Source organism: Flammeovirga sp. SJP92 (assembly GCF_001583495.1).
Classification (GTDB): Bacteria; Bacteroidota; Bacteroidia; order Cytophagales; family Flammeovirgaceae; genus Flammeovirga.
In genome coordinates this window covers 115,344-173,014 of sequence record NZ_LQAQ01000116.1, presented here as the reverse complement: position 1 = coordinate 173,014, position 57,671 = coordinate 115,344, and the positions used below count along the sequence as shown (strand labels likewise).

General features: G+C 33.9%; 56 protein-coding genes (2 of these 56 cut by a window edge). 33 read left to right on the top strand and 23 right to left on the bottom strand.

Translation table 11 applies throughout. The annotated features are described in order from the left end of the window. The 4 genes from AVL50_RS31115 to AVL50_RS33210 all read right to left on the bottom strand — a co-directional run. Positions 1-468: the 5' portion of a hypothetical protein gene (locus AVL50_RS31115; protein ID WP_062621723.1), read on the bottom strand. 72 nt of this gene lie to the left of the window's left edge; 468 of the gene's 540 nt are visible here — the first part of the coding sequence; it begins with the start codon at positions 466-468; its stop codon lies off the left edge, out of view. 67 nt (positions 469-535) lie between these two features. After that, the gene (locus AVL50_RS31110; protein ID WP_062621721.1) at positions 536-721 is read right to left on the bottom strand and encodes a hypothetical protein; all 186 of its coding nucleotides are present in this window, start codon (positions 719-721) and stop codon (positions 536-538) included. Between the two features lie 556 nt (positions 722-1,277). Next, a complete protein-coding gene (locus AVL50_RS31105; RefSeq protein WP_062621719.1) occupies positions 1,278-2,564 on the bottom strand; it encodes a S41 family peptidase in 1,287 nt (428 codons plus the stop codon). An 11-nt stretch (positions 2,565-2,575) separates the two neighbouring features. Next, a complete protein-coding gene (locus AVL50_RS33210; RefSeq protein WP_157491734.1) occupies positions 2,576-3,043 on the bottom strand; it encodes a hypothetical protein in 468 nt (155 codons plus the stop codon). A 387-nt stretch (positions 3,044-3,430) separates the two neighbouring features. Between AVL50_RS33210 and AVL50_RS31095 the strand changes: the two genes are divergently transcribed. From AVL50_RS31095 to AVL50_RS31030, 14 genes are all read left to right on the top strand, one after another. Further along, entirely contained in the window at positions 3,431-3,781 is a 351-nt protein-coding gene (locus AVL50_RS31095; protein WP_062621716.1) for a hypothetical protein, read from the top strand. 628 nt (positions 3,782-4,409) lie between these two features. Further along, a complete protein-coding gene (locus AVL50_RS31090) occupies positions 4,410-5,336 on the top strand; it encodes a hypothetical protein (protein WP_062621715.1) in 927 nt (308 codons plus the stop codon). Positions 5,337-5,611: 275 nt separating this feature from the next. Beyond that, a complete protein-coding gene (locus AVL50_RS31085) occupies positions 5,612-6,295 on the top strand; it encodes a hypothetical protein (protein ID WP_172826958.1) in 684 nt (227 codons plus the stop codon). A gap of 162 nt (positions 6,296-6,457) precedes the next feature. Further along, complete coding sequence (locus AVL50_RS31080; protein ID WP_157491732.1) at positions 6,458-6,883, top strand: hypothetical protein; 426 nt, start codon at positions 6,458-6,460, stop codon at positions 6,881-6,883. Positions 6,884-7,011: 128 nt separating this feature from the next. After that, complete coding sequence (locus AVL50_RS31075) at positions 7,012-7,494, top strand: hypothetical protein (protein WP_062621710.1); 483 nt, start codon at positions 7,012-7,014, stop codon at positions 7,492-7,494. A gap of 42 nt (positions 7,495-7,536) precedes the next feature. After that, positions 7,537-8,379: an oxaloacetate decarboxylase gene (locus tag AVL50_RS31070; RefSeq protein WP_062621708.1), complete on the top strand. Its 843-nt coding sequence runs from the start codon at positions 7,537-7,539 to the stop codon at positions 8,377-8,379. Between the two features lie 21 nt (positions 8,380-8,400). Next, complete coding sequence (locus tag AVL50_RS31065; protein WP_157491730.1) at positions 8,401-8,811, top strand: hypothetical protein; 411 nt, start codon at positions 8,401-8,403, stop codon at positions 8,809-8,811. A gap of 27 nt (positions 8,812-8,838) precedes the next feature. After that, entirely contained in the window at positions 8,839-9,690 is an 852-nt protein-coding gene (locus AVL50_RS31060; protein WP_062621704.1) for an AraC family transcriptional regulator, read from the top strand. Positions 9,691-9,779: 89 nt separating this feature from the next. Next, positions 9,780-10,139 (top strand): hypothetical protein, encoded by a 360-nt coding sequence (locus AVL50_RS31055; RefSeq protein ID WP_062621702.1) that lies wholly within the window; start codon positions 9,780-9,782, stop codon positions 10,137-10,139. Then, a complete protein-coding gene (locus AVL50_RS31050) occupies positions 10,139-10,528 on the top strand; it encodes a DUF5367 family protein (RefSeq protein ID WP_062621700.1) in 390 nt (129 codons plus the stop codon). The genes AVL50_RS31055 and AVL50_RS31050 overlap by 1 nt, the downstream gene beginning before the upstream one ends. Beyond that, positions 10,525-11,010, top strand: coding sequence for a DUF1772 domain-containing protein (locus AVL50_RS31045; protein WP_062621698.1), 486 nt, complete (start codon positions 10,525-10,527; stop codon positions 11,008-11,010). Before AVL50_RS31050 ends, AVL50_RS31045 begins: the two co-directional genes overlap by 4 nt. A gap of 12 nt (positions 11,011-11,022) precedes the next feature. Continuing rightward, positions 11,023-11,871, top strand: a complete 849-nt coding sequence (locus AVL50_RS31040; RefSeq protein ID WP_062621696.1) for an SDR family oxidoreductase — start codon at positions 11,023-11,025, stop codon at positions 11,869-11,871. 163 nt (positions 11,872-12,034) lie between these two features. After that, positions 12,035-12,424: a VOC family protein gene (locus AVL50_RS31035; RefSeq protein ID WP_062621694.1), complete on the top strand. Its 390-nt coding sequence runs from the start codon at positions 12,035-12,037 to the stop codon at positions 12,422-12,424. Positions 12,425-12,567: 143 nt separating this feature from the next. Continuing rightward, positions 12,568-13,098, top strand: a complete 531-nt coding sequence (locus AVL50_RS31030) for a transposase (protein ID WP_062621692.1) — start codon at positions 12,568-12,570, stop codon at positions 13,096-13,098. A gap of 289 nt (positions 13,099-13,387) precedes the next feature. Here the strand turns inward: AVL50_RS31030 and AVL50_RS31025 are convergent, their stop codons facing one another. The 5 genes from AVL50_RS31025 to AVL50_RS31005 all read right to left on the bottom strand — a co-directional run bounded on the left by AVL50_RS31025 (position 13,388) and on the right by AVL50_RS31005 (position 24,469). Further along, positions 13,388-14,938 carry an arylsulfatase gene (locus tag AVL50_RS31025; protein WP_062621690.1) on the bottom strand — a complete coding sequence of 517 codons (1,551 nt, stop codon included), beginning with the start codon at positions 14,936-14,938 and terminating at the stop codon, positions 13,388-13,390. Further along, a complete protein-coding gene (locus AVL50_RS31020; RefSeq protein WP_062621688.1) occupies positions 14,938-16,434 on the bottom strand; it encodes a sulfatase in 1,497 nt (498 codons plus the stop codon). The genes AVL50_RS31025 and AVL50_RS31020 overlap by 1 nt, the downstream gene beginning before the upstream one ends. Positions 16,435-16,437: 3 nt before the next feature. After that, entirely contained in the window at positions 16,438-18,315 is a 1,878-nt protein-coding gene (locus tag AVL50_RS31015) for a right-handed parallel beta-helix repeat-containing protein (protein ID WP_082796088.1), read from the bottom strand. Positions 18,316-18,717: 402 nt separating this feature from the next. Further along, a complete protein-coding gene (locus AVL50_RS31010; protein WP_062621687.1) occupies positions 18,718-22,815 on the bottom strand; it encodes a two-component regulator propeller domain-containing protein in 4,098 nt (1,365 codons plus the stop codon). A 178-nt stretch (positions 22,816-22,993) separates the two neighbouring features. After that, positions 22,994-24,469: a sulfatase gene (locus AVL50_RS31005; RefSeq protein WP_062621685.1), complete on the bottom strand. Its 1,476-nt coding sequence runs from the start codon at positions 24,467-24,469 to the stop codon at positions 22,994-22,996. 404 nt (positions 24,470-24,873) lie between these two features. Between AVL50_RS31005 and AVL50_RS31000 the strand changes: the two genes are divergently transcribed. After that, positions 24,874-26,343, top strand: a complete 1,470-nt coding sequence (locus AVL50_RS31000; RefSeq protein WP_062621683.1) for an arylsulfatase — start codon at positions 24,874-24,876, stop codon at positions 26,341-26,343. A 79-nt stretch (positions 26,344-26,422) separates the two neighbouring features. Further along, positions 26,423-27,286 carry a sialate O-acetylesterase gene (locus AVL50_RS30995; RefSeq protein ID WP_062621681.1) on the top strand — a complete coding sequence of 288 codons (864 nt, stop codon included), beginning with the start codon at positions 26,423-26,425 and terminating at the stop codon, positions 27,284-27,286. An 80-nt stretch (positions 27,287-27,366) separates the two neighbouring features. Here AVL50_RS30995 and AVL50_RS30990 read toward each other — a convergent pair whose 3' ends face one another. After that, positions 27,367-29,904 (bottom strand): glycoside hydrolase family 3 C-terminal domain-containing protein, encoded by a 2,538-nt coding sequence (locus AVL50_RS30990; RefSeq protein ID WP_062621679.1) that lies wholly within the window; start codon positions 29,902-29,904, stop codon positions 27,367-27,369. 868 nt (positions 29,905-30,772) lie between these two features. Between AVL50_RS30990 and AVL50_RS30985 the strand changes: the two genes are divergently transcribed. Then, the gene (locus AVL50_RS30985; protein ID WP_062621677.1) at positions 30,773-31,252 is read left to right on the top strand and encodes a lipocalin-like domain-containing protein; all 480 of its coding nucleotides are present in this window, start codon (positions 30,773-30,775) and stop codon (positions 31,250-31,252) included. A 137-nt stretch (positions 31,253-31,389) separates the two neighbouring features. On the opposite strand, the gene AVL50_RS30980 is transcribed toward AVL50_RS30985, so the two are convergent. After that, a complete protein-coding gene (locus AVL50_RS30980; RefSeq protein WP_062621675.1) occupies positions 31,390-31,728 on the bottom strand; it encodes a hypothetical protein in 339 nt (112 codons plus the stop codon). A 164-nt stretch (positions 31,729-31,892) separates the two neighbouring features. After that, positions 31,893-32,579 (bottom strand): hypothetical protein, encoded by a 687-nt coding sequence (locus AVL50_RS30975; RefSeq protein WP_062621673.1) that lies wholly within the window; start codon positions 32,577-32,579, stop codon positions 31,893-31,895. A gap of 622 nt (positions 32,580-33,201) precedes the next feature. On the opposite strand from AVL50_RS30975, the gene AVL50_RS30970 reads away from it, so the two are divergent. The 5 genes from AVL50_RS30970 to AVL50_RS30950 all read left to right on the top strand — a co-directional run bounded on the left by AVL50_RS30970 (position 33,202) and on the right by AVL50_RS30950 (position 37,402). Continuing rightward, positions 33,202-34,614, top strand: a complete 1,413-nt coding sequence (locus tag AVL50_RS30970; RefSeq protein ID WP_157491729.1) for a hypothetical protein — start codon at positions 33,202-33,204, stop codon at positions 34,612-34,614. A 132-nt stretch (positions 34,615-34,746) separates the two neighbouring features. Next, the gene (locus AVL50_RS30965; protein WP_062621669.1) at positions 34,747-35,226 is read left to right on the top strand and encodes a GtrA family protein; all 480 of its coding nucleotides are present in this window, start codon (positions 34,747-34,749) and stop codon (positions 35,224-35,226) included. 140 nt (positions 35,227-35,366) lie between these two features. Continuing rightward, positions 35,367-35,933 carry a hypothetical protein gene (locus AVL50_RS30960; RefSeq protein WP_062621660.1) on the top strand — a complete coding sequence of 189 codons (567 nt, stop codon included), beginning with the start codon at positions 35,367-35,369 and terminating at the stop codon, positions 35,931-35,933. 137 nt (positions 35,934-36,070) lie between these two features. After that, entirely contained in the window at positions 36,071-36,331 is a 261-nt protein-coding gene (locus AVL50_RS30955) for a hypothetical protein (RefSeq protein ID WP_062621659.1), read from the top strand. Positions 36,332-36,418: 87 nt separating this feature from the next. Beyond that, a complete protein-coding gene (locus tag AVL50_RS30950; protein WP_157491727.1) occupies positions 36,419-37,402 on the top strand; it encodes a hypothetical protein in 984 nt (327 codons plus the stop codon). A gap of 39 nt (positions 37,403-37,441) precedes the next feature. Here the strand turns inward: AVL50_RS30950 and AVL50_RS30945 are convergent, their stop codons facing one another. Next, positions 37,442-38,638 (bottom strand): multidrug effflux MFS transporter, encoded by a 1,197-nt coding sequence (locus AVL50_RS30945; protein WP_172826957.1) that lies wholly within the window; start codon positions 38,636-38,638, stop codon positions 37,442-37,444. 453 nt (positions 38,639-39,091) lie between these two features. Here AVL50_RS30945 and AVL50_RS30940 point away from each other — a divergent pair, with 453 nt between their 5' ends. The 5 genes from AVL50_RS30940 to AVL50_RS30920 all read left to right on the top strand — a co-directional run bounded on the left by AVL50_RS30940 (position 39,092) and on the right by AVL50_RS30920 (position 44,609). After that, positions 39,092-39,490: a hypothetical protein gene (locus tag AVL50_RS30940; RefSeq protein ID WP_062621655.1), complete on the top strand. Its 399-nt coding sequence runs from the start codon at positions 39,092-39,094 to the stop codon at positions 39,488-39,490. Between the two features lie 239 nt (positions 39,491-39,729). Further along, the gene (locus tag AVL50_RS30935) at positions 39,730-40,425 is read left to right on the top strand and encodes a DUF2490 domain-containing protein (RefSeq protein ID WP_062621654.1); all 696 of its coding nucleotides are present in this window, start codon (positions 39,730-39,732) and stop codon (positions 40,423-40,425) included. Positions 40,426-40,566: 141 nt separating this feature from the next. Beyond that, complete coding sequence (locus tag AVL50_RS33205; RefSeq protein WP_157491723.1) at positions 40,567-40,722, top strand: hypothetical protein; 156 nt, start codon at positions 40,567-40,569, stop codon at positions 40,720-40,722. A 663-nt stretch (positions 40,723-41,385) separates the two neighbouring features. Continuing rightward, positions 41,386-42,522 carry an acyltransferase gene (locus tag AVL50_RS30925; protein WP_062621652.1) on the top strand — a complete coding sequence of 379 codons (1,137 nt, stop codon included), beginning with the start codon at positions 41,386-41,388 and terminating at the stop codon, positions 42,520-42,522. A 206-nt stretch (positions 42,523-42,728) separates the two neighbouring features. Continuing rightward, positions 42,729-44,609, top strand: a complete 1,881-nt coding sequence (locus AVL50_RS30920; protein ID WP_082796085.1) for a sulfatase-like hydrolase/transferase — start codon at positions 42,729-42,731, stop codon at positions 44,607-44,609. Positions 44,610-44,744: 135 nt separating this feature from the next. On the opposite strand, the gene AVL50_RS30915 is transcribed toward AVL50_RS30920, so the two are convergent. Then, positions 44,745-45,671, bottom strand: coding sequence for a DUF5996 family protein (locus tag AVL50_RS30915; RefSeq protein ID WP_062621651.1), 927 nt, complete (start codon positions 45,669-45,671; stop codon positions 44,745-44,747). A 72-nt stretch (positions 45,672-45,743) separates the two neighbouring features. Continuing rightward, positions 45,744-47,312, bottom strand: a complete 1,569-nt coding sequence (locus tag AVL50_RS30910) for a kelch repeat-containing protein (RefSeq protein ID WP_062621650.1) — start codon at positions 47,310-47,312, stop codon at positions 45,744-45,746. Between the two features lie 193 nt (positions 47,313-47,505). Between AVL50_RS30910 and AVL50_RS30905 the strand changes: the two genes are divergently transcribed. Both AVL50_RS30905 and AVL50_RS30900 read left to right on the top strand, forming a co-directional pair. Beyond that, a complete protein-coding gene (locus AVL50_RS30905) occupies positions 47,506-47,940 on the top strand; it encodes a DUF1801 domain-containing protein (RefSeq protein ID WP_062621649.1) in 435 nt (144 codons plus the stop codon). A gap of 105 nt (positions 47,941-48,045) precedes the next feature. Continuing rightward, entirely contained in the window at positions 48,046-48,447 is a 402-nt protein-coding gene (locus AVL50_RS30900; protein ID WP_062621647.1) for a hypothetical protein, read from the top strand. Positions 48,448-48,523: 76 nt separating this feature from the next. Here AVL50_RS30900 and AVL50_RS30895 read toward each other — a convergent pair whose 3' ends face one another. Further along, positions 48,524-49,156 carry a hypothetical protein gene (locus AVL50_RS30895; protein WP_062621641.1) on the bottom strand — a complete coding sequence of 211 codons (633 nt, stop codon included), beginning with the start codon at positions 49,154-49,156 and terminating at the stop codon, positions 48,524-48,526. Positions 49,157-49,352: 196 nt separating this feature from the next. On the opposite strand from AVL50_RS30895, the gene AVL50_RS30890 reads away from it, so the two are divergent. After that, positions 49,353-50,825 (top strand): T9SS type A sorting domain-containing protein, encoded by a 1,473-nt coding sequence (locus tag AVL50_RS30890; RefSeq protein ID WP_062621640.1) that lies wholly within the window; start codon positions 49,353-49,355, stop codon positions 50,823-50,825. 93 nt (positions 50,826-50,918) lie between these two features. On the opposite strand, the gene AVL50_RS30885 is transcribed toward AVL50_RS30890, so the two are convergent. Continuing rightward, the gene (locus AVL50_RS30885; RefSeq protein WP_062621639.1) at positions 50,919-51,377 is read right to left on the bottom strand and encodes an RNA methyltransferase; all 459 of its coding nucleotides are present in this window, start codon (positions 51,375-51,377) and stop codon (positions 50,919-50,921) included. Positions 51,378-51,581: 204 nt separating this feature from the next. Here AVL50_RS30885 and AVL50_RS30880 point away from each other — a divergent pair, with 204 nt between their 5' ends. Beyond that, positions 51,582-52,262, top strand: coding sequence for a hypothetical protein (locus tag AVL50_RS30880; protein ID WP_062621637.1), 681 nt, complete (start codon positions 51,582-51,584; stop codon positions 52,260-52,262). A 64-nt stretch (positions 52,263-52,326) separates the two neighbouring features. Here the strand turns inward: AVL50_RS30880 and AVL50_RS30875 are convergent, their stop codons facing one another. From AVL50_RS30875 to AVL50_RS30855, 5 genes are all read right to left on the bottom strand, one after another. Beyond that, a complete protein-coding gene (locus AVL50_RS30875; protein ID WP_062621635.1) occupies positions 52,327-52,785 on the bottom strand; it encodes a hypothetical protein in 459 nt (152 codons plus the stop codon). Between the two features lie 415 nt (positions 52,786-53,200). Next, positions 53,201-53,875: an NAD(P)H-binding protein gene (locus tag AVL50_RS30870; RefSeq protein ID WP_062621633.1), complete on the bottom strand. Its 675-nt coding sequence runs from the start codon at positions 53,873-53,875 to the stop codon at positions 53,201-53,203. Positions 53,876-54,133: 258 nt separating this feature from the next. Further along, entirely contained in the window at positions 54,134-55,168 is a 1,035-nt protein-coding gene (locus tag AVL50_RS30865; protein ID WP_062621632.1) for a bestrophin family protein, read from the bottom strand. Further along, positions 55,165-55,671: a hypothetical protein gene (locus tag AVL50_RS30860; RefSeq protein ID WP_062621628.1), complete on the bottom strand. Its 507-nt coding sequence runs from the start codon at positions 55,669-55,671 to the stop codon at positions 55,165-55,167. The genes AVL50_RS30865 and AVL50_RS30860 overlap by 4 nt, the downstream gene beginning before the upstream one ends. A gap of 198 nt (positions 55,672-55,869) precedes the next feature. After that, complete coding sequence (locus AVL50_RS30855; protein WP_062621626.1) at positions 55,870-56,304, bottom strand: helix-turn-helix domain-containing protein; 435 nt, start codon at positions 56,302-56,304, stop codon at positions 55,870-55,872. Between the two features lie 100 nt (positions 56,305-56,404). Here AVL50_RS30855 and AVL50_RS30850 point away from each other — a divergent pair, with 100 nt between their 5' ends. Next, entirely contained in the window at positions 56,405-56,884 is a 480-nt protein-coding gene (locus AVL50_RS30850) for a nuclear transport factor 2 family protein (protein WP_062621624.1), read from the top strand. Between the two features lie 30 nt (positions 56,885-56,914). Then, positions 56,915-57,451 carry a hypothetical protein gene (locus AVL50_RS30845; RefSeq protein WP_062621623.1) on the top strand — a complete coding sequence of 179 codons (537 nt, stop codon included), beginning with the start codon at positions 56,915-56,917 and terminating at the stop codon, positions 57,449-57,451. 78 nt (positions 57,452-57,529) lie between these two features. Here the strand turns inward: AVL50_RS30845 and AVL50_RS30840 are convergent, their stop codons facing one another. Further along, on the bottom strand, positions 57,530-57,671 hold the 3' end of the coding sequence (locus AVL50_RS30840; RefSeq protein WP_062621622.1) for an HAD family hydrolase. 551 nt of this gene lie beyond the right edge of the window; only the last 142 of its 693 coding nucleotides appear in the window; its start codon lies beyond the right edge, outside the window; the stop codon is at positions 57,530-57,532.

The following is a 57,671-nucleotide window of genomic DNA, read 5'->3' as shown; positions in this document are numbered from 1 at the left end:
CTTTACTAAAAGTATTGTCTCCTTATTAAATTCTTCGACGCCTTTGCCAAAAGAACCAAATGAGAGACAAGAATTACCTAAGCTAATATATGTTATGCCATAGGGATTCTCTTTCATATTTAAACTCTCACTTAATTCAACACTATTCATTGAATATCCAAGGAGCAAAATAGGAGTTCCTTCATTATAAAACACTTGAGCTATTTGTCTTAATCGCTCATAAATGGCTTGATTGAGTAATGAATCTTGATCATATGCTTCTAAAAATGTCAAACAAGATGCCAAATTACAGAAGTCTATCTCCTTTGAGTAGTCATTGATTTTCAAATATTCTATTGGTTCTAGACTATCAATACAACGGTTGACATACTTATCTAGTAAAGGAGTTGAATATATTAAGTCTTTATCCTGCCCAAAAGCTAAGATTGATATTAGTTGCACTATTAATATGAATATTGCTCTTTTCATTTTGAATGTGGTACAACAGAATAGCTAACGACCGGTGGGTGGTGATTAGCTGATGTTCAACTTTATTTTAAATACCTCTAACTAATATTGGAAAAGCCTCACCACTATCATGACCTCCAATTAAAATCATCAGATTACTTATCCCATTTATTTGAAATAATTCTCCCTCCTCTTCAAGTTTCGCAAAAGCTTTATGAATAGGTTCCAATCCATAAGAAGTAAAAACTTTTCTTAACTCTTTATAGCCTTTCATTTTTTATGAGACTACGATCAGCATAATTTGATGCAAGTTCAGCTAAGGGGTTACAATACTCTAATGTAATGCCAGGCATTCCATAAAAACCTTTTGCGAAATCATAGCTAAAACCCATTGAAATACTTTCTGTACTACTCACTTCAAAATCCTCCCAATCAACTATTCCGTAACTTAACGCTGATACATCATCGTAATAGATATTGTCTTCAATTTCAATAAGTATAGCTTAAAGTTTTTCATTCATAAGCCCAATTCATTATTTATCTAACTCATCACCATCTAGATTTACTAAGGCACTTGTAATTTTTAAAATGGCATCCTATTCAGCTAGAATTTCAGGTATTTTTTATGCTATGATTCATTAATAACATTACTTTGATCATTAATGATAACTCTTTTTGGAAAAATCATCATTATCTCTTTTTAAAAATAAGAGAAATTAACTTCTAAACTCTTTTAAAACTTTCATATTGGTAAATGTCATATAAAAGAACTTTTCAGACCTTTACCTGTCTTTCCCTTCTGGGTATTAAAGCTAGAAGAAATTTACACTTCAATCAACCTTTCGTTTATTATTTTTCCGAATGTCTTCCAAAATCCAAGTCAGATCAGCATCTACTTTATTTTTCCAATTTTCCCATTTAGGTTGGATGTGAACATCAGGAAGGATACCCTCTGAAACGCTGTCTTGAAATTGATAATGTCTTTTTGAAAACTGAACCCACAGTTGAGAATTGGGTAAAGGAAAACCTTCAGCATCTTGGTAATCATTGGGGTTCGATCCTGTAGGTTCACCAACAATTTTTGCATTGAGTAATTCTTTACATTGTGCCGTATTACTCATTCCAGCCGAATAAGTAGTCCTATGTGTAATCACATACACCCCATCTTTCCAGTCAATTTGATTAATAAATGAAAGTGATTTTATAAGTTCTATGCCGATAAAAAAGTTACCACCGCCGTTATCTCTTAAATCAATAATGACATTTCGGAGATCTTTCTTGATAATATCTCGAGTGAGTGCAATAGCAAAACGCCGCATTTGTAATAATTCAGGATACCCAGAAAAATAAATGTAAGCGGTATGGAGTTCTTCCAACGGTTGATACCACAGATAAGGTACACCAATCACCGCATTTTCAAATTTAAAAGGGCTATTGAGTTGTATAGGAGCAGTAAGCGTTGAGAGGTATTCTGAATTGGGAACGGCATTTAATGATAGCTTTTTCTTGGTACTGTCCTCCAATTGAAATTCGAAAATGGCTGCATCTTCCTTTTTAGTGATACCAAACCCCTTCAATACTTTTGAATACTTCAGATAAGAGGCAAATCTTTCACTTTCTGAATACCAATTGTCGGTACATTGAGCCACAGACGAAACCTCTTTAATGATGTGAGTCAAAGGTGTACCATCTATAGATAAGAGCTTTGCTCCCAATAGTTCTGAGTGGTTTTTAGGTGTTCGAGTCACTCTAACTTCTTGCTCACTGAAAACAAAAAACTCCAATGGATAGGCATCATAATAATCACCTTGTTGCCATATTCCTGTGTGACTATCATCTAGTGATTTTATTATTTTTGCAAGCTGTAAATAAATCTCATCATCTGATAAATGTTGTAGTTTTTGCTGTAGAATATCAACCTGCTTTTGAACACTGTCTCTAGCATTACTATGATAAAGATGAATGTGCTTTGATTCTAAAGTAGTGATAAGGTATTCAATATCACTTTTCCATTTTTCTGGCGTCATTTCATTGCTGTTTTCAGGCGTACTTTCACAACTAACAAGAAAAAATAGTACTACTGAAAACAGCGTATTGGTATAAAAGGAAAGTTTCATAAATAGCTTCTTTAAAAGTAATAGGTAATTAAAGCATTAGGAAGGTAAACAATCATCACTGCGAAAGTTATGCTTAAAACAAAGCCCATCATTTTCAGTCGACCTGTTTTAAATAAATTGAAAACAGCAATAATAAGTGCAAAAATGGAAAGAAATAAAAATAAGTTGGCGTGAAAATCATCTATACTTTTGATAATGTAATAGTTCTCATTAATGTAAACTTCTAATAATGCACTGAGACTGAAAATCAATAAAAATAGATTGGTACTTTGTGCTTTGAAGAGTGTATTCAGCCCTGCCAAAAAAAGTACAATATAGATACTCCAGCGACTGATAAATAGTAAAATGGAATAATCTATATAGCGTTGTGTATTCTCATCGTTAAAAATAGAATTGTATTCGAAGAGGATCAAAATCAAGGAAAAAAGGACTAATAATCCCCCCGTTCCCTTTTGTAAGTGATTTTTATTGAGTAGCATTATATTTAGTTTGATTTATTACTTCACCATTACCCCATGACTTAAGCTGTGGGGTAATGATGAGCGAAAGCCTATTTTAAATCATTGTAAATAAAACCGTAATAAAATAGAGTTTATTACGATATTAAAGTTAACGTGAGAAGTTAAATGATACAACTTCTAATCAATAATCTCCTCTAGATAACATTAAGTAATAGTAATACATAAATAAAATTCATAAAGAGATTCTGGAAAAAATACTTGTTGTGCTACAATGTTTATTGTAATTTTATAAGCCTTGGGCAAAACTATTAATAATAGTAACTGTCAGATAATGAGATATCGCTAAATTACATCCGTAATTATGCTTACCTGACGTTATGATTTATACTTAAAAACTAAACAAAAATGAAGTACGCTGAATTTAAAATTGAAAATAATAAAATAGAATTTTTCAATTCTGTATTTGGAGTTGAAAGTGTTTTATTGAATGGCAAACCCTCTTCAAAAAAATTCTCCTTCTCTGGATTCAATCATCAACTGAGCCTTAATTCTAAAAACTTGACCTTGAAGTCCAATTACAAACAGTTCGGTAAAAGACAGATCGAATTAGAATTAATTCAAAATGGAGAGATAATAGAACAGCAGGTGGTAAAAACCAACGTTTTTCAAAGATTTTCTTGGGTATTTTTAGTCACTTTTTTGGGTATTGGAACCTATAAGATATTGAATTTCTTAATCGATAGCTTGACTTCGTAAAGGGTTTAAATTGTATATATGTTGATGCTTAAACTATTTATTCTAGTAATTAGTTTAAGCATCTTGGTAGGATGAATAACAGCAAACTTCAACGCTCTTTTTATCAAAGACTGAGAAGATTTTTGTTCTTGAAAGCATCTGTAAATTTACCTCCTTAAAGGCAAGCCATTAATTGATTATTATTTAAAAAAAGAAGTAATCACTGGGACATCTAAGAAACTATGGAATGATTGTAAAAATAGTTTTTATGAAGTTTACTATAATTCATCTAAAGGGCATCATTTCTAACAATCTGTATTACAAAATTCTACTTATCACCTATGATAGTCAACATAATATGATCCTTGTTTATAATCTAGCTCATTTAGATAATACTTCTAAGAATATTTGTATTGTAAATGTCTTCTTGAAAATCTCAACAATTTGTGACTATAATGATGAAGTTTTAGAAGGAAAAAATTAAACTCTAATAAATAAAAATTTCGCATCAATAATAACATCAATTCATCTTTAATGAATTAGATTTATGCATATCTTACAGAATCTTAAAGTACAAACTTTTTTTTTGAAAAATTAATGAAGATTTCAATAGATAATCCTGTAGGCCAAACATGAAAATTTAGATAACATGATTATTAAATCTCTCAAAACAACAGTCGGAATCATACTGATTCTAATAAGTTTTAAAACTCAGGCACAAACTCAGGGTCCTTTAGAAATAAAACCCTCAAATTCAGGTTCAACTTTACTTGTTGGAAGAAAAGATGGAAGTCCAAGTGTTAAATCAAGTCAATCAGGATCTGGACATCTTATATTAGATTCTGAATTTGGTAAATATGTAAGTGTAAATCACTATACCTCTGACAATGTCGTTTTAGGTTTCGGAGGAGGAAGCACTGGTATTGGTACAACCAATCCAAAAAGTAAGTTTCACATATACCAAGGATTATCAGGTGGTAACCCACATGGTTTTTCTGCTTTAACTGTTGAAGGTTCTGAACACTCAATGATATCAATATTAACTCCAAATGATAAAACTGCTTACTATGGTTTTGCTGACACTGATGATGACTTTGTTGGAGGAATGCAATATGAGCACTCAAATGATAAGTTAGTGTTTAGAACAAATAACCATACTAGCAATTTAATTATTAATAGCAATGGTAATGTTGGTATTGGAACAAATAACTCTTCATGGAGGTTAGCAGTAAATGGTAAAATTCTAGCTAAAGAAATTAAAGTACAAACTAACTGGGCTGATTTTGTATTTTATGAAGACTATGAGCTACCAACACTTCAAGAAGTTGAAGATTTCATAAAAGATAATGGACATTTAAAGGATATTCCAAATGAAAAAGAAGTAGAAGAAAATGGAGTTTTCTTAGGAGATATCAATTCAAAATTACTTCAGAAAATTGAAGAGTTAACTCTTTATACAATCCAACAAGAAAAGAAGATCCAAGAACTTGAAAGAGAAAATAAAGAGATGAAAGTTATAAATTTAAAATTACTTGAATTACAATCAAGGTTAGAAAAATTAGAATCAAAAAAATAATTTTAAATAAATGTATGAAGCATAAATCAAATTGATAGTTTATACTTCATACATTAACTTTAATGTGTAAACATGTTTAATTATTTCGCTTTACAACATTCAATAAAAACTTAAATACAACAAGCAAACTTTTGAAATATTAAGTAGACTCTATGTTTCAATAACTAATATCACAGAAAGAGATTTTAATAAGTTTAATTTTAACAGAATAAACATTAGTCACATCACTTTTTGCAATGAAATGCTTTATGTTTATTCATTTTTTCGAAATAAATATGAAAAGGCTAATAATCACCTTCGCTCTCCTATTCATTACTATCTGTGCTAATGCACAAACAAACCAATGTAAAGTGCTTCTTGACAAAATTGCTGGAAAGTATACTGGAGAATGTTTGAATGGACTGGCCAATGGAAAAGGAAAAGCCATTGGTGAAGATACGTATACTGGTACTTTTAAGGATGGATTGCCCGACGGTAAAGGGAAGTATTTATATAAAAATGGGGACCTCTATCAAGGGCACTGGCTCAATGGTGAAAAAAGTGGTAAGGGAAAGTTTGTATATAAAATTAACAGTAAAAAAAACACATTAACTGGCTACTGGGAAAATAATGAATATGTTGGGGTAACACCTCCAAATACCCCTTACCGAGTAACTTCAACTACTGGTATTATGAATTACAAGGTAGAAAAAAGTACATCGACCGATGAACGTAATAAGAAAGTAACTTTCTCCATAAAAAGTGCTTTTACGGATTTTGCTCCCTCGGATTTAAAAATTGAGAAATCTTCTGGACAAATTAATCAGCTTGGAAAAAAGTTCACTATTGATCAATATTTCAGTCCTCTTTTCTGTGAAGTAAGTTACACAATTGTAGTCGCTGACACTAGAAAGCAATGCCGATTTATCATTGAAATTTTAGATGACAGTTCATACTCTATTACACTGAGTAATGATTAAAGTAATTTTCAAAAACTATACTGGGTCAAGTCTTAAGCGGAAAGCGTGACTCGGACCTATTACTTAAAAAAATCTGAAAACTTTTAGTCTAAACTAATTGAAAATAAAAATATGAACAGCTTAAAAGAAAAATATCAAAAAACTAATTCACTAACTTCAAAAATGAAAATCATTCAACTCCTTTTTTTAGCCTTCACTTTAATGTCATGTGATGTAATGTACCGGGTTACCATTCGAAATTATGGTGACCCCAAAGAGGTAAAAGTGACCTGTAAGAAGGGAGCGGATTATTATCTGGATTCAGATTCTATTTATGTGTATAATATTGGAACCCGTGATTTAATTGAAAAAGTGAAAATTACAGCTATTGATTCTTCGAGTTATACGGTTCAAGTTTTAACAGAAACTGATGTAGTACTACTCCCCTTAAGAATTAATGCTTATACCATTAATTCTGTTGAATTAGAGCTAACAAAAGATTCGATATGGATGCTTTACCCCTTTGATAACAAACCTCAAATGAAGGAACTGAAAAAGAAAGGTTTAGTAAAAGGGAGCTTTGGGAATTATAAAATACTTTTGAAATAAACCTACACTGGTTCAGGTCTTAAGTGGAAAGCGTGACTTGGACCTACTTACTTAAAAAATCTGAAGACTTTAACATTATTGTTGTATTTTAAGCTATCTTCTTGGATCCTAAATATATTTTTAAAGCTATGGGTGATTTAGAAACAACAATACAAAACTTCAACCAACAATTCCCTAATTGTCTACAAAGTAAAATTTCATTATCTAAATATAAACGAGAGGAAATAACCTTATTTCTTGATAAGTATGCATTCTTAAAAATGAAAAAAAAATATGTCGATTTTTTATCGACATTTTCAGGAGTTTCCTATTTCAATCAAAAAAGCAATGAAGACTTTACTTTATACGGTTTTAATTATAATGGGATTTGCTTCAATGATAATGAATACTTTCAAGAACCTCTTGTTGATGCCAATGGCTATTTCTTATTTGGTCACTTATTTCAACTTGAGGAAAATATTTTTATTGATTTTGTTTTTAAAATCGAAGACAATCTAACTATTTATGCTAGAGAAAAGATTCTTCCAGAAGGAATCAAGTATACATTTTTATGTAACGAAATAGATGAACTGCTTCAGAAAGTACTATCAAATGAAATTATAGCAAAGTAAACCTGTTATCTATTCATACACTTTTTAGCTAAAAAAATTATCATGACACAAGACCTAATTCTAAAACAACTTATTGAAGACAAAGAAACACTCGTTATGCCTAATGCATATGATCCTATAAGTGCTAGAATTATTGAAGATTTGGGTTTCAAAGCCGTTCAATGCTCTGGTTATAGTTTTGCAATTGCATCTTGCAAAAAGGAAGAAATTGATATAGACTTTAAAGAAAACCTTTCCATTACCCATAAAATTGTTGATGCTGTTTCCATACCAGTTATGGCCGATGGAGAGGATGGTTTTGGAGGTATAGATTTCATACCTACTCTGATTGAAGAATTTTTAGATATTGGCGTTGCGGGAATTAATATTGAAGATCAAATTCTTGAGAAAAATACCAACAGAAAAATTGTAGAAAGTTCAGTTTTGGTAGAAAAAATTCAAGTGGCAAAGCAAAGTGCTCTCGACCATCATCACTCCCATTTTATTATCAATGGGAGAACGGATGCATTGAATACTTTCGGCACAAGAAAGGAAGGGTTGAAGGAATCAATAAAGAGAGCCAATCTATATTTGGAAGCTGGTGCAGACCTTGTTTTTATAACGGCTGTCAGTACCTTGGAAGAGGCGAAGTTACTGGTTCGTGAAATAAATGGCCCATTAAGTATCGCAGCAGGTTTACCCTACAACATCAATAATTTCTCTCTCAATGATCTTAAAGAAATTGGTGTTGCTAGGATAAGTTTGCCCACTATTGCAATACAAACCATCATAAAATCTTTGTCTCATTCATTTCAGGCATTAAACACAGGCGATTTTAAATCGCTAATGGATCAAGAAATGCTGTGTGAAAGTAATGATATTCAAAGGTTAATTGGAAGATTTTAGATGAATTTAGAATATAATAATATGATAAGTAAAAAAGATTTTAATAAAGTAGAGCATTATTGGATTATGAAAAATACCAATATGTTTTTTTTAGATAAAGAAGTGTTTATAATTATCGAAACCATTACCGATTACGAACAACCCCTTCCTGATATTTACAATGAACAAATTGATATTCTCAACTCCATTCTTTTAAAATGGGAGTTCTTAGTTTCCCAAATCGAAAATGGAATTTTAAGTTATGAGAAAATAACAAGGAAAAAGCTAATTGATTCTTTTAGCAGACCTCACATAAGGTTATTTATGGACGTTGAAACTGGAAAACCTGTCAAGGAAAATGAATGGTATTTTATTGTTGGAGTTAAAGAAAATGAAGAGTTTGGATGGCATTCTGAGTTTAAAGGACTTAATTACATCCAAACTTGGGTCTAACCTTTAATAAAAAAACAAAAGAACACAATGAACCGAGATATAATTGACATCAATGATTGTACGATATTGTTAGAAGAAGCTACTACAGAAGGTTCGTTGGTGGATGTCTGTTCTTTTGATGAACCTGTTGTGGGCATTGCATTTTATGGTGCAGGGAACGTGGGCTTGAATGTGAACTACAAGGAAAACACTAAAACATTTCAACATACTAAAGGAATGGTCCTCTCATTTTATGCAGATGAAAATGTGACTTTTGAACATCAGGTTTCAGCAGATAGGCCTTTGCAATGTGTGGTGATAGTGACGGCTTTAAGAAATGTCAGTCAACTGCCCAATGATGAAGGGCAATTGCTAGAAAAGTTTTTGTATGAGTTGGTGCACCCCAAAGATCACTACGTTGAAGGCCCCGTGTTTAATATGACACCAGAACTTTTTCAATTAGTAGGGTTATTTTTCAAAAATCAATACGAAGGGCAAGTGAAAATGATGTTTTACCGAAGTCATATGTCGGCGTTGTTATCTCATTATTTTGGACAGTTGGCCAGTCAAAATGTACTGAAAGTCAATACCGATGCACTTGAAAAAATCAACTTAGCACAAGAGATTCTATTATCCAATTTAGAAAACCCGCCTTCTTTAACTGAACTTGCTTCCAAAATTGGAACCAATACCAATAAACTGAAGAAAGAGTTTAAAGCTCAATTTGGTGTTCCGGTGTTTAAATACCTTCAAGAGGAACGTCTAAAAAAAGCGTATAACTTAATTAAAAACGAACAAAAGACCATTCAAGAAGCCGCTTGGAATGTGGGCTACGATAGCTTAGGTTCCTTCTCTAATGCCTTCGAAAAAAAATTCGGTTTTCGCCCTAGTCAAGTTTAAAATTCCTTTCAAATAAATCCCTCTCCTTTTCGAATAAGCCCCTCTAAGTCGGCTATTATACATTTGTGTCATAATCAAATCAAAAAATTATGACAACTGAATTTAATACGCTAAAAGGAGTCATCTGGATTGCTCTTATCATTTTCCTCACTGCAAAAGTATGGAGTTATCCTTCTGATCTTTCAGTTCAAAAAACAATTATTGTTCCCTCAATCAATGGAGATCATGAACTCCAAATGCAAGCCCTTTCTATACTTCAAAACAAATGCAATACCTGTCATCGAAAGAGGAATCCATTTATGATTTTCTCTCAGAAGAACATGAACAAACGTGCCCCAAAAATCAAGAAACAAGTCTTTGAACTTGGTCGCATGCCCAAAGAAGATGGCACACCCTTGACAGAAGCTGAATATTCTACTTTACAAAAATGGATTGATTCCCTACAATAATGAAAAATATCATCTTAAGCATCGTATATGCCCTTTTGGTATGGGCTTTAGGTGTAAGCCTATTCCTCAGTTCTTTTTATGTTCCAGTGTTAGAAAATACAGAACGACAAGCTGATATAGTGTTAGCGTTAGGAATCATCCCTAGCGCTACTTTGGGTACTTACTTGTTCTATCGAAAAGGAAAAATGAATCCTTCACATTTGGCCCTTTTGTTTGTTGTTGTCGCCGTATTGATGGACTTATTGATTACTGTTCCCGTTTTTATCATTCCAGCGGGCGGAAGTTATTCCGAATTTTTCCAAAATACCATGTTTTACACCATTGCTGTCGAATTCTATTTTATTGTATTCTATTTCGGGAAATACCTCACCAAAAGACAAGCATTATGAAAACAGGACTTCTATTTATTACAGTTCTATTAACAGCCCTTTCGGCGGGAATCTTTTTCACATGGTCTGTTTCGGTGATTTTAGGCACAAAAAAAGTTGGAGACTTCACTTACCTCGAAACCATGCAAAGCATTAATCGAGAAATCTTAAATCCTGTATTCTTTCTCGTCTTTTTTGGAAGTTTAATAACCCTAATCTCAACGTCCGTTTTAGAATTTCATCACCGCCCCTCATTCTGGTGGATCATCGCTTCTACGCTACTTTATTTGGTCGGTACTTTTGGAATTACAGCTTTTGGAAATGTTCCATTAAACAATGAATTAGAAGCTTTAAACCTAGTTCAACTCACTCCAAGTGAACTCAAAAATTTTAGAACCTATTATGAAACGCATTGGAACCAATACCATACCATCAGAACTGTAGCATCAATGCTTTCATTTATCCTTTTACTCATCGTAACATTTATCCAAACATCACTTTAAACATTTATCATTATGAACTCAAACATTTTAGTCATTGGCGGTACAGGCAAGACAGGCCGTCGAGTTGTAACGCAATTAGAAAACAAAGGAATTACCCCAAGAATTGGCTCTAGAACTGCCCCTATTCCTTTTGAGTGGTCCAACCCAAGTAACTGGACGGAAGTCCTCTCTGGCATTGAAAAAATGTATGTCACTTATTATCCCGACTTGGCCGTTCCAGGTGCAAAAGAAGCCATTGAAACTTTAACAAAAATTGCAAAGGAAACGGGTGTTCAAAAGATGGTTTTAATGTCAGGCAAAGGGGAAGCCGAAGCGGAAGCTTGTGAACAAATTGTGATGCATTCGGGATTAGATTATACGATTGTAAGAGCATCATGGCTTAATCAAAACTGGAGCGAAAGTTTCTTTTTGGACCCCATTCTTTCCGACGTAATTGCACTACCAATGTCGGAGGTTCTCATTCCCTTCGTTGATGCGGAAGATATAGCCGAAGTAGCCACCACTGCTTTATTAGATGAACATTATAATGGGCAAATCATAGAAGTAACAGGACCTGAATTACTTACTTTTAAAGACATTGTTCAAACCATTGGAAAGGTGAGTAATAGAGATTTGATTTTCCATGAAATCACACTTGACCAATACGTAGAGGGAATGAAACAAATACAATTACCCAATGATGTGATTTGGTTGATCGAGTACTTATTTAGCCATGTACTGACCAACCCCAAAAATCAAATTGTGAGTCGTGATGTCGAAAAGGTGTTGGGAAGAAAAGCTAGATCATTTTCAGCATTTGCGGAAGAAACTGTCAAAACTGGCGTCTGGAATCAAGTCGTTTCCCCTGCCAATCATTCATAGTACCCTTGACCACTCAGTGTATTTTGATATGCTGGGTGGTGTTTTCATCTCTTTTCAAATTTTCAAGGCTTTATAAATTCTACTCCTCCCAACTAAAGCATTGTAAAAAAGAAAAAGACATAGTAGCTTTCCTAAAAATAAACACCCAAAACGAAAAAGCACTATGAAATCAATCCATCGATTAATGACCAATATCTGCTCTGATAATTTAGCTGAAAGCCTGTATTTCTACACCGCATTATTCGATTTTAAAGTTGAATATAAGAGTGATTGGTTTATTCACCTTACTACAAAAGATGGAAAACTAGAACTCGGTATTATTGACCGAACAAATGAAATCGTACCCAAAGGCTTTCAAAATAATCCGCAAGGTTTCTACCTCACTTTTGTAGTGGAAAGTGCTGATGATTTTTTCGCAATTGCAAAGTCAGAAAATTTCAAAATCGTAAGTGAACCTACTGATACTTTTTATGGACAAAGGAGATTATTATTGAAAGACCCCAGTGGAACATTAGTAGATATCTCTTCTCCTATTAAAGATTTTGAATTTTAAGAAATGAAGGAAAAATAACCATGCAAATTACTATGTAGGGTCGTTGCATTGCAACGACCTCACGAACCACTACGAACCACAATCAGCTCCACAAAACGGCATTATTATTGAACTTTTCAAACTCAAACTAACGATTCATCACTATGAAAAATAGACAAACACTCCGTTTAACAGAGTGGGATTACCGATGGGAAGCGGACTATTTCATCACAATATGTACAAAAGATTTCAAGTCGAAGTTCGGAAAAATTGAAAATGGTAAAATGACTCTTTCACCTGTAGGTATCATCGCTGAACTCTTCTGGTACCAGATTCCCACTTTTAAAACAAATATTTCTTTAGGTACTTATGTTATTATACCTAATCATTTACATGGAATCTTACAGGTTCGAGATTTCTCAAATAAAAAAGAAACTCAAAGTTTGATCTCTCCTCAAATAAAATCCTACAATAAATCCTATTCAACTGCATCTCCAAAAGAAGGAAGTATATCAGCAATCGTACGATCATATAAATCTGCTGTAACGAAACATGCTAGACGATTAGGATATTCATTTGAATGGCAACCTAAGTTTTATGACCATATTATCAGAGATGGTAAAGACTTTGTTAGAATTGAAAATTATATTGACAATAATATTGAGAATTGGAATAAAGATCGTTTCTTCAAGTAATATCACTCTAAGGAGTGAATAACATGGAACTGATTGTGGTTCGCGGTGGTTCGTGCGGTCGTTGCAATGCAACGACCCTACATATATATTGAAAATGGTCATCATTTTATGATTGCAGATCAAGCTGAACAAATTGCAGAAATCATTAACACATATCATGCTCACTAAGAAGTGCATAAATAAATTATGAAAAAGAAAGGAATAGGTTCAGAATTTTAGCAAAAAAGACACCCCAAATCATGAGGTGCCCTTTGTTACTTCGGGTAATACTCGTAAGTGAATTGTATAATTATCTAAGCTTATACACTTTGGTAGATTTGTTGTAATCCTCTCCCCTTATAGCTTTGAACGCTTCTAGCATTTGTTTTACCTTATCGGGATGAACTTTTGCTAGATTGTTTGTTTGCGAAGGGTCTTCTTTCAAATTGTACAATTGCATTTCGTTGTCGTTTCCAATTTCGATTTTTACTTTTTTCAAAGAAGTAGGCCCTTTATAGGGAGGGATCAACATCCAATCATTTTTTCTGAAGGCAGTTCTTGAAGTGGCTTCTAATACCAATTCCTCCCTTCCTACTGTTGTTTGACCTAAGAAAGCATTTAAAAGATCTTGACTGTCTTCTGTTATTTGTTCACTTCCGACTAACGAAGCGATAGAGGCTAACAAATCCATTTGGCAAACAATGGCATCTGATTTTAAAGGCTTGATTTTCCCTTTCCAATACGTTAAGAAAGGAACTCGTGCTCCTGCCTCAAACAAACTGTATTTTCCTCCTCTCAATACACCGGCAGGTTGATGATCACCCAGTTTTTCCTCCGCATCGTCATAGTAACCATCGTTTAATACAGGGCCATTATCACTTGACAAAATCACCAATGTATTTTCTAAAAGCCCTTCCTTTTTCAATGTGTTGATGATTTCACCAATACACCAATCCGCTTCAATGATAGCATCTCCTCTTGGTCCCATTCCTGATTTCCCTTTAAACCTAGGGTGAGGAGTTCTAGGCACGTGGGGCTGTTGTAATGCATAATACAAGAAGAACGGCTCACTTTTGTGGCTCTGAATGTATTGTTTCGCTTTGTCAAGGAAATGATCTGCCATTTTGTAGTCGTCCCATTTAGCAGAAGCACCGCCTTTCATAAATCCAATTCTTGGAATTCCGTTGACAATACTATTATTATGACCGTGATGCCATTTCATGTCCAACATTTCAGGGTTTGTTTTTGCCGTGGGTTCTCCTTCAAAGTTTTCTTTGTAATCTACTTCTATTGGATCATTCGGATCTAAACCAACCACTTTATTATTTTCAATATAAACGGTAGGTACTCTGTCTTGTGTGGCCGCCATGATGTAACTTTCATCAAAACCTACCTCATTGGGACCTGGAGAAATTGTAGCGTTCCAGTTCACATTACCATTACCCAAACCTAAGTGCCATTTACCTACAATTCCTGTAGCATAACCTTGTGATTTGAGCATTTTTGGAATCGTTAATTGATCCGTTCCAATAATCAATGGAGCCGTTCCCGGTAGGATTTTGGCATTTGTATTTTTCCATGGATAAGTTCCCGTCAACAAACCATATCTACTAGGTGTACAGGTAGCAGAAGTGGCATAACCATTTGTAAACTGTACTCCATTTTGAGCTAGGAAATCCATGTTAGGCGTTTTCAAATTTTTGGAAGCTCCATACGCTCCCATATCTCCATAACCTAAATCATCCAGATAAATCAATAAAATATTTGGCTTGTCAGAAGTGCTTTTTTCCTTCTCAGGTTTTGTTGTACTGCATCCGTAAGCAATGACAGCCCCTAACAACAATAAGATTCTTAACTTCATTATTTTGTTTTCTTTTTATAATAATTTTTAGAGAAATCAATTTGCTCCGCTGATAAATCCAAGAGCTTTCCCTCTTCCAATTGAGACCATATTTCAGGCTGATGCTCCTTTAGGTATTTCACAAAAGCAACACCTTTCGTCCCATCAGGTTTTACCTCTTCAAAGCCTCTGTCTTGATGCGTTGACTGCCACTCTTCCATGTACCCTCTGAGTTTTTGCAACTCTTTTTTATACTTTGGGTTCTGGGCTAGATTGACCAATTCATCTGGATCATTTTTTAAATCATACAGTTCTTCAGACTCTTTTTGAGGATTGAAAAAATAAGCTTGAACATTGTTCAATTGACCTTCAGAATTTAATCGTCGCATCACATGAACGGCTGGTCGGTTGTATTCCAAATACGCTTGATGAGCATCATAAGGCACTTCAGGCATATAGTTTTTAATGTATTTGAAACGTTGCGTAGTGATGGCTCTTGAACGGTCTTTCACTTCATCCCAAATATCCCTTGCCGAATACACATACGTTCTTTCATTTTCATCAAACAATGATGAACCCGTGCAATAATCCGGTAATGCAACTTGTGCGATATCAAGAATAGTGGCGGATATATCCGTGAATGTACATAACTGTTGGTCCACTTTTCCTTTTTTGAAAACCTTTGGATAATGAATGATTAATGGAATTCTCAAACCTGAATCATAGACATACCCTTTTCCTCTGATATTGGCCCTGCCATTATCGCCCATAAAAATGATAACAGTATTCTTATCTACTCCATTTTCCTTTAATTGATCCATCAACATTTTCATTTCTTGATCCGCGTATTCAATTTGATCAAGGTACGTAGCCCAATCCAATCTGATCTCTGGAGTATCTGCTAAAAATGGCGGTAAAACCACCTTTGCAGGATCAACAGGATGTGTCGATTTTGCTCTGATGTCGTTCCACCAACTCCCTCTATGCGTCACTTTTAATTGCACTTGTGCGAAGAAGGGTTTTCCATCACTTTTTAAAGCAACAGATCTCGCATCAAAAAGCCCAAAATCTGTCGTTCCATCATAATCACCTGTAGTTTGATGTTTGAAATTACAGTCGATTTTCTCACCTTTTTTCATCACCAATTGACTACCTACAATGGTACGGTAACCTGCTTCAGAAAGTAATTTTGTAATAGGCGTATATGGCTCATCCAAAGCCACTTTTCGGTTACTTCTATGATTGTGTGTGTTGGTGATATTCTGATGTACACCCAGCATCAAAGCTGATCTACTGGGGGAGCAAATCGAATTGGTGCCTATGCAATTGGTGTAACGAATTCCTTCTTTTGCCAATAAATCAAATGTCGGTGTTTTTACCGCTGGCATTCCATAGCAAGCCAAATCATTACTGATATCTTCGGCCATAACCAACAATATATTCGGACGGTCTTGTGCTAAGATGCTATTGGATATGAACATACACATACCCAATAGCTGTACTATTATTTTTTTCATTTCTTATTGAAAATCAACGTTAACAGTACTTTCGTCACACTCCATCATTTTAGTTGCTTTTCCTTGAAAATCGTTGTTCTTGAACACTACATTTTTGGAAGATTTGATAATAAATGCAGGGTTTTCAGGATACAATTGAGGAAATACATTACTAGATAAAATCTTATTATTTTCAAAAAGAAGTTGGTCCGTATTGCTCACTTCAAGTACCAGATTATCAAACATCTTAAATGTATTATTTCTGATTGTAATATTATGGAAAGCGATGTTTTCATTCTCTTCATCCGTCACCAAACGAATAATTCCTCTGCTTGTCCCTCCAAAATTACAGTTGTCAAATGTGTTCCCCTCAATCACTAAATTAGACTGAGCTCCTGATTCATACCATTTTGAACTTTCCACTGGTAAGAAAATGGCATCCATTTCTGAATGAAAATAGTTGTCTTTCACCAACGCTTTTTTAGGGGTCGATAATAACACTCCTCTTGCTCTATTCCCCTGGAATTTATTATTGATAAGTACCACTTCAGGGTAAGCGGTCAAGTTTTCAATGTAATCTCCTTGTTTCACTTCAGCAGGCACTTTCTCTTTAAAAGTAATCACTTGATAACGTTGATTGATCATTTCAATAGATTCAATTGTCAATTCTGCAAAAGGAGCAAATGAATCTTCAATTCTAACAAAACCAATTTTATCGCCTTTTCTTCCGATCACAAAACCTTCTTGTTGGTGATGTCCCATTCTGATACCCAATTTTTTAGCACCTAGGTTTTCTACCACTTCTTGGTATGCTCCGTGAATATTGATACAATCATCCAACTGATTTTCTAATAATGAATTGGTCATTTTAATCATTCCTCTACACCCTACAAAGTGAGTGGCATCGGCAGTAGTCGAAACCATTCTATTGCCTGAAGGAGAAATCGTCAATTGGTCTATAAAAATATCTTCAGAATTCTCCACCAAAAAGCCCATTCCACCAGCATGATGAATTATAACATTTTTAAGATTGAACTGCTTCGTATTGTTCACTCTAATGCCCGGTGCTACTCTATTTTCGCCTTGCTGACCTTTCGTCGACAAAATATCTCCAATAGGTGGCAGACCTTTTTTGTGATTGTAAAAACGTACTATACCTGGCTCAATTTCTTTTACCTTCAATCTGCTTTCTACACCCACTTTACGAAGTGTAAGATCACTTTTATCCACCTTATATTTGTATTTCACTTGATCAACGCCATGTTGAGTTGTTGATTTTTGGGATGTAGAGATAGGACTTGTTTTCTTATTGTTGTATGAGACTGCATGTCTTTTTTTATCATATAAAATGGTCTGTCCTAGATCATGTTCATAGTATTCTTTGATAAAAAAGATTTGCTCATTTCTGATATCATAAGGGTAGTCATCACTAAAACGCACATCAAAAGCATGTTCCTCTTTATGGTGAGCAATGATCTCTCCTTCACTATGGAATGCCATTGCCCAATCTATTTTCACATTTTTAATTGTAATATTTTCAGAATCATCCACCAAAAATGGAATCATCTTTCCATGAAAAATAAAAGTTGAACCTTGCCCATCAATCGTAAAGTCTTTGAAGCTATCAATTGGAAACGCTAAGCTTACAAATACGTCTTTATGGTTAGAAATGTATACAAACTTATTTTGTCCTTTATCAGGATAAAAATGATACGTTCCCTTTTCAAATTGTATGGCATTTGCTCCTTTGTTTTTTTTCAGCTGTTGTAATACATAAGGTGTTGCATCCTCAGTAATCAACGGTGAATTTTTAACCTGAATGATCTGTTTTGGTTTTGCACAAAATCCAGATACCGAAATCAGAAGAGAAACGATTACTATTAATTTCTTTAATGTTTTCATCTGCTATGTTTTAGTAGTCTCCATAATTTAATTGACCGCAATACGTATTTCTTTGAAGGTTGTTACGATTGAGATCTGTAATAATTCTTTCACAATACAAATGTGATGTAAACCTTAAAAACAACAGTATGTGGCAGTAAATCTAGTGTGTCATAGCATACAATTCACTGAATTTCAAGGGTTATACATTATTAAATTGGTGATGACAAATTGTTTTTTGGTGAAGTAAAACGGGCGATCTTATAAGACCGCCCGCATCAATAAAAAGAAATGATATGTTTTGTACACCATAGTTAAAACTATGGGTAGGTGATAGAGCAACCTTATCAAGACTGAAGTCTTGAAGGTTGATAACGTAAACAGGTGTCGTGGACCCATAATTGAAATGATAGGCTTTTGGGATCACTCAACTTCCGCATGATGTTCCTTACCGTATTTCCCTGGAGTAATTCCGTAATGTTCTTTGAACATTCGGCTGAAGTGTGTTCTGCTCTTAAAGCCAGTTCTCAAGTACACTTCGGAAACGGTTAGCTTTTCATTGACCAACATTTCTGCCGCTTTCTTGAGCCTATAGAGCTTCAATAATTCATAAGGAGTATAATTGGTGATCGACTTCACTTTTTGGTAAAAATGAGTACGGTTGAGGTGCAACTCTTTAATGAAAATATTAATATCCAACTCTTCATCATCAAGGTGTTTTTCCATCAGGGCATATAGTTTTTCCATAAATACCCTTTCGCTCTTATTATTGTTTTTCTTCTCTACTTCTACAGGGAAGTCAATTCTAAAACGCTCTCTCAACTGTCGGCGGTTCTTCAATAACATTTGTGCTGTTGCAATCAGATGTTTCAGGTCAAAAGGCTTGCTGATATATGCATCCGCACCACTTTCAAAGCCAGAAACTTGATCATCAACAGATGATCTTGACGTAAGTAGAATTACCGGAATGTGACTGGTTCTGATGTCGGCTTTGATTCCTTTACAAAGTTCTAAACCGTTTAATTCTGGCATTAATATATCACTGATAATCAAGTCAGGCCACTCTTCCTCTACCGCTTCTTTGCATTGTCGACCATTGACAAAAGACGTTACATTAAAATACTCTGAAAGCGAAGAATGAACAAAGTCTCTAAGGTCTTTATTATCTTCAACGTAATACACATTTAATTCTTTCAATGTTTCATCTTTCAAACTCTCTGGAAGTTCGATACCTTTTGGTAAAGTTCTTTGTTTCTCATCATCCGTTTCTAAGGTGAGAATCTCTTGCAATCGTTCTTCATTGAAAGTATCTTCCAGACTTACCTCTACTGGCAATATCACTTTAAAAGTAGTTGACTCTTTTACTTTGCTTTCCACCGAGATGGAACCATAATGCAATTCAACAATTCTCTTCGAAAAAGCCAAACCAATACCCGAACCTACTGTAGCTGTATTGACATCTTCTGACTGATAATATCGTTCAAAAACGTAAGGAAGATCTTTTGGTTTGATCCCTGCCCCAGTATCATTGACAGAAAAGACCAATTGATCCTTTTCAATTCCGTAAGTCAGTGTAATTTTATCTCCCGTCTTGGTAAACTTAAAGGCATTGTTCAGAAGGTTGTTCAGTACAATTTCCAATTTCTGACGATCTGCCAAAACAAATAACTGATTGGCCTCACCGATCACTTCAAACTTCCTCTCTGTATGTTCAGCCATTTGGTCAAATCCTTTTTTCACTTCATTAATCAATGCTGTAAAATCAAAAGAAGTGATTTTCAACTTCAGTAAGCTTTGTTCTGCTTTCTGGAAATCCTGTACTTGATTGACCAGTTGAAACATTTTCTTTGATTGGCTCTCAATTAGGCTTAAATGCTTGTAGGCATCATTATTGGATTCGAATATCTTAATTAAAACCTGTAACGGACCCGAAATTAATGTCAAAGGTGTTCTAAATTCATGTGCAATATTCATGAACATTCTCGTCCTTGTTTTATTCAGCTCATCGATACGTTCCTTATCCATTTGTTCGATTTGAAGATCATGTTCAATCTTATTCATCTTCAAAATAACACGAATCACTACTATCAGAATTAGTGCAATAAGGACGATGTAAATTAGGTAAGCCAAAGGCGTTTTCCAATACGGAGGATGAATGACAATCTCAATTTTCTTAGAAGGCGACCATTCTTTTTTGGAATTGGAAACAGCTACTTCAAAAACATATTTCCCCGGAGGAAGGCCATTAAAACTCGCCCATTTTACCTCTGATGCAGTGGTCACCCATTCTTCTTCCTGAGGTAATAATCTATAGCGAATCAAATTTCCTTTTTTATTGGAATAGTGCAATGAGATAATTTCAAAAGAAAAGACATTCTGATCATAATTCAGTTCTATTTTTTCCGTTTCATTCAATCCTTTTTGAAGCACAACTTGATCGTCCAAAGTATCCAAAACATTCACTTTTGTATTGAATAATCTGAAATCACCTAACAATAAATTAGGCATTTCATCTTCCTCATGAATTTGATTGGGATCAAAATACAAAACGCCATTTCCTCCAGAAAAAATCAACTCATCATTCCTTAATATTGCAGATGAAGGCTCAAAAGGTGAAATCGGTACACCGTCCCCTATTGTATAATTTCTAAACTTACGCGTCTTAAGGTCAAAAGCATTCAATCCCTTATTGGTCGTGATCCATAACCTGTTTTGCTTGTCTGGAAGGATACTTTTCACAATATTATTATCCAATCCATCTTTCTCCTTAAAAGATTTAAAAACACAGGCCAATTGAGAGTTTTCTACCAAGCAAAGGCCCCCTTCTTCGGTACCCACCCACAATTCACCATTTTCTAACCTTAAGATGCTTGATACAAAGTTATTAGAGATTGAATATTTATTTTCAGGGTTATGTACAAACTGTACTTTACGCATCTTATTCAGGTCTCTCTTAGGATTATTATTAATTCTGATTAAGCCGTCATGCCGAGTACCAACCCAAATAAAATTATACTTTGGATCTTCATATATGCATCTAACGTCTTTAATTTCTTTACTTAAGAAGCCCTTATAAACTTCCATAAACTGTATGTCCTCGATTTTACCTTCCTTCGATAATTTCAGGCGATACAACCCTTCGCTACAGGCCATCCAATGGTACCCGTATTTATCCAAGGCAACACCTTTCATTTTTATACTAGCAAATTCAGGAGTGAGTTTACTTATCAGAGGAACCCACTTTTTAAGTGCTTCAGTATAATAAAAAATTCTTGTTAACTTCCCTTGTTTCTTCAGGAATTGTCCCCCTTTGTTGTCTAAGATCAGTGAAGAATTAGGCTTTCCATCTAGATCTTGAATATGTGGAGGCAAACTTTCAATACTATTCGTTTGTGTATTGAAATTCAAAATTCCTCTAAAATGAACATTGATTAATACATTGGTATCAGTCCATTTCTGAAGGTTAAGCACATGATTGGACCACTCTCCAGGTTGGTTATTGGATTTAAGATTAGAGTATTTAAAATTATATTTCTTTGTAGGTAAATGATATAGTCCTTTTCGAAAGGAGCCTGCCCAAAAATTTCCTTTTTCATTAGAAATCATAGTGCTGACTCTATAAATGGGGTAAATCTCTTTTTCTAATATCGCTCTTCTACCTATATTATCCAATTCCTCTTTAGTAGTCTTATAAATCCCCAGTTCTTTATGTCCTAACCAGATATTTTTAGAAGCATCTATATGGATAGTTTGAAACTTTTGATGGATCAATATATGCTTTGACTGAATGGAATCTTTGCTATAATCCATGATCACAAGCCCATTATTCGCTACACAATAATAGCGATGATCATCATACTTTACGATATCAAGATATTTATCAATTCTAGTTCCCTCAATCAGGGTTTTGGTTCTGTTAGGATAGTTGACTTTATACAATCCTCTTGAAGTAGCCACTAAGAGATTATTGTTATCTAACGGTAAAGCCTTGTATGCAATAACACTTTCACTGAGTGCGATGTTATTTTTTAGTTTATTAGTCTTGGGGTCAAAAAATAATAATCCTTGCTTTTCGGTGGTGCATAAAATATAGTGTTTGAATTTGGAAACCTGTCGGATTATTGGTCCCGTTTTTACACCTTTCTTGGTTTGAGTAAGATAGACACTTTCAAAGTGTTGAGTGCTGTAATCGAAATTACTTAACCCATGTCCTGTACCAATCCATATTTTATGGTCTTCATCTTGGAAAAGTGACCTTATCCTATTGCTGTTTAAGTTTTTAACGTTTCTGAATGTCTTAAATTCAAAACCATCATAACTGTTCAATCCATCAAAAGTCCCTACCCAAAGCAAACCATTATGATCCTCCAAAAGTGAAGTAACACCATAATGCGACAAGCCCTGAGGCATGGAATAGGCATTTAAAATTCCTCTTTCAAAATATTCGTCCTGTGCACTACAAACAATGGGAATTAAACCGACCCAAACTAATAATACTATCTGTGTAATAATTCTTTTCATCAACAATTCATCTAATAATAGTATCCCTAAAAAATTAAAGAAGAATGCCCTTATATTCCTGTAAATTTAGTCAATTTAAAAAAAATAAGGGCATTCTGTGTTAGTATTAAGTAGTCACACATCTAGTTAGTTAGTAGTCACTTTTGTGCAGAGTAATTATACTCTTCTCCTCAACTGATTATAAATCCAAACCCGTCCCTTGTAAACTATAGTCTTTCTCCCAGTAGATTTTCCACGGATCTTGTGTATTCTCCTGGAATTTTTTCAATTTCTTTTTCATCATCTCAAATATCTCCTGATGTTCTTTGCTATTCACTAGGTTATTGATTTCATCAGGATCTTTATCAAGGTCGTATAATTCTAATTCCGCATGATGCAGATAGTCCTCTACCTTACGCTTTCCATAGTATTGAGCACCTGACCTGTAACGCTCTTGCCAAGTGGAAGAAACCCATAAATCAGAAGCAAATGGATATTCTAAACCTGAAGCGATATTCAAAATAAGCTTATAATTTTTATGTCTTACCACCCTCATCGGGTAATACATTGTGATTTCATGGAAAGTATGAGAAGCATAGATTTCCGTTCTTTCTTTTTCTTCAGCACCAGTAAGCACTCCTGTAAAAGATTTTCCATGAAATTGATTTTCCTGATAATTAATATTGGCCCAATCTAAAATTGTCGGTGTAAGATCTACCCAAGAGATCAATGCATTATTTGTTTTATCTTGATTTTTCAATAAAGGATTTTTAATGATACATGGCAGATTCATGCCCGGTTCATACAATGTAGTTTTGGCTCCTGGAAAAGCAATTCCATTATCAGAGATATAAATTACAATCGTATTTTCCATCTTCCCCGATGCCTTCAAATGTTTCATTAATAATCCAAAACCAGTATCAATACGAGATACACTTTGATAGTATTGGGCCAATTCTTCTCTTGCTTCTTTAGTATCAGAAATAAAACTTGGCACCAATACTTCATCTGGTGAATAAGTAACTTCCTCTACTCCTTCATATCCTTTTTTTCTATTACCGAAACTATTTGGATCGTTCCAATTTGGACCTGTTGGCTGTCCTCTATGTGGATCACCTGTACAGAAGTACAAGAAGAACGGTTCCTCTTTTTCAAAAACTTCTTGGCACTTATTGGCCATTTCAACAGTATTTCTTTGATTCGCTTTGATCACATTCTGAAAGTGGAAAACTTTCTCAGGTGCTAAATGGTATTTACCAATTCTAGCGGTATAATAACCATTCTCCTCCATTATTTTTGGTAATGAGCTAACGGTATCATAAGTACTGAAATGATGATAATCATGCGTATGTCCATAAGACCCCGTAGCATGTCCAAATTTCCCTGTAAGAATTACAGATCTACTTGCTGCACAGCTTGCACTTGTACAGTACGCATTATTAAACACAGTACCTTCACTGGCCAAATGATCCAAATTTGGAGTTTGAATCACGGGGTTTCCATAACAACCTAATGCGTCTTTACCATGGTCATCCGACACAAATAGTATGATATTCGGTCGTTTTTTTATCTGTTTTGTAACTCCTTTTTTTGAACTTTGACAAGAAGTGAAAATAAGTAATAATAGACAAAAGATCACTCCTTTGCTCTTATATAGTGTAGTAATAAACTTCATACTTAAAAATTCTTTGAACGCTTTTTTCTCGTTTGCTTCTGCAATATCCTAAGACTACTTTTCTCGTTTGTATCTGTCAATTTTTACGTTGTATCCAACAGTATTAATTACTGAATTGCAATAATTTATATCATGATTTAAAATTCTAAAATACAACAGGGGGTACTCATAGGTACAATTATTACCCCCTACTCAATTGCTCTTTTTCAGCTTACAAAAAAGAGAAAAATGAAACATTTTATGTCACTTGAGGTTTGAAAACCTGTACCTTCACATTCAGATAAACTGCCACATACACATCACTAACCATCACAGACAGGTTTTTAAATTTTGTATATTTTATTTACATCAATTCTTTCACACAGATTTTCACAAGGATCTTTCAAATTTCAATACATACAGAAATGAAAAACATAAGAAATTACTTTTATTTAATTACGCTTTTACTGATGGGTGCAGGGTGTGCAACTTCATCCAAAAGTAAAGCAACAGCTAGTCAAACTAAAAAACCAAATATTATATATATCCTTGCAGATGATTTGGGGTATGGAGATTTGAGTAGTTATGGGCAAACAAAATTTACGACTCCCAACATTGATGCTTTAGCGGAGTCAGGTATGAAGTTCACACAACATTATTGTGGGTCGGCGGTTTGTGCACCTTCCCGTTCTTCATTGATGACAGGCCAACATACAGGGCACACACCTATTCGTGGCAACAAAGAAATTGAAGGTGAAGGGCAAATTTCACTTCCTTCTGAAGCGTTTACAGTAGCTGAACTATTAAAAGAAGAAGGTTATGTAACGGGAGCTTTTGGTAAATGGGGCTTAGGTTTTGTGAATCATGAAGGAGATCCAAACAAGCAGGGGTTTGATGAGTTTTTTGGTTATGTATGCCAAGCGGCCGCTCACCGCTACTACCCTGAATACATCTGGCACAATGATCAAAAAGTATTTTTAGAGGGAAATGACTGGACCAATACAGTGACTTATGCACCAGATGTAATTCAAGAGGCAACATTGGATTTTATTGAAAACAACAAGGATAATACTTTCTTTGCTTACGTTCCTTTTATTCTTCCTCATGCAGAATTAATTTCTCCAGAAGATTCTATACTTTCTAAATACAAAGGTAAATTTCCTGAAACTGCTTTTACTGAAGATAACAAATATACATCTGATTATGGTCCAAATATTCAGAAACAAATGTACTGCTCTCAAGAAATCCCTCATGCCGCTTTTGCGTCAATGATTCACCGATTGGATACCTATGTTGGGCAAATTGTGGCTAAAGTAGAAGAATTAGGTATTGCAGATGAGACTATCATTATGTTTGCCAGTGACAATGGTCCACATGCGGCAGGTGGAGCAGATCCTGAATTTTTCAATAGTGGCGGTAACCTTAGAGGAATCAAAAGAGATCTATATGAAGGCGGTGTACGTACGCCATTTATCATTAAGTGGCCTGGAAAAGTTAAGGCCGGATCAACCTCAGAACACGTTTCTGCTTTTTGGGACATCTTCCCAACTTTTGCTGATATTGTTGGTAAAGGTGAGCATTTTGAGACGGATGGTATTTCATTTTATCCTACTATGATGGGTAAAGGAGAACAAGAAGAACACCCTTATTTGTATTGGGAATTGAATCTAAGAGGAGGCAGACAAGCAGTAAGATTAGGGGATTGGAAAGGCGTTTTATACAAAGTCAATAATGGTAATTCACACATTGAGTTATACAACATTGTCAACGATCCTGAAGAATCAACGGACGTTAGTGAAGAACACCCAGATATTGTAAAAGAAATCAAAGAGATAATGATAGAAGCGAGAACAGATTCAGAACTGTTTCCTCTTTTCACTAAGAAAGTGAAATAATCAACCTTATACCAAGACTACTAAATTGATCAAGTACCCACGGCTTAAGTCGTGGGTTTTATTTTACAATACCTTTTATATGATGAGAATACTACTAATACAATTCCTACTTCTAATACCTAGCATAAGTTTTGCTCAAAGCCAAAAAGTCTATATTGTGCTTTTAGGAGGACAATCCAATATGGCCGGAAGGGGTCAGTTTGAAGAATTGTCTTCCATCAATAAAACAAGAGTTGACAATGCCTCAAAGTACGTTTCCATCGCTAGCGGCTCCAAAAATATTACATCACTCTCTTTCAATTCTTTAACTAAAAGACAATCGAATTTTGGCCCCGAATTATTTATCGGCATTCAACTTCATGAACAATTTCCTAACAGAGAATTTTTACTCATAAAGGAAGCTCAGGGAGGCACTTCACTCTATGGTGCATGGAATCCGCAGTGGACAATGGAGAAAGCACTGATTGGAGAAATAGATGCCAAAAGACAAAATATGAAGTTATATTCTAAACACATTCAAGTTATTAAAGACCTACTTGAACAATTAGAAGCAAAGGGAAAAGAGCCTGTATTAATGGGTATGTGTTGGATGCAAGGTGAAAAAGATTCAAGACTAGAAGTAACGGCCTCCGAATATGGAAACAACCTAAAGCTATTCATTCAGAGTTATAGGCAAACTTTAAAGGAAAAAAATCTACCATTTGTATTTGGGCAAATCAATTGTCCTCCCCGCTCAAAATTTCCAAAGGGAACTGAAGTTGTCCGTCAACAAATGTCCAATATAGAAAAGCAGATACATCATACCTATATGATACCAACAACCATGGATTCCACCTGGCAAGATTTTCCAAAGCAAGATGATAATGTACATTACAATACAAAAGGGCAAGAAAAACTAGGAACTGCTTTTGGAAAAAGTTTAATTCAAAACAGCACTATTTAGTCATTCATTTTCCATGAAAAAAAGAGGACATCTTAACCGCTAAGATGCCCTCATTCATTCTAATCGTAATTAACTGTTTGTTATTTGACAGCATTTGACGGGTAAATGGTATAAGGCTTATTCCCCTTTGGAGGAATGATTTTTATGGATTTAATATTAACCTTACCAGACTTGATAATTGAGTTTAATGTCACTTCTTTACCATATTCTGGTGGAATTGGGATCTTAACAGCAATTGAACCTTTTACACCTTTTTCTTTTTTAAGGGTATAAGTTCCAATTGGGTTTGAAAGCATTTTTAATTCTACTTTCGCTGTTTCGCTTTTCAATTCGTAATTCACCTCAGCATCCCATGTGTTTACATAGAAGCCAGGATCATTGAATACTGTTTTGAATAAAATTCCTTGCTCTTTTATTTTCTTAGACTTGCTTGCGTACAAGAATGAAGTATCATCATAAAGATCATCCCATTTTTTAGAGCGGTTAGGGTCTGAAGCTACAAAATAGGCACTTTTCTGACCTACTCTTTGTTCTTTGATCACACCACCTTCCACAACAACTGTTTTCTTCTGGAAGATATTATTACTCGCATTTCCTACAAGAATCTCAAATTTGCCTTCTTCGACCATGTATTCATTTTGAATTGTATCATAGTGAGAAAACGCTTCATAAGGTAAAGTAATGTCAACCTTTGTTGAAGCTCCTTTTTCAAGTTCTACTTTTTTGAATCCTTTCAATGCTTTTTGAGCAACCTGTTGTGATGATTTCACATCACGAATATATACTTGAACTACTTCCTTCCCTTTTTGATCCCCGACATTCTTAACATCAATACTAACAGATAAATCGCCATTCACTGCTACTTTTTTCTGGTTTAATTTCATGTTATTTATTTCAAAATCAGTATAGCTCAAACCATAACCGAAAGGATATAATGGTTCTCCTTTGAAATACATATACGTTCTACCCGACTGAATAGAATAATCATGAAAATCAGGAAGATCATTGTCAGATTTGAACCAAGTTGAATTTAGTTTACCACTTGGGTTGACGTCACCAAACAGTACATGAGCTAATGCTGTACCTTGCTCTTGACCATTTGGCCATGCACACACTATTCCATCAAGGTTTTCATGTTCCCATTCAATAGCAGTTGGTCCACTTGGAACTAAAACCAAAATCACATTGTCATTCACCTCTTTTACAGCTTTGATCAACTCATGTTGTTTCCCTGGTAATTTTAAAGATTTTCTGTCTACGTTTTCCGTCGAAGTACTCTCATCGTTTCCTACCACCAAAATCACTTGATCAGAAGACTTCGCTACAGCCACTGCTTCTTTGATTTTATCTTTATCCGTTTTATCGCCAGTAACACTACAACCTTCAGCATAGGCAACATCGGATTGTAAATACTTCTTGATACCATCTAATGGCGATACTTTACTTTTGGGGTGACCCGAGTAAATTCCCATCCAGCATCTATTTGCAAAAGGTCCAATCAAAGCCACTTTGTCGGACTTTTGAAGTGGTAACACATTATTTTCGTTTTTCAAAAGCACAATCGCCTCTTCTGCTGCTCTTAACGCGATTTTCTTATGATCTTCACATTCTAATACAGTACTAGGAATTTTAGAGTATGGATTTAAAGCTGGATCATCAAAATCACCTGTCATAAACCTCAAACGTAATAACCTTGAAACTGTCTTATCTAAATCCGCCTCAGTCATCAAGCCTTCATTAATAGCATCATCCAAAGCATAAACCATTGGAGCTAACTTTGTTTTATTTCTGTAGCATTCCTGATCAACACCTGCTTTAATTGCCATTGCCGCCGCTTCCGCTTGAGATTTAGCATAATGCATACGTGTTTCAATCCCTTCAACAGCTGTCCAATCCGCAATTACATATCCTTCAAAACCCCACTCATCACGCAATACTCCATTGACTAACCAGTTATGAGCAGAACAAGGAATACCGTTCAAACCATTCAAGGCCGTCATGATACCTGTTGCTTCCTCATCTACAATACATGTTTTATAAGCAGGGAAATAATATTCATATAATTCTTTCTTGTTAATATAGGAATGGATTTTCTCTCTGTATTTGTCCACATTGTTCGCAACATAATGTTTTACAGTAGTCACAGTTTTTACATACTTAGGATCATTACCTTGCATTCCTCTTACGTACATTCTTGCCATTTCAGACATCAAGAATGGATCCTCACTATAACACTCACCATTTCTACCCCAACGTGGATCTCTTGCCATATTTACAGTAGGAGAAAACATCATCACTTCTTTCTTTCCCATATTTTTGAGTGCTCTTGCTTCATTAGAAATTGCAGTGGCCACATCATACATCAAGTCGGGGTTCCAAGTACTACCCATGGCTATATTCTGAGGAAACTGTGTACAGTTCCAAGCAATAATTCCGTGCAAAGCTTCACCATACCATTCGAAAGCCGGGATTCCTAATCTTTCCATTTCTGGTATTTTTGAACCACAATAACTTATTTTCTCTTCTAAGGTCATTTTGGACAAAAGGTCTTTTACTCTGTCGTCAACTTTTGCATTGGGGTCTTTCCAAGTTTGTGCTTGAATTGAAAAAGTTGACACTAAAAAAATAAGTAAACAAAAAAGTCTGCTGTATATCTTCATTTCAAAATAGATTAATTGTAAAACTTACAGCAAACCTATATTGAAGTCTTTAATAAGTCGAAAATTGGGTATGGACAAAAGTAGGACATGCACTTTTACCACCTAAAAATCGTATAATTCGGAGTAATACGAGGGGAAATTTTATTTACAGGTACTGTTTACTCTTTAAAGAAAGAATGGTTGTAAAAAATTTTATTGCAGTCTTAGCTCAAAAATGAAATGATTTATTGCTCATTTTTTTAAAACCCTTTTTCAAAAAAGTTCCATATACTACTATGAATTCAATATTTTCATCTAATTCTAGAATTAAATTTTATAATTAACCCATTAATACAATTTTAGAGCAGTATAATTCTATTTAAAAACGACTTACATTTTTTTTACACATAAAACACGGATTTTAAGTAATTTAAACCGGTTGCGATGCTGTTTTTGTCAAAATTTATTCTAACTTTGATCATTATCAACCTTAATAACCTACACCAACATGAGAACGTCGTTAGCTATTAGCGAGAGTACCCTGAAGTGGGGCTCTAAGAATCTATTTGGCCAAAAAAAAGAGGCCGAAACAACACAAGAAAAAGATAATAAAAGTAAACGTCCTATTTCGGAAAAGAAATAATACTCACTTAACTTACTTTACTATCGCAACCTGAAACAACTTATTACTTAACAAAAGAGAGACACTCGTCTCTCTTTTTTTGCTTTTTATCGTTTCTATTACACTTATTAGTCCTTATGAACGTTAAAAACTGTTGTTGGTCGAAATTTTAATGACTTTAAACAAACTTTAATGACATTTGTAGTGTGACCAAAGCAAATAATCATGAGAACGATATACTTACTTTTCCTTACCCTAGTTGTTACATCATGCATAGATGTTCATCAAGACCCCAACATTCAAGGAACTTGGGAACTGATATCAGCAACAACTATCAAAGAGGATACAGTGATGAAACAAGACTTAAGTGAAAGAAGAATGATCAAGATAATTAACCGGGATCATTTTGCTTTTCTGAATCATGATAAACATAAGGGCACAGAGGATTCATTGGCACATTTTGTAGCAGGAGGTGGTACATATTCTCTCAACGGTAATCAATACAAAGAGCAATTGGAATATTGTAATTTCAGAGAGTGGGAAGGGAATAATTTCATTTTTAAGGTAACCTTATTAAAAGACACACTCATTCAAGAAGGAAAAGAAGAGATTAAGGAATTGAATGTAAGCCATAAAATCATAGAAAAATATGTAAGGGTAAAAAACAGCCGAAAAGCCAATGTTTATGCCTTGCCACTGATGTAAAAGAAGAGATTAAGTTAAAAATAGATTATAGATTCATATTCATTTCATTACATTATTAATTAAAAATTAGCGGTAGACAATGATGGAAAACCACCCTTCTTAAGAGGATGGTTTTTTTGTGTTTAAAAATGATTAAACTAAGAATTTATTAATTCAAATTCATCATTTTTATAAGCCATATCAATGCATATTTTCAAACTGATCAACTGTTCTTCTCCATCAATATTTTCTCTTTTCTGATAAAAAGTAAAAAGTTGAGGTTGTTTACCAATCAGTTCTTCCACTTTTACAAATGCCGAAGCTGGACTTTCTTTCACCCGCATTTTTAGGCGCTCATCAAAAATTTCTACTCTTGTGTTGGGGTATTCCATAAATAAGGTAGCTTTTGAAGGAACTATATCATTAGAATGCTCTGAAAAAATAAGTTCGCCCGTAACAGGACAATGAAACTTGGTAGGAATATGGTTAATTTCCATAGTAAATGAAGTTTGGTATAGTAATGAGTAATAGCATAAGTAACCATCTATCAAATAATTACTTACTTTGACCTCAGACTCTATTATTGAATCTGACGCCAAAGATATGTAATACAAATCAAATATTTTAATATTCGCTTTTTTCCCCGCTTTTTGAAGAACATTTAATCGTTGAAGATAAAGAAACCCAAACCCATTGGATCTCTCAAGATGACATTATCAACAATTCCTTTATTGTTGAAATAGGTAATCTCTTCTGTAATAGGCACTTTTTTATCTCTAATTTTCTGAATAACCTCTTCGTTATCTTTCCCATTGAAATAGGTAAGAGAAGGATTAAAAAATTGATGAGGACAATTTAAAGCTTGCATAATACTTAGTATAAAACCTCCCCTGTTCACCATAGTCAACCATCCTTGATCTACACTTCCCATTTGTAATTCAAACCCCAGTTCTGTCCAGAATTGAATGGAATGATCCAAATTTAAGCTTTCAAGACTTAACCCCGCATAATTTCCTAAAATAGATGATGGTTCAGAGTTGGATAGAAAATCTTTTCCTCTTCCTTTATAAATATAAACCCAAACTCCACAAGGTGAGGACAATATGAAACCCTCTTCGATTTCAATTACATCAAATTCATTTTTTACAGTTTCGATTTGTTCCACCAACGTGTCTGAATAAATGACTATTCCCTTTCTCATGAATTGTTTATTGGTCAGACTTATTTGTATTACACCATCATTTGCAATTAATAAATCTTCGTATTCATGAATTTGAAAATTTAGTTTTTCATAAAACAATTTTGTCTGTTCTAACGAGGTAAAAGTTGTTTGAATTAATGTCTTCATACACCAAAAATAAAAGATTCTTTGATAATAAGTACAAATTCAAAATTAACTATGATTTATTTTTGATTTAGTACTTAGGGCAATTAAGGTAATAGTTTAGATAAACATGTCCACAAAAAAAAGCTCTTCCTAATTCAATATTAGAAAAGAGCTTTATCAAAATTTATTTCAAATTCTTATGTTCTGCTTCAATTAAAGCGTAATATATGAATGGACTCCCATTACAATTACACCTAAAATTAGTGATAAATAAGCGGTGTCAATAATATCACCAATTGTTAAACTTGACAATTTAGTATTGTCCTTAATTTGCTGGTTTCTTAATTCTTTCATGATAATAATTTTTTGAGATCACATTTTTAAGTCACAGGTCATTTATAAGACGCTTGAACTTCAAGATATGTTGATTTTTCACTCACAACAAATGTTAATTAATTGACTTTTAACTATTTAACTTTATTATATAAAAGATTTTAATACTAGAAAGTAAAAGTAACTCAGGTGTTTTTGAAATGGTGAATTGAATAATTATAAGATAGTTTATTCACTATCAACAAAATAATTGACTAATTATACCATACAAAGTAATTTAGGTACTTTACCCATTTACAAATAATCAATAATGAAAAAGTACTATTTTTTATTATTTACTTTCATGATGTTGGCCTGTGATGAGGAACCTACTTTTCAAATTCAGGAAGTAACCATTAACATTGAGCCTAATTTTAAAATTGAAGAAGTAGATCCGTTTTATAGAAAAATTACCTTCATCAACCTTACGGATACTATCAATGCTCCAGCCACAATTTCACTAAGGTGGATTTGGGGAGATGGCAAATTCACTAAAAACCCTGATTTAGATACATTATCACATATTTACCCTCAGGGAGATTCCACTTTCTATATCACATTACAGTTGCTGAGAGCCAAGGATAACGAGTTGGTGGCAGAAAAAAAAGACAGTCTCACTTTTGTGGATTTTCCAATTGAAGAACCTTATTCCATTACATTAGATTCTCCTGAAGTTTATGCTTGGGAAGGGGCTGTATCATGGGTAAATGACGACTCTAGCAAAATGGTAAAGAACACCTACCTAACCCTTGCTCTTGATGAAAACTTTGAAAATATTGTAGATATACACCGAGGACACCTATCTAACGCGAATCCGAAGGAAAGTAATAAAATAGGAAACATCAATTCTTTTCATTTCAAACACCTGCAATCCAATACACAATACTTTGGTCGGCTTAGCTTCGAAAAGGACAAAGGCCTTTCAACTGAAAGAACTTTTCAGTTTACAACAAATACAATCACTCCTCCTCTTCTTGAATTGAATACCTCTCAGGAAGGTGGTTTTTTATATGTTGTAAATTCCAAGGGTAATAGTGTAGAAAAGCTACCTCAAAATGTAAGTAAACTTGTTTTGAACATCAACCACAAACTCAACCTTATTTATCAGAAAGGAGACACTTTAGTATATGCCAAGCCTTTTTATCAAGATGTGTCTTTCAAAAGTTATGAAGAAACTAAAAACAGAAGTAACAATGAGAGAAGCGATAGTGTAACTGTTGAGTATATCTCAGAACAAAAAAATATGTATTTCACAAAAAGTGAAAATTTATTCTCTGGAGAAGAGAATAACATTGGTGCCAGAGTTTATACTTACCAAAACCTATACAGATTGTTTATCGGTGATCTCACTTCTGCTCCTACTTTTGATAAAAATGGTATTCATATCACACTCGGAAATGTAATTCCTAGAAAAAACACCTATTTCTACCTGAACTCTAACAATACTAAATTGGTGCATAATGATATAAAAGGTGAAATTGGTTTATTTGGTGGTATGGAAATTTCCTCCTACAGGCTTTTCATTTTTGAGGTGGAAAATGATACAATCTATGCAGGGATTAATAATTTGGTCAACAATAATGAGGCAAAATTTAAACTCAACTTCAAAGACCCTAGCATTGATTCAACTTTTGAGGCTTCCATTGATCAATTACTGTTTCATACACTCCCATTAAATGAGTAAAATTTTAGTTTCAGAAGTAGGTAGATGACCCAAAATCCAAAAAAATATTAATAAATAGCATAAGATAATGATGTTTGTGTTGTTATAACATTTCTGTGATATATTTGTTTTCCGGCTTTTATAAAAACAAATATGCAAAACACGATCATTCAGGTAATAGACTTTTTTCACCGTCCCTTTGAAAAGTTTATTCCCATCAAAACATTTAGATATGCTGCAATTGGAGGAGGAAATATGGTTCTCGACCTGTTACTGTATTATCTTATTTTCCATTATGTGCTGGATCAGAAAAATGTTGATTTTGGTCTTTTTGTCATGAGTTCTCACATTGCCGCCTTGTTTATGGTTTATCCCATCACTTTAACTTCTGGCTTTTTCTTGCAGAAATATGTGACTTTTCAGGATTCCAATTTAAAAGGATGGGTACAATTTTTCAGGTATTTTCAAGTAAGCATCGGTTCCATTTTCATTAACTATATTTTGATGAAAGTATTTGTAGATATGATGCACTTCTATCCCACTCCATCTAAATTACTGACCACTGTAGTCGCTGTAATTTTTGCTTACATCTCCCAACATTTTTATACTTTCAAAACTACAAAAGCCGAATAACACCCTTTTCAACTGCCTACTCAATCTGACGAAATGCTAACGAACAGAATTAATGTAAAACTAAACCTTGCACTTATTTAAAATTCAATGGTGATATTTTTTAGTATTGGATATAAGTAAGTGAAAACAATAATACTACAATGAAAAATATCTTTACAATTCTACTTATCTTCTTTAGCGTTTCATTTGCCAATGCACAACTTGTAATTGTGGTACAGGCAGTTGCCTCTACCATTAAGGCTCCTAACCAATTGGACAATGTTACCTTTTTTCATAACGGTGACTCCACTATAGTTCCGATGACCAAGCTGAAGAAGCAGAAAGTTTCTGAATTTGATAGCGTAAAAGTAAATACATTGCTTTCAGCCAAAAAAGTACAAAAAGTATATGGTGAAGAGATTCAAATCTCAAACGTACCGGAAAATGCTTTGTATTATGAGCATACTAAGAAATATAGAAATGCGAGGATGTCAACTATGTTTGCGGTTTCTTCTTGGACTTTGGTATTGCTCAATCCTTACTTTCTAGTAGTGGCTCCTCTGCCTACCACTCAAGCTATTTTTAGAGATAAGGAAGTAGACAAAGCGTATGTGATGAGCGGCAAAGAATGGAGAACATTTAAGAAGGAATATAAAGACTACAGAAAATCATTTAGGGGTAAAAATATGGAGGAAGATAAGGCACCTGAAATGTATGTATCTAAATAATTGATTAATTATAAAAAAAAGGTACACATTCTGAAAAATATTAGTAAATAAGTAATATTTACACCATATTGATAATCTATTTAAAATCAACACATTAATCAATTGTATAACCCTTAAACGATACTTATTTTACTCTCATGGAAGTTTTATTTAACTCAAAAAGTTATAACCTTAAATTCGATCACACTACAGATCTAAACTCCAACCGTCAATATATTGCCTCAACTAACGGTGATATTCTATCTAGGTTATCACTCTTTAAGTACGATGTCGGTGAACCATTGCCAGAAGGTGGTAGAATCTCACATATCCTCTCTTTTGATGAGATGGGGCAACTAGTTCAGGTGGAACTGGACAAACTTCCTAAGAGGCGCCGAAAGAAAAAAGATGAAGAATAAACATTCATTGTTTTATAGATATAACACAGCACTTTTATTTGGATTTTAAAGGTGCTGTGTTTTTTTTGTGTGAAAAACAAAGACAATTTGAAAGTAGCATTAATTAAAAGAAAGGAACTAAACACAAAACTTTGGGATGATTGTATTGATACATCACCTCAATCACTTCTGTTTGCCTACTCATGGTACCTTGACCTTGTAACTCAAGATTGGTGGGGAGCCGTTATTGAACATGATAATCAATATGTATGGGTAATGCCTTTTCCTATTGATAAGAAAATCAATTTTAAGTTTATAAGAATGCCATTGTTCACTCCTGAATTAGGTTACTTTTCCACTTTACCTGAACCTTCCTTTTTTCTTAAAGATGCCTTGAAACTTATCAAAGAGAAAGTACCCTATTGTATTGATTATATCGGGAATTCCTCTGGAAAATACCCAGATTTTCAGTGGGGTGAAGATTTAAGCATCAATTTATCAAATGGATATGAGCACATTATTTCAAAATTTTCTAAAACGAAACGAAAAAATGTGAGACAATCCATGAAAAGGAATAATACACCCATCATGGATCAGAACATTGATGGTTTTCTTCAATTGCTAAGAAGGTTTACCTTACCCAAAATAGGGATCACCAACGATCAGCAAATCAGTATAATGCTAGAAGAGTTGCTGACTGTTTTAATCAAAAAGAAACGGCTAAGGATTTATTCAATCTATGGAGAAAACCAAGAAATAGAAGCTTCTTCCATTTTTGTTCAACATAATTCAAGATGGCAATATTTTTTGAATACTGCTGATACCTATGAAAAAAATAAGCATGGCAGATTATTGATTTTCAATCAATTTTTAAAGGAAGAAAGCGAAAAACCTTTGTTTCTGCATCTTGGAGCGTATATTCAAACTCCTCAATCCACTGAAACTTATGAACAAGAGGTCAGAAAACATTTCGAACAACTGACACAAGAAAGAGTTCAAATTCCGTATACCTATTGGAATCATCTACCTTGGTATATTAATATTCCACATCAGGTGAAGAAATTCATTTTCAAAAATTTAATAAACAAGTAAAATATTACATACTCTCAATATCACCAATAGTATGTAATATTACACTGAAACTAACTTACTTTTATTGGCTCTCTTTTTCAGAGATAAATAGGTAAAAATACCAAATGCTGAACATGTAATCATCACTCCTAAAATAGGATATAGAGTGCCATTGTTTAATAAACTTGCGATTGCTCCAGCTACTGCACCAATAATAATTCCCACTACTCTCATCTGAGAATTGGCAATTCCTGCAAAATGCTTTTCAAATTTCTCTAAAGCTATAGAAGTTGCATTTCCAGAAATAAGGCCTAATGTAGAGACATGCAATGTGATCAATGGTACAGTGTTATAGAGAGTTGGTGTAAACACTGTAACTACCGCCAATAGCACAACTAAGGATGTAAAATGTATGGTCAAACCAACGTTCATTAATCGTTCTGGACCATGTTTTTTTACCAATACAGAATTGATTTTATTCATGATGATTAATGAAAATCCATTGACTCCAAATAAGATGGCAAACTGTTGTTCACCTAACCCAAAATATTCCTGGAAAATAAAGGGAGCCGATGTAAGGTAAGTATACAATGCTCCAGAAGGTATAGCCATTGCTGACATGTACGCTAAGGCAGGAACATTTTGGTATACTTTTTTGATGCCTTGCAGGAAATTATGTTCCTTTTTACGAGGCTCCATTTTTTCTTCCAATCCAAATATTAAGAAGATCAAAACCGTCAACCCGTATAGTGCAATGAAGATAAAAATGGCCTTCCAAGTAGAAATAGTCAATAAAAACGCACCGATTGAAGGGGCTACCAATGGAGCACCCATAGCAATCATTGCCACCATAGACATGATGCTTGCCGCTTCCTTTCCCTGAAAATTATCCCTTACGATGGCGGCCACAGATACACCCACAAATCCGGCTCCTATAGCTTGAATAAATCGCATCAGATAAAACACTTCCAATTGATTGACCAATACCAAAATTAAGCTGGCTATCATTGAAATTCCCAAGCCTCTACTCACCACCCATTTACGACCTTTGATGTCTGAGATGTAGCCCCCATATAATTGGCCAATACCAAATCCAAAAAAGAATAAGGACACATTGATTTCTACCTGAGAAAATGTCACTCCAAGATCTTTGGCAATTCTACCAAAAGCAGGAAGGCAAGTGTCAATATTAAAAGGTCCAATCATGGAGAGGGAGCCTAACAATAGGATGAGTTGAAAGTGTTTGTTATTTTTCATGAAATGAGTTGTTTGCTCGCAATTTCGTGGCATTTAAATTACCATCAAAACTTCTTCGTCACTTGTTTGACAACATTCGGATAAATTTACAGATGTACAACCAACACTTTTTCAAGTATTTACACCGAAAACGTGAACAATTCGTATTAAATAAAAATTCCTAAATATCTGATAATTACAAGAATAGATTCTAATATTCCTATTTATAATTATTTATGGATATAAGTTTTTTGAATTAATATCTTATTTTTCTTACAAAATTTATCATTTACACCAATAATTAAACATACATTCATTTATCTAAGCGTAAATAATTCTGTTAAATGAAAATTCAAATTGTATTTTTAGAAGAATCTGTTTGAGTAAAGTTTGATAATTTTGTGACATTTATAAAAGCTACCTTCTTTTCGCCTAACTTTAAACATATTAAACGTCATACTATTTCCCACTACTATGGATTATAATATTTCAACAAACACTTACTTAGTGAGACTAACATTAGAAGGTACCCCACAAATTGATTCGCTGGTTCAAGCACTGAATGAATGTTCAAGCTTTGTAAATCAAAATCACCACAATTTACTTTTTATTGATGGCTCACAATTAGCTTGTCCGTTTGATATAACAGACAAGTACAGTATCATAACAAAACTTGGAGAGTTAGGTTTCTCTAGAAAAACTCAAATTGTAGTTGTAACATCCTCTTCTCATTTCGAAAGGAACACTTTGGAAACCATGGGATACAATAGAGGCTGGAGTATCAACACTTTTAAGAAACTTCACGAAGCCAAAGACTGGATTGATGCTTATATTGATATTAATAATGTAGAAAATCAGATGAAAGTTTGCTAAAAACAAAAAATGCTGGACCAATTTTGATTGAACACTAACTAAAATCAAGATAAGATTACTTATAACAACATTCCAATCACAAGTTTATAGATTTCTCTTTAAACACCTTTATATTACATATTAAGGTTTGAAAAGCCATGTTTATGATTAATTAACGCAGTTAATCAGTTGAATAATTAATATAGAAGAATATTATTACTAATTTTGTTTTATATCAATCATTTATTCAATAACCAAACATGACAAAAACTTTATGTCATATTTTACTAGGTTTCTTTATTGTTGTCATTGCTACCAGTAAATCGTTTGCACAAGATGATTTCTTATGGCTTCATTATTTTAACCGCTATAAACTATCTTACAAGTTTTCAATTGATTCTGATGTAGGTTACCGTTCATATTTTCCCGAGGGGGAAAGATGGCAAGGAAGGAGCGGTCTTCGTTACGACATCAATGATAACTTCTATGTAAGAGGTGGTGTCATGTTTGTGGGTGGAAGTGTTGCAAGGTTTGAGTTTAGACCTTATCAAGATTTTGTGATCAATTCCCGGGTAAGTTTTCTAACCATTACCCAAAGAGTAAGATTTGAACAACAGATGTTTTTTGATGGAACAGATACCCGGTTTAGATTGAGGTATAATCCATCAGTCAAATTCTCTACTTTTCTTGGGTATTGTACTTTGGGGGTTGAACCATTTTTTGTGCTCAATAATCCCAATAGCAGGGTGGCAAGTAACCGTATGTATGTTGGCCTAACCAGGAAAGCATACAAAAACGTTTTTGTGACTCTTCAGTACATCAATGAAAGAAGTTATACGAAAGAAGAATCATCATTTATTAATGAATCCAATATTATAAGGCTGAAGGTTTCTCATACGATTAAGCCACTTCGTACAGGTCCTTTATTTGGAAGAAAGAAGCAAGGTCTTAATTAATTTAAAGATAGAGAAATGAATGAGATAGACTCAATTTTAATTTTCTGTAAATAGATCGTAACAGCAATAACATATTGCACACAGAAGCGTAAAATAGGTTGTATTTCAATTTATTCTAAAACTCTTTAATACTTAATTACTATGGATGATTTCTTATCATTTGACCTCGACAACGATTTATTACTAGATGAAGAAGAAGCTACTTTTGAAGGGCTAGATGAAATGGATGAATCGGATTGGGAAGATCAGATCAACTCAATCGAAAAATTTGAATTAGATATTGATGAAGATATTTAAATCTTAGAGCATACAGTATGTTAGAAACATAATGCTGTATAAAATAACTTAAAGGTTGTTGCATAATGGATGTGACAACCTTTTCTTTTTCAAAAGTATTTTTTTATTATCATTAATTAACGTAAATTTGACACATAATAATTTTAACACATAAACAATTGAACAGTCTTAGGATTGTTTAAGCACATATCAGTTTTAACCATTACTTTTCCTTAAACTTAAAACAACAACAACATGAAAGACTTCAGAGAAAAAACAACAGAGCAACATCAAGTGTATAATGAAAGAAAGCGTTATACAGAAATTCAAGTAGCTATCTCAAAACTAAACGAATCCAAAGAGAAAAAAGCTTAAGTACTTAGCCAAGGTTCACACAAAACTTATTCATGATCCTTTCTCTGTATCCAAATTCTTAAAAGCATTGAAAAGTTTTATATTCCTCTGCTTTTTTGCAATCAATGATCTTAGAATAATCCATGAATTTGTATTACAATTTTCTTGACTTTGTACTAAAAATGAAGAAAGAGTAGTGTTTTTTGAAGCATTACTCTTTTTTTGATCCATTCACTAAAAAAAACTAACCACTCACTCAATTCTCCCTCCTAATCAGATTAAAAATTTCTATTTTTGGTAACATTGCATTTTTTAAATAGGAAATTTAACATGGGCAAACAATATATATCTTCACTAACTGCTCTCAGAGGGATAGCAGCCATCTGGATCGTCTTTTTTCATATAGATGTGTGCACCTATTACAGAGATTTAGGAAGTGTTATTTCTAGAGAATCCTCCGGTATTCTTTCCAAAGGTTATTTATGGGTTGACTTTTTCTTTATACTTAGCGGTTTTATAATTTATCATATCTACGGTGCAACTTTTAAGGATGGACTTAATCTTACAAAAGTGAAAAGTTTTGTCTGGAATAGATTTGCTAAAATATATCCTCTCCATATCATCACTCTTCTCTTACTGATAGGTGCTTCTGAACTTTTTGGCCATTACTACCCATGGTTGATTGATGACAGCTGGAAAGATTACTTCTCTTATGATGCTCTTCCTAGTCAGATTTTCATGTTCAACGCCATGGATAGCTACCATTTTTTATCTTGGAACATGCCTTCGTGGTCAATTGGAGCAGAATGGTGGACCTATATATTATCGATCTTGTTTCTTGGTTTTATGAGCCGACAGAAATTAGCCTCTGTAATTATTACTTCAATTCTTGCTTTTTCAGGGTTATGTGCACTTGTGTATTTACACCCCAATCATAATTTAGATATCACTTGGGATTATGGTTTTGTTAGATGCTTGTTTCAGTTTATTCTTGGTGTTAATCTTTATTACTTTTATTCTAAAAAAACGGGATACAAATTCCTCTCAAGAGATAATTCATTCTGGGTGCTTTTCATCTTGATTCCTATTGGTTTTCATAATAAATTTCATGACCTCTTTTTTGTTCCAATTTTCGTTCTTCTTATCCTTGCGGCGGCTTATAATAGAGGTAAAGTGAGAGACCTTTTAGAGTTTCCTATTGTAAAAGTAGTAGGAGAAATTTCCTATTCCATTTATATGATGCATACGTTTGTGTTCTTTTTCTTCTGGTTTGTTTTACCGCATTGGAAAGAATTCTTGCATATCGAATACTTCACTCCAATAGAGCATTTCAGTATATTCAGTTCATTTACTGTTATGACAATTTTACTTGCTATACCTGCAAATATTTATATCGAATTGAAATTAAAAAGGTGGCTTACAAATACTCCGAAAAAGGAAGAAGAACAGATTCCAATTGAATACTAAATACATTGTTATAAGTTATGAAAGGTTCAAGCTTTGAATAAGGGGGGAGATTTTTATTAAAAGTAAGGGACCAAAAGTGTAGTTGCCTTTTTTTCATTTCACTAAAACCAAATCATTATTCTTTTTCACTGAAATTTACAAGTGCAAATATTTATAAAATAGATACCCAAAAAAATAATGGTATCAGTGACTACAATTTTAACGAAATGAAAAAGAATTACAGACTATTCATTGCAGTCTTTGCTGTGGTGTTTCTATCTGCAGTATTGGGCTTTGATTTTCCTGAAACTAATCCCCCTAAAAAAAGCAGGCCTAACATCCTCTGGATCATTACCGACGACCACCGCCCAGATGCTTTAGAATGCTATAATGAAGCAGTTTATGGTCAAAAGGAAAGTCCATTGGGATACGTCTCTTCTCCAAACATCAACAAATTGGCAAGTGAAGGTGTTTTGTTTACCAATGCTTTTTGTAATGCACCCGTTTGTGGCCCTTCAAGGGGTTCAATGGTTACAGGTCGTTATCCATTTAGGACGGGGCATTATGCTTTTGAGCAAACACATCAAAATCCTGACTTTATTGAACCTTCTGTTCCTCAAATTTTGACGAAAACAGGTTATCAAACGGCTCAATTTGGAAAGTCTGGGGAGTACATTTATAGATGGGGCCCTGGTCAAGGTTTTTACAGTGCTGGCCATTATGAATATGGTGTACACTTTAAACACGACCTACAAAAAAATAATCAAGGTGACTTATGGGGACATACTCCATTTGGTAAAGTAAATAACAAAGTGGTTAACCTGGGTAAGCAAGAACACGTGAAACGTCCTAATGGAGAGGTAGAAAGTTACTTCATAAAGAAAAACCATGGGGAAATCAGTCCTGAAGACCTTGCTACTAAAAAACGTATTGAAAAGGAATTTGAAATTCTTCGTTCCTATACTCGAGGCTCCAACAAAAGTCTGATTATTGGTGGGGAAAACCCTATGCCAGCAGATCAAACGATAGATGCCATAATTGTAGATGAGTTTTCGGCTTACTTGAAAAACCAAGGGAAAGAGTTTACAACTTCATGGGGTAAAAAAGCCAAAGGTGCGAATGCCAACAAACCTCAAATGATCAACTTATCCTTCCACTTGCCCCATACTCCTATTCTACCCCCCAAAAAACAACGCGATATTTTTAAGAAAAAGAAATACAAAGTACCTGAATTTGAGAAAATTGAGTATGATAAAATGCCTCCTCAATTGCAAAAAATGCATAATCAGATGAATATGACGAAAATGACCAAAAAGGAAATTCAACAAACTATTCAAGATTACTATGCATTCTGTGCTCATGGTGATGAACTCATTGGTAAAGCAGTTGAAACGTTTAAAAACTATTGTGAAAAGAATAATCAAGAATATTTGATTGTATTTACGGTGGGTGATCACGGTTGGCATTTGGGTGAACAAGGAATTGAAGCCAAATTCACCGGATGGAAACAATCTACAAATGGAGCCATGCTTGTGGTTTCCTCTGATAAATCAATAGTACCAGCAGGGTTGGTTAAAAATCAGTTGATTGAGTATGTAGATATTGCACCAACTCTTCTTTCTGCTTCAGGGGAAGACATTAGTGCGAATAAATATGATTATTTGGATGGTATAAAGTTGCAAGACTTTATTCAATCTGATCAAGAAAGAAGAGACTACACTTTAGGAGAAACAAAAGTGGTGGTGGGACATAGAGCCTATTTAAGATCTAATGATTTTGCTTTTTCTATGCGTACTCGACCTTCTAATAACTCATTTGCCAATAAAAATATTAAATGGGCATTGAACTGTCCTGTAGAGAAAGCGGAACTAGCCCTGTATGACTTAAGAGTAGATCCGTTGGAACGTAATAATGTAGCGGATACAGAAGAATACAAAGAACTTGCTCAATGGTTCCGAGAGAAATTAGGAAACATTGTATTGGGTGACCGAAGAGTAGAATGTGATTGGTCCAAAGCAAATTCTTTTGCTATTAGCAACTTTGCCGAGGGTGCAGATGATAAGAAGCTGGATATTCCTCAAAATCTTATCCCACAACCTCATGAATAAAGTCAAGGTCTGTTTTTCAGTAATTTGTTATGATGATATTGTGTAAGTTGTATAGCATTATAATTTTCTATTAAAGTGATAGTTGTTGGCACGTAATACACTGCGTATCAACAACTATCATGTTATTCATTTCCATTACTTATCCTTTCTTTCCAAGCTATTCCTATCCCAATTAGATGTATTGGCGGCCGCTTCATAAGTGGACTGCAAAAAAGATAAAATCATACTATCGGGATCGGATGATTGCTGAACGTCTTCATATTTCAAGAAAAATTCTCCCATTTCTTTACTATAAAATGCTTGTCCTGGTTGGACAGGTTGTGTACCAAAATTGGGAGCTACTGGGTAAGCGTAGGCATAAAAAGAAGGCACTGGAAAATCTTCAGATCCTAACCAAAATCCCGCACTACTCACTTCTTTTGAGTAAGCTTCTTGCATCACCTCCAAAGGCATATTTGGCATTCCACCTTGATGCAATGGTGCATCATTTCCTGAAAAACGAGTCACTGCCAAATCAAAAGCTCCCCAAAACAAATGGACAGGGCTACACTTGCCTATATAATCACTTCTGAATTGCTGAAACAAACAATTGACCTTCAACAAGGATTGCCAAATTTTTTGGGCCTGTTCAGGTTCGTAGGTTTGATTTGTTGTATTTTCTTTAAAAGGAATAGCAGGTTCCATTTCATTTGGGCTACCATGGATTGTAACTTCAACATCAATGTTTTTCAGTTTTTCAAAAACCTCCTTGTAAAAGTCTGCTACAGTCCTATTCCTCAAAGGAATAATTTGGGTTGTTTTATGGGTTGAACTGATCAATAATTGATGTTTTTCGAAATCGAAATCAATTTGAAAAAAACGGCCATGATAGGGGATTCCTTGTGTTGTAAACCCCGTGGGAGAAATGTATAAAGTGACATGCCAAGAGTGGTTTTGCCAGGGCATTGTCTTCAATCTGATTTTACCAACAATTTGAATCCATTGATGCAACGTAGCCAAAGTGTCTTTCATTTCTTGGAAATTCAACACAGGCCATTGAGAAGTAGTGTTTTCTTGGGGCATTTTTATCTAACTTAAGTAAGTGTTGTTTTACTTAAGTTAGATAAAATTATAAATAATATGAAAGAAAAAACCTTATTTAAATGATTGTAAATCAATTTTTTGAACAGTTTTCACTGGAGCACTTGTAGGGGATGTATTTCCTCCAAAAATATATAGAGCATCATTAAGAATTGCGGAACCTGCATGCCTTCTTCCAACAAAATCTTTATTGGTATATTGGGTTAAAACTCGATTTTCTGGATCAAAACAACCTAAATAATTCAATTCTTCGTAATCTCCCACAATCCAGATTTTACCTTCATAAACACTAGTTGAAACCGCACTGAGAGAATAAGGTAATTCCGCTTCCAATTCCCATTCGTTATTTTTGACATCAAACTTATAAATACTATTTAATGGCTGTTTATTATAACCACCAAATGTATAAATAGTGTTTCCTAACACATTGGCTCTTGCTTCAAAATTATGGGGCATGTCTTTATAAGTAGTCCATTGATGTGTTTCCGTATTAAATGATTTCATTTCTGACGAGTAAGCCAAAGTTGCCCTTTCCTCCTCATAATTTCGCCCTCCCATATAAAAAATTTCATTTCCAACCACTACAGATCCGGCGTATGATTTCAACGTTTCTGTAGTTTGCACTACCTCTGAAGTTTTTGATTTTAGATCATAAATGACCATGGGTGTATTTTTATCACTAGGTCCATTTTTTGAAGAAGTTCCATTATGATTGAAGATATAGAGCTTATCATTCACATAGTTGGCATTGATGAAACATGGTAGAAATGATTTATTCCATTCAAAATCGTAATGATAAACTTGATTTCCGTCGTATGCTTCAATCCAATTTTCATATTGCCCAATCCCAAAAACCTGATAAGCCATGGAAGGAGAAAATGTAAAACCCATTCCAAACCTTGAAGTAAAAGAAGTAGTTACCTCACTAACATCAATGGACGAAGTGTGAAATATATAGTCATCAATAATGATTCTCTCTATCTGTTCCTCCATCTCATTATGTCTAGTCACATAATAGTCATTGAAATACCTTTTAAGTTGTTTCGATATAAAGAAAGATACAGGTTTTTCATTCAATTCGTATTTCACTTCCAAATCAACCTCTTCCAAAGAGGTATAGATTGTATCTTCCGTTGTAAATGAAATTGGTTCTAAATCACCATGAAAAACAAATTCCAAATCTTTGACATATTTATTGATCATAGCTGTGGAAGATATTTTAAGGCGTTTATTTAAATGTTTGTGGCCAACTTCAATAGTAGCTAAAATTGTATGTTCAGGGTCATGAACATATACTTTTTCTTCACCAAATAAAAGAGGTTTTTTACTAAAAGAAGTGTTCATTCCATTACCTGCTTGCAATCTGTAGTTGCCTAATTCCTTAATATCGAAAATGGCAGTTGTCCCCACTTCTACAGTGGTACTATCTACCAATTGACCTGAGGTATTGAAAAGAAATAATAAAAGGTCTTCTTCCGAATTAGTCAAATCAATGATATTGACATGCATTTTTATACCCTCAATTTTCGGTTCCTCTTTTGATAATTCTTCCTCATTGGTATCCGAATTACAAGAAGATAAAAGGAGAAAGAAGCCTATAAAAGCATAGAATAGAAGTTTCATTGTTGTTTTAGATTAAAGTTAGATTGCTTATTAGAAATGGTTTTCAGACTAATAAAGTTTGCTTTTGATTTTAAATTAATACGCTTATCAATTAATACATCGGAAAGATAATAAATTGTTCCTAAATTAGGAGATGTTTCAATCACCTCTTCGCATTAAATTAATATTCTAACTATTAAATCATACATAAAAAATGTCTTATACATCTGACAAACTCCAACCCAACCAAGAAGTCCTTGAAATCTTTGACAATTACCCTGATTTTGTAAAAGACAAAATGCAAAACCTAAGGTCATTAGTCATTGAAACAGCCCATGAAATGGAAAATATTGATAGACTAGAGGAAACTTTAAAATGGGGTGAACCAAGCTATACTACTAAACAAGGAAGTACTTTAAGAATGGACTGGAAAGAGAAAAATCCGGATCAATATGCCATTTACTTTCAATGTACTAGCAGGCTGGTTGAAACTTTTAAGTCGGTTTTTGGAAATAGATTTGAGTATGAAGGTAAAAGAGCAATCATTTTCGATTTGAATCAGGAAATCCCTGTTACCGAATTAAAGTTATGCATTAAAGCTACACTTCAGTATCATAAGGTAAAAGACTTGGTTACTTTGGGAATTTGATTCAACACGTTATAAATATTTTTTTTACAAAATCTTAAAGTTGTTTTCTAAGATAATGACTTACTGATATAATTTTGAGACTGTGGTAAACAGAGAGTATAGAATATGCCGAATGTAAAATTTAAAGAAAGCGAAAAGGTTAAAAATCACCTGATATTAAAATTTGAAGGAGTATGTGGCCATGGATCAATGGGAAATCAAGATGTTGACTTTATTATTGAAAAATCAAAAGAAATCCTTCTTCAAGATAAATCTTTTCAAAGCATATTATTTGATTTTAGAGCGTTGAGATACACTTTTGGCAATCGTTTTTCACAGCTATTTATACCTCACAATTTCAAGAATAACAAACAGGTTTATATTAGACTTATACCAAATGAAAAAGATGTTGAACATTGGCAATCATTGATAAAGGAATGTACTTCTCTGTCTGAAACAATGATGATTCAAAAGGATATTAAAAGTGCTATCTATTCTGTAAACAAGCAAATGAATACGAAACACTAAAGTCTTATTTTTACGTTCATAAAAAAACACAAGCAGTTCATTCTACTTGTGTTTTTGGTATTGCATCGGTGGTGAATTAATAGGCTGCTTTTTTCTTTTTTTCTTTAGCCTTTTTAATGGCAGCAAAACCTTGAGAAAGACCTATTATAAAGAACACTTTTATCATCACACCACCACCAGCAGAAGGTGCATTTCCTTGACCGATTTCATAAATTAAGAAAACCAAGTCTAATACAATAATAGCTATGATTGCACCCAATGAAATCAGGGACTTTTTCTTCACTCCAAAACCTAAACCAATGATGATCAAACCAATAACCATACTCCCCCAGCCTTGACCTAATTCTTGAAGAGGTTGAACTTGAAAGAATTCGGCTATCAAACCGGCTACTACACTGATGCCACCAATCACCATACCTAATTGACCTGTGTCTTTTGTGATTACCTCAGGGTCTGTAGGTGATCCAGGGACAACTTCTCCATTTAGTAAAAGCTCCAATCTAGGAAACACTCCTCCAGTAAGTTTTACACTCAAAGTTCTTGAATAATCTAATGAAAACTCACCACCTTTCTTGAGTTCTTTTTGGTTTTTAAAATTCCCCAATTCTTTCATGTTATATTTTACAGTGGTGTTTTTAAAAGAGAAACCGTATTCAATTTCAATCATTTCGGTTTTCTCTTCATTGAGATAAAACGTTTTTGTCTGCATCGTTTGATTATATTTTTAGTTTGCTTAAAAAATGATTTCAAAGGCGAAGATATTAGTATACGTTGTTAAGAACAAAAAAGAGTATTATTATTTAATTGATATAGGTGTCCAAACCTGTATTTGCAATCATTAAGCAATACAAGAAGTGAGATTTTTAAAGTAAGGATATAAGCATCTAGAACTTAAATGCACAATCATGAATTACTTCAAAAATTTCATTTCATTTCTTATAACGACGCTAAGTCTGTGGTCTTCTATCGCCTTCGGACAAGACTGGCCAACGGTTATCATTCAGGGAGATATTAATGAGAAAACTTCTTATACCAACTCAAATGTTATTATCAATGGGGAAACTCTTACAGTAAATGCTGACTTGGAATTAACTGACTGTAAGGTGACAATTAATACTTCCAATATACTTGGGAAAAAGAAGATAAAAATACATAACGAAGTACTGTATGAGGTAGTGTTTACAAGTGATGTGATTTCTATTTCAGCTACTTTAGAAATAAAAAATGCCAACACAGTGATACTTTCATCACAGTTGAATACCCAAAATCATTCACATCTAAAATTTGAAAATGGCAGTTTAGTTTGCCACAACAGTACATGGAACCTTGATGGACATGTCGATTTTCAAGCACATAATTCATTTATTGATTCACTATCTGTAGCTATGAATAATGTTGCAATTAATGAGTTGAGTAATCAAATCCATTATAAAAAGGATGTCTCTTGGCAATTCGAAGGAGGATGTATTTCACCCTATCAAAAAGAACAAGTCAATGAAATGGGAAATGATGAAAGACCTGAGGGTTACACAGATTGTCACCTGCTTTCTGACTCCTTAAACTATTTTGTAGGAGAGTTGAAACTTGGTCTCAAAACCAATTTAGAATGGAGTATGTTTTCTGAGGAAAACATTGATTCTTATTCTATTTATACCTCCAACGATCGTAATAATTGGACATTGATCACTCAAATTGAAGCAACAAATCCAGAAACGCCTGCTCCTGTCAGTTATACTTATTCTGATTTACAAACTAGAAATGGATTGGTGTATTTTAAATTATCTTCCTTCAGCAATGGTACTGAGATAGAACTAGATACACTCAGTATTGTATATAACGAAGACTTACCCGTAGAAATGATTTATTTTGAATCGGAGGTTTTTGAAGAGGGCATTAGTCTTTTTTGGGCCACGGCCACTGAAGTCAACAGTTCACATTTTGAAGTTGAATATTCTACCAATAACAGCGACTGGATAAAAATAGCTGAGGTGCAATCGGCTGGAAACAGTAATGCAACCATCGAATATCAATATGATGACATCCTTAGATATGGCAGTACTTATTACCGTTTAAAACAAGTAGATTTGGATGGAAAGTATGAATATTTTGGTCCTACTTCTGTGTATGTTCAAGAGCAAAATGAAGCTGAAGTTGTCGTTTTTCCAGTTCCGCAATCTGCAGGTATGGATATCAATATACAAATCAACAACGATACACCTTATGACTTATTTATCTTTAATCATATTGGACAATTAGTTTACCAAAACACAGATTTACAACATACTACTACACTTTCTACTCCTTGGGGGAGAGGCGTGTTTATTGTCCATATCATACAAGGGAAAAATAAGTTAATAAAGAAATTTCAATTGAATTAGGTGAGTGTATTCTTTATTCCCCATGAACTAGCATAGTTTTGATTTAGCTCAAAGCAAATGCTAGTTCATATTTTTATTAAGAAAGTGAATACATTAACACCTCTCCTTTCCTCTTTGTCTATCATACATTACAATACTTCCAGCAACTGAGACATTCAAACTTTTAGGAGTATCAAATTTCACTAAGAAGTGGCTTTTTTCCATGGCTTGTTTTGATAAGCCATGATCTTCTGCTCCCAGTAAATACACACATCTTCTTGGATGATGAAAAGTTTCTAAATCTTCAGACTCATCGGCAAGTTCAACACCTACTATTCGAGTTCCTACAGGAATATTTTTAAGGAAATCATCAAAAGTATCATAATGATAATAAGGGATGGACTTTACTGCATTATGTGTATCACAAGCTTGTTTGGCATATCGGTTTCCAATGGTAAAAATAAAACTGGCACCAAAGTTTTGTGCTGATCTCCACAGTACTCCTAAATTTTCTGGTGTTTTACCATTTTGAATACCAATTCCGAAGTATTCATTTTCAAAATTTAAATTCATGGAAGCAAGTTAAGCAGCTGTACGTTAATTCTCGTTGCCGTAATGGAGTATTTCATCCAAGGACATTAATTTGTTATGTTTATTTATAAATTCACTATTCAAATATTAACAGCATTTGCATGATGATTCTTTTCGTCCTTCATTATTTTAGAGAAAAATTTAAACCCTCTTTTAGTCAAAAAACTGAACTCAACCAACAAAAATATGGCATTTGAATTAAAAAATACAGTTCCTTGGGGAAGGACCTTAGAAGAATATCAAAGTCTATTCAATCTGACAGCAACAGACCTAAAGAAAAAAATCATCAGCTTTGGTGACAGTCCAGCAAGTTTTAATGCAGAAATGACTGCTCACGGAAATACTGTGACTTCTATTGATCCAATCTATCAATTTTCTAAGGATGCAATTGAAAATCATATTCAGGAAACAAAGGATGTTGTGATGCAACAGATCAGAGCAAACCAAGACAATTTTGTATGGTCTTCTATTGCCAGCCCAGACGAATTAGAAAAAATCAGAATGGGTGCCATGGCTGATTTTGTTGAAGATTTTGAAACAGGAAAAAGTCAGAATAGATATATCCATCATGAACTGCCCAACCCTTTAGATTTCAAAGATCAAAGTTTTGACTTAGGGTTAAGTTCACATTTCCTGTTGCTCTACTCCCAGCTCGGTTTAGAATTTCATATACAATCTATTAGTGAAATGCTTAGGTTGTGCAAAGAAGTGAGACTATTTCCATTATTGAACCTTGATGCAGAAACATCTGAAGTACTCGAGGGCATAACTCAGCACTTCCAGTCTGAATATCATATTCAAATTATAAATGTTGAGTATGAGTTTCAAAAAGGAGGCAATCAAATGATGGTAATACGCAAAAAATAACACAGTTGTAAGAATAGTTATCGAAGCACAAAGCCTCCTCAATAATTAAACTGAGGAGGTTTCTTTAAGCACTAATAGGATGATATTCTTCACCCAATTTAGAAGTCAATAAGATTTTTTCTAAATCTTCTAAGTCCTTCCAATTTCTTGAGGACAATTTAAATTTTTTCTTCTTATGGTATTCTCCTGATTTGTAACACCTTAAGATAAGTGAATAATAAGTTCTACTAACTTTTACATCTTCAATTTGATAATATCGACTGTACGATAGAAATAAAAAGTTCGTTTTAAAAACAAGATTTCCATCTTCGATAGTGATCTGTTTCAAGTAGATATGTCTTTTTCTAAGATTGAATAAGAAAAAAATAGAACCACCTGTAATACAAATTAATAGATATGTTACCAAAGAACTAAATACTAGTTTGAGACCAATAATTCCAATGATGTTCATACCAGCCAGAAATGAACATACGATGTCTACATTTTTAATATCATGGTCTCTATTCCGTTTGAAAGTTTCCATAAAATGTTCGTTTGTTTTGTGAAATGAAATTAGCTTCGCGAGAAAAAAGTCGGTTCAAAAAAAAATGATTTTGATGTTAGTGCAATCAAATTTTAGTAATCACAGATAAACTAGAATGTTTGTATTTACAAAATTAAAAAAATAAAATTTAAAATATTAAAATTCTACAATTAATAATCCTAATAGTAACATTTTATTAACTTTTATATAAGAATTATAAGTTTTATAGTGTGTTTTTTCAAGAAAATTAGAAGGTTTTAAACGTTCAATTAAGTCAGTTTTGACATTATACTTCAGAGAAATAGTAGTTTATGTTAAGAATGGAGCCTTCTTTTTTTGATAAAATGGTTTTTCAATCACCTTGCATTTTGATAACGAGTGTTAATTTTTGTATGATTTAATTAACTGTTGAGTCTTAATCCTGCAACCTCAAAAAGTCATCATAAAGCAAGTACTCAATTCCCGTTCCTTCTTCAGAAATATTATTGGCAATGGATTTCCCTAATTTTTCAACTGTAATACCTCTATATTTTCGAAGTCCATTCTGGAACACAGGATCTAGTTTTGGCCATACTTTGAGTGTAATAGCTTGAGTGATGCCATATCTATTTTTGGGAGTTAAAATCATGGAAGGCTGATAGATACATAATCGATCAAAATTCAGTTTGACCAGCTCATCAATCAGTTCTCCTTTTGCTCTTAAATAGTAGTTGTAAGAAGAACTATTTGTGCCAACTGAAGCAAGAAGATGAAATTGTTTTACACCCTTTTCCTTACATACTTTGGCAAAATTAAGTACCGCTGTTTTATCAATTTTAATGAAATCTTGTTTTGAAATTTTGGAAGGTTCTCCAACCCCTAATGTACAAATTGCGGTATCAAAATCCGTGATCAAATTTGAATAAGATGATGGAGTATGAATATCAATTACCTGCTGATCTAAGAATGATGGGGGTTGCGAGGACTCCACTGATCTTCTTCCTAAAGTCAATAATTTTGAAAGATTATTTTTGGTCAACAAATGGTGAAAAGCCACAGAACCCACAGCTCCTGTTGCTCCAAAAAATACTACCGAAAGTTTATTTTGCATCGATATTTGAATTTAAATTGGTCTCGTAATTTACAAATATATCTTTAGCTTCTTTATATGAAAAATTAATCTGTTAAACCTTATAATAAGTACAAATTCAAAATTATCTAATACTAATTCTATTTATTGTTTTGCGATTACTGCCTTCAAAAAACTTTCAATAGAATCACTATTAATACGTTTTTTGCGTTGTACTCACAAAAAATAAATTAGAATTAACTATGATTTATTTTTGACTTAGTACTTAGATTATTTTGTCTACATCAAAATATCATTTTTAGGTTGAATAGGTGCTGGTAAATCTGTTTCTCCAAGCATTTGAAGAAGGTCTATTTCAATAGTTCTACAAAGGGAGAGCATTGGAATGTCATTCGCCATCCTTTGAAAAGGATTCTCAGAATAATCACCGATAACTTCCATCATAACATACACCCAACCAATCAATGCTGAAATTGGAATAGAAAGCCAGAAACCCCAGCTTCCCAATTTTAATAACTCCGGGATCATACTAAAAGGGAGCAGGCAAATCAGAATGGTTACAAAATACCGGCTCATATTGGCGTATTGACGAGGTAATGGAAACTTTTTAATTCTCTCATTTTTTCCCTGTAAAGTATAGAAACTCGACAGTATTTTCATCATTTCCATATGTCTGAAATCTTCTATTAAATCTGCGGCTCTCAATTGTGTGAGTTCTCGAGACTGCTCATTGATTATTTGAGTTGCCGTATTGACATAATTGATTAATCTTTCATACTCTTCCAGCGGTAAAAAGTTTTTTAATTCAGATTTTGTTACCTCATCATCTACTAACCCAACTCCAAAATTCTTTTGAAAATATTTGGCCGTATTACCTATATGTCCTTTTTGACTAGAATGTTCCCATGGTGCCGCTACTAAAAGCTGACTTCTATGTGCGTAAAGCCATCCAATATGACGATAAATCAAGCGCTTTTTAATGGTCTTAATTTTCTCCGGTTCCACTTTTTCATTGGTAAATTGATTGGTGATAAATCCATCAACCATCATACCCCAAGTTCTACTGTCGTTGATGATTCCTCCCCAGATTTTTCTTGCTTCCCACATTCGGTTATAGGCTTGATTATTTTTAAAACCGACATAGAAAGCTACCGCTGTTCCAATCACAGAGATAGGTAGCCATGGAATGCTTATTTCTATTAAGTCAAAATGATAAAGGCAAGCCACCGAAGCCATAAAAATCAAAAGCCATAGCATATGTAAACCTGACCATTGAATTAATCTTCTAAATCCGATATTTTTTGAAGTGATCATAGATTGTTATTTAAGGAGAAATTACTAAGCGTTTCGTAATAGGGCTTCAATCTGTAGTGCAAGGTTGTATCAACCATTAATGCAATAAAGAAAAGTGCTACAAATCCAAGAGATACACCTTTCAGATAATCTGTTTTGAAAATAAAAAACGAGAGCAGTGAAACTACCATCAAAATGGCCCATATAGGTTTGAGTTTTGAATAAGCATCATGATCTTTTTGAGCTTTTTCAAACTCTTGTTCTATGGCCTTTGCAGGGCTTTCTTTATAGACAGCTTCAACATTGGTGAAGTGCGTATTCCTTGTAAACGTAAGGTACCCGCCGTATCCCAGCAAGAGCGTCAAAGCAAGTGAGAGCGGAATCAACATTCCTTTGAGTAATTCATGATGGCTTCTCAAAATCAATAAAGCAGCAATAAGTAGTAGTATACCTATACATAGCATTACTTTGCCCTGGTAGATATCACCTTTGGTCCAAATTGTTGTGTATTCTAGTAATTTCATAGGAGAACTTTTGGGTTTAGCCGAGATGCATGGTCCGGTCTTATTAAATTATGAAAAAATCTCCACGACTCAAATTATTGAATACTACATTATCCTGAATGAAAGTAGTTAATGTGTGGACATTGCATTCAACATCCACACATTAAAAACATGATTACTGATTTTTTTATAAAAATTTTCAAAAAAAATCAACTTTACTTATGCCTCCCGATTAGCACTGAACTTATTTGTTCCAACACTTTCTGTAATTGCTTTAATCACTCCTTCTTTGTCCTTTTTAACGAGCTCAATAAATTCAGGACTCACATTTAAGCCATCCTTGTGTTTTGCCGACCAAAGAATTAATTCTAATAAAAGCGGAATTAAGTCTATCCCCTTCTCTGTCAGCGTGTAAACTTTAAATTTCCTTTGTTTTTCATAAGGACGAGATTCTACTATTCCCAAACTTTCTAGCCGTTTCAAACGATCCGTAAGGATGTTTGTCGCGATTCCTTCCTTCGAATTCAGGATCTCTTTAAAGAACTTTTTTCCTTCAAAAACTAGGTCTCTAATCACTAATAATGTCCACTTATCTCCAAGGTATTCCAAGGCATAATTAATAGGACATTCTGATCTTAATTCATCTTTTTTCATTTTATAGCTTGTAAAATGCAAGTTAATGCTTTATGTTTGTAAAAGATTGCAAAATGCAAGTTAAAGATTATTTATTTAAAAACCTTTTAATAAAGTAAAAATGGAAACGCAAAAAATTGATTTACAGCAGTATCAAAAGTCAACATGGACAGCACAAGAAGTAGAGAATGCTACTATAGTAGTTGACTTTGTACAACACTTAATGAATGATCATGACTTTGATTACATCAGAAAAACATATGGAAACCATCCTTACAAACAGCACAATCAGAGTATGGTGGATGGTCTAACAGGCGTATTGGAGGTAGTTTCTGATTTTGCGAAAACATATCCTGACTACATGTACGATGTGAAGCATATCTATGTCGATGGAGAACACGTTACGGTTCACTCTCATGCTACTAATGATGTTAAACACCGAGGTAATCCACAAAAGGGATTGAATATTATAGATGTATGGAAAGTGGAAAATGGTAAAATCACTGAACATTGGGATGCAGTACAGCCTATTCACGGTCAAATGAGATTCTATTTCTGGATGGTTGGCGGAAAATTCAAAAACGAAAATACCTATTTCTAGACATTCTTTTACCTTCAAATATTAATCATCATGACAAAATTAGGAGAAGCAACAGCACAAGCTATTATTAATGCGAACATTGACAGTATCAATATTTCAGAATGGCTCTTTAATATTACTGCTGAAGAATATGCAGCCTGTTCATCTGGACATCAAAGTGCAGCTCAAGGACAATTACCTTCAGGTAAAAGAGTGTCCATGAATGTAGAAAATGTAGCAGGGTATTTTATGGTACAACACTACATAGAAACAATTTCTGAAAAAGACAGAGTGTTAACGGTCTCACCCAATACTACACTTTGGCTGGATGATGTCAATTATGTAATACTGCAAATCACTTGGGAGTTGAAACTTGATAAAATAGATGATAACACCTGTTTACTCACATGTAAAGTGATTTCGGAAACTGAAAATGAACAATTTATTCAAGCCACTCATGAGCTAACAAAAGACATTGATCCTCAGGAAACACCATTCCAGCTTCATATCAATGAGGAAACTCCTCTCTTCGCAAAAGACATTGAAACGAAAGCTTTGGCAGGAGTTTTTACGATGGAAGAGGTATGAGAGAGAAAAGAGTGAGAAAAGAAGTGTATGAGGTGATTTCTATTCAGTAAAATAGAAATCACCTCTGCAACACTCTTACTATTTTAATAGAGTAATAATCTCTTTAATTGAATTTAAATGCATAAAATTCTGATGTGACAAATCACTTTCATGCTGTTCATGGGCCCAAGTAGTATGAAATGGAATATGTCCAGCAAAACCACCGATCTCCAGTACAGGA

What these genes read in the sequence shown, in the direction of transcription:
- AVL50_RS31110 (WP_062621721.1), bottom strand. Translation starts at nt 721, where the DNA reads ATGAAAGGCTATAAAGAGTTAAGAAAAGTTTTTACTTCTTATGGATTG.
- AVL50_RS31105 (WP_062621719.1), bottom strand. Translation starts at nt 2,564, where the DNA reads ATGAAACTTTCCTTTTATACCAATACGCTGTTTTCAGTAGTACTATTT.
- AVL50_RS33210 (WP_157491734.1), bottom strand. Translation starts at nt 3,043, where the DNA reads ATGCTACTCAATAAAAATCACTTACAAAAGGGAACGGGGGGATTATTA.
- AVL50_RS31095 (WP_062621716.1), top strand. Translation starts at nt 3,431, where the DNA reads ATGAAGTACGCTGAATTTAAAATTGAAAATAATAAAATAGAATTTTTC.
- AVL50_RS31090 (WP_062621715.1), top strand. Translation starts at nt 4,410, where the DNA reads ATGATTATTAAATCTCTCAAAACAACAGTCGGAATCATACTGATTCTA.
- AVL50_RS31085 (WP_172826958.1), top strand. Translation starts at nt 5,612, where the DNA reads ATGAAAAGGCTAATAATCACCTTCGCTCTCCTATTCATTACTATCTGT.
- AVL50_RS31080 (WP_157491732.1), top strand. Translation starts at nt 6,458, where the DNA reads ATGAAAATCATTCAACTCCTTTTTTTAGCCTTCACTTTAATGTCATGT.
- AVL50_RS31075 (WP_062621710.1), top strand. Translation starts at nt 7,012, where the DNA reads ATGGGTGATTTAGAAACAACAATACAAAACTTCAACCAACAATTCCCT.
- AVL50_RS31070 (WP_062621708.1), top strand. Translation starts at nt 7,537, where the DNA reads ATGACACAAGACCTAATTCTAAAACAACTTATTGAAGACAAAGAAACA.
- AVL50_RS31065 (WP_157491730.1), top strand. Translation starts at nt 8,401, where the DNA reads ATGATAAGTAAAAAAGATTTTAATAAAGTAGAGCATTATTGGATTATG.
- AVL50_RS31060 (WP_062621704.1), top strand. Translation starts at nt 8,839, where the DNA reads ATGAACCGAGATATAATTGACATCAATGATTGTACGATATTGTTAGAA.
- AVL50_RS31055 (WP_062621702.1), top strand. Translation starts at nt 9,780, where the DNA reads ATGACAACTGAATTTAATACGCTAAAAGGAGTCATCTGGATTGCTCTT.
- AVL50_RS31050 (WP_062621700.1), top strand. Translation starts at nt 10,139, where the DNA reads ATGAAAAATATCATCTTAAGCATCGTATATGCCCTTTTGGTATGGGCT.
- AVL50_RS31045 (WP_062621698.1), top strand. Translation starts at nt 10,525, where the DNA reads ATGAAAACAGGACTTCTATTTATTACAGTTCTATTAACAGCCCTTTCG.
- AVL50_RS31040 (WP_062621696.1), top strand. Translation starts at nt 11,023, where the DNA reads ATGAACTCAAACATTTTAGTCATTGGCGGTACAGGCAAGACAGGCCGT.
- AVL50_RS31035 (WP_062621694.1), top strand. Translation starts at nt 12,035, where the DNA reads ATGAAATCAATCCATCGATTAATGACCAATATCTGCTCTGATAATTTA.
- AVL50_RS31030 (WP_062621692.1), top strand. Translation starts at nt 12,568, where the DNA reads ATGAAAAATAGACAAACACTCCGTTTAACAGAGTGGGATTACCGATGG.
- AVL50_RS31025 (WP_062621690.1), bottom strand. Translation starts at nt 14,938, where the DNA reads ATGAAGTTAAGAATCTTATTGTTGTTAGGGGCTGTCATTGCTTACGGA.
- AVL50_RS31020 (WP_062621688.1), bottom strand. Translation starts at nt 16,434, where the DNA reads ATGAAAAAAATAATAGTACAGCTATTGGGTATGTGTATGTTCATATCC.
- AVL50_RS31015 (WP_082796088.1), bottom strand. Translation starts at nt 18,315, where the DNA reads ATGAAAACATTAAAGAAATTAATAGTAATCGTTTCTCTTCTGATTTCG.
- AVL50_RS31010 (WP_062621687.1), bottom strand. Translation starts at nt 22,815, where the DNA reads ATGAAAAGAATTATTACACAGATAGTATTATTAGTTTGGGTCGGTTTA.
- AVL50_RS31005 (WP_062621685.1), bottom strand. Translation starts at nt 24,469, where the DNA reads ATGAAGTTTATTACTACACTATATAAGAGCAAAGGAGTGATCTTTTGT.
- AVL50_RS31000 (WP_062621683.1), top strand. Translation starts at nt 24,874, where the DNA reads ATGAAAAACATAAGAAATTACTTTTATTTAATTACGCTTTTACTGATG.
- AVL50_RS30995 (WP_062621681.1), top strand. Translation starts at nt 26,423, where the DNA reads ATGATGAGAATACTACTAATACAATTCCTACTTCTAATACCTAGCATA.
- AVL50_RS30985 (WP_062621677.1), top strand. Translation starts at nt 30,773, where the DNA reads ATGAGAACGATATACTTACTTTTCCTTACCCTAGTTGTTACATCATGC.
- AVL50_RS30980 (WP_062621675.1), bottom strand. Translation starts at nt 31,728, where the DNA reads ATGGAAATTAACCATATTCCTACCAAGTTTCATTGTCCTGTTACGGGC.
- AVL50_RS30975 (WP_062621673.1), bottom strand. Translation starts at nt 32,579, where the DNA reads ATGAAGACATTAATTCAAACAACTTTTACCTCGTTAGAACAGACAAAA.
- AVL50_RS30970 (WP_157491729.1), top strand. Translation starts at nt 33,202, where the DNA reads ATGAAAAAGTACTATTTTTTATTATTTACTTTCATGATGTTGGCCTGT.
- AVL50_RS30965 (WP_062621669.1), top strand. Translation starts at nt 34,747, where the DNA reads ATGCAAAACACGATCATTCAGGTAATAGACTTTTTTCACCGTCCCTTT.
- AVL50_RS30960 (WP_062621660.1), top strand. Translation starts at nt 35,367, where the DNA reads ATGAAAAATATCTTTACAATTCTACTTATCTTCTTTAGCGTTTCATTT.
- AVL50_RS30955 (WP_062621659.1), top strand. Translation starts at nt 36,071, where the DNA reads ATGGAAGTTTTATTTAACTCAAAAAGTTATAACCTTAAATTCGATCAC.
- AVL50_RS30945 (WP_172826957.1), bottom strand. Translation starts at nt 38,638, where the DNA reads ATGAAAAATAACAAACACTTTCAACTCATCCTATTGTTAGGCTCCCTC.
- AVL50_RS30940 (WP_062621655.1), top strand. Translation starts at nt 39,092, where the DNA reads ATGGATTATAATATTTCAACAAACACTTACTTAGTGAGACTAACATTA.
- AVL50_RS30935 (WP_062621654.1), top strand. Translation starts at nt 39,730, where the DNA reads ATGACAAAAACTTTATGTCATATTTTACTAGGTTTCTTTATTGTTGTC.
- AVL50_RS33205 (WP_157491723.1), top strand. Translation starts at nt 40,567, where the DNA reads ATGGATGATTTCTTATCATTTGACCTCGACAACGATTTATTACTAGAT.
- AVL50_RS30925 (WP_062621652.1), top strand. Translation starts at nt 41,386, where the DNA reads ATGGGCAAACAATATATATCTTCACTAACTGCTCTCAGAGGGATAGCA.
- AVL50_RS30920 (WP_082796085.1), top strand. Translation starts at nt 42,729, where the DNA reads ATGAAAAAGAATTACAGACTATTCATTGCAGTCTTTGCTGTGGTGTTT.
- AVL50_RS30915 (WP_062621651.1), bottom strand. Translation starts at nt 45,671, where the DNA reads ATGCCCCAAGAAAACACTACTTCTCAATGGCCTGTGTTGAATTTCCAA.
- AVL50_RS30910 (WP_062621650.1), bottom strand. Translation starts at nt 47,312, where the DNA reads ATGAAACTTCTATTCTATGCTTTTATAGGCTTCTTTCTCCTTTTATCT.
- AVL50_RS30905 (WP_062621649.1), top strand. Translation starts at nt 47,506, where the DNA reads ATGTCTTATACATCTGACAAACTCCAACCCAACCAAGAAGTCCTTGAA.
- AVL50_RS30900 (WP_062621647.1), top strand. Translation starts at nt 48,046, where the DNA reads ATGCCGAATGTAAAATTTAAAGAAAGCGAAAAGGTTAAAAATCACCTG.
- AVL50_RS30895 (WP_062621641.1), bottom strand. Translation starts at nt 49,156, where the DNA reads ATGCAGACAAAAACGTTTTATCTCAATGAAGAGAAAACCGAAATGATT.
- AVL50_RS30890 (WP_062621640.1), top strand. Translation starts at nt 49,353, where the DNA reads ATGAATTACTTCAAAAATTTCATTTCATTTCTTATAACGACGCTAAGT.
- AVL50_RS30885 (WP_062621639.1), bottom strand. Translation starts at nt 51,377, where the DNA reads ATGAATTTAAATTTTGAAAATGAATACTTCGGAATTGGTATTCAAAAT.
- AVL50_RS30880 (WP_062621637.1), top strand. Translation starts at nt 51,582, where the DNA reads ATGGCATTTGAATTAAAAAATACAGTTCCTTGGGGAAGGACCTTAGAA.
- AVL50_RS30875 (WP_062621635.1), bottom strand. Translation starts at nt 52,785, where the DNA reads ATGGAAACTTTCAAACGGAATAGAGACCATGATATTAAAAATGTAGAC.
- AVL50_RS30870 (WP_062621633.1), bottom strand. Translation starts at nt 53,875, where the DNA reads ATGCAAAATAAACTTTCGGTAGTATTTTTTGGAGCAACAGGAGCTGTG.
- AVL50_RS30865 (WP_062621632.1), bottom strand. Translation starts at nt 55,168, where the DNA reads ATGATCACTTCAAAAAATATCGGATTTAGAAGATTAATTCAATGGTCA.
- AVL50_RS30860 (WP_062621628.1), bottom strand. Translation starts at nt 55,671, where the DNA reads ATGAAATTACTAGAATACACAACAATTTGGACCAAAGGTGATATCTAC.
- AVL50_RS30855 (WP_062621626.1), bottom strand. Translation starts at nt 56,304, where the DNA reads ATGAAAAAAGATGAATTAAGATCAGAATGTCCTATTAATTATGCCTTG.
- AVL50_RS30850 (WP_062621624.1), top strand. Translation starts at nt 56,405, where the DNA reads ATGGAAACGCAAAAAATTGATTTACAGCAGTATCAAAAGTCAACATGG.
- AVL50_RS30845 (WP_062621623.1), top strand. Translation starts at nt 56,915, where the DNA reads ATGACAAAATTAGGAGAAGCAACAGCACAAGCTATTATTAATGCGAAC.